45 protein-coding genes are annotated in these 51,705 nt (G+C 50.5%); 22 read left to right on the top strand and 23 right to left on the bottom strand.

The genetic code is table 11. The annotated features are described in order from the left end of the window. Nucleotides 1-859: 859 nt before the first annotated feature. The 4 genes from VLX68_10495 to VLX68_10480 all read left to right on the top strand — a co-directional run bounded on the left by VLX68_10495 (nt 860) and on the right by VLX68_10480 (nt 5,101). Complete coding sequence (locus VLX68_10495) at nt 860-2,950, top strand: elongation factor G (GenBank protein HUI92665.1); 2,091 nt, start codon at nt 860-862, stop codon at nt 2,948-2,950. A 99-nt stretch (nt 2,951-3,049) separates the two neighbouring features. After that, nucleotides 3,050-4,090 carry an S-methyl-5-thioribose-1-phosphate isomerase gene (gene mtnA, locus VLX68_10490; protein ID HUI92664.1) on the top strand — a complete coding sequence of 347 codons (1,041 nt, stop codon included), beginning with the start codon at nt 3,050-3,052 and terminating at the stop codon, nt 4,088-4,090. A 3-nt stretch (nt 4,091-4,093) separates the two neighbouring features. After that, nucleotides 4,094-4,306, top strand: coding sequence for a cold shock domain-containing protein (locus VLX68_10485; GenBank protein ID HUI92663.1), 213 nt, complete (start codon nt 4,094-4,096; stop codon nt 4,304-4,306). Between the two features lie 90 nt (nt 4,307-4,396). Next, nucleotides 4,397-5,101 carry a hypothetical protein gene (locus VLX68_10480; protein HUI92662.1) on the top strand — a complete coding sequence of 235 codons (705 nt, stop codon included), beginning with the start codon at nt 4,397-4,399 and terminating at the stop codon, nt 5,099-5,101. A 110-nt stretch (nt 5,102-5,211) separates the two neighbouring features. Here the strand turns inward: VLX68_10480 and VLX68_10475 are convergent, their stop codons facing one another. The 7 genes from VLX68_10475 to rpsT form a co-directional block, all read right to left on the bottom strand. Continuing rightward, nucleotides 5,212-6,072, bottom strand: coding sequence for a polysaccharide deacetylase family protein (locus VLX68_10475; protein ID HUI92661.1), 861 nt, complete (start codon nt 6,070-6,072; stop codon nt 5,212-5,214). 64 nt (nt 6,073-6,136) lie between these two features. Beyond that, nucleotides 6,137-7,012 carry a roadblock/LC7 domain-containing protein gene (locus VLX68_10470; GenBank protein ID HUI92660.1) on the bottom strand — a complete coding sequence of 292 codons (876 nt, stop codon included), beginning with the start codon at nt 7,010-7,012 and terminating at the stop codon, nt 6,137-6,139. After that, nucleotides 7,009-8,397: an ADP-ribosylation factor-like protein gene (locus VLX68_10465; protein ID HUI92659.1), complete on the bottom strand. Its 1,389-nt coding sequence runs from the start codon at nt 8,395-8,397 to the stop codon at nt 7,009-7,011. Before VLX68_10465 ends, VLX68_10470 begins: the two co-directional genes overlap by 4 nt. Before the next feature lie 160 nt (nt 8,398-8,557). After that, nucleotides 8,558-9,628, bottom strand: coding sequence for a DUF4388 domain-containing protein (locus tag VLX68_10460; GenBank protein ID HUI92658.1), 1,071 nt, complete (start codon nt 9,626-9,628; stop codon nt 8,558-8,560). A 1-nt stretch (nt 9,629) separates the two neighbouring features. Then, on the bottom strand, nt 9,630-11,618 hold the full coding sequence (locus VLX68_10455) for a hypothetical protein (GenBank protein ID HUI92657.1): 1,989 nt from the start codon (nt 11,616-11,618) through the stop codon (nt 9,630-9,632). A 331-nt stretch (nt 11,619-11,949) separates the two neighbouring features. Next, nucleotides 11,950-13,191 carry a diaminopimelate decarboxylase gene (gene lysA, locus VLX68_10450; protein ID HUI92656.1) on the bottom strand — a complete coding sequence of 414 codons (1,242 nt, stop codon included), beginning with the start codon at nt 13,189-13,191 and terminating at the stop codon, nt 11,950-11,952. Nucleotides 13,192-13,244: 53 nt separating this feature from the next. Then, nucleotides 13,245-13,502, bottom strand: coding sequence for a 30S ribosomal protein S20 (rpsT, locus tag VLX68_10445; GenBank protein HUI92655.1), 258 nt, complete (start codon nt 13,500-13,502; stop codon nt 13,245-13,247). Nucleotides 13,503-13,871: 369 nt separating this feature from the next. Here rpsT and VLX68_10440 point away from each other — a divergent pair, with 369 nt between their 5' ends. The 8 genes from VLX68_10440 to VLX68_10405 all read left to right on the top strand — a co-directional run bounded on the left by VLX68_10440 (nt 13,872) and on the right by VLX68_10405 (nt 23,099). Further along, nucleotides 13,872-14,849, top strand: coding sequence for a hypothetical protein (locus tag VLX68_10440; GenBank protein ID HUI92654.1), 978 nt, complete (start codon nt 13,872-13,874; stop codon nt 14,847-14,849). Nucleotides 14,850-14,894: 45 nt separating this feature from the next. Next, nucleotides 14,895-15,857 carry a UbiA family prenyltransferase gene (locus VLX68_10435; GenBank protein ID HUI92653.1) on the top strand — a complete coding sequence of 321 codons (963 nt, stop codon included), beginning with the start codon at nt 14,895-14,897 and terminating at the stop codon, nt 15,855-15,857. Nucleotides 15,858-15,951: 94 nt separating this feature from the next. Then, on the top strand, nt 15,952-16,872 hold the full coding sequence (locus VLX68_10430; GenBank protein HUI92652.1) for a hypothetical protein: 921 nt from the start codon (nt 15,952-15,954) through the stop codon (nt 16,870-16,872). Between the two features lie 14 nt (nt 16,873-16,886). After that, complete coding sequence (locus VLX68_10425) at nt 16,887-17,099, top strand: 4Fe-4S binding protein (GenBank protein HUI92651.1); 213 nt, start codon at nt 16,887-16,889, stop codon at nt 17,097-17,099. Beyond that, nucleotides 17,096-18,256 (top strand): NAD(P)/FAD-dependent oxidoreductase, encoded by a 1,161-nt coding sequence (locus VLX68_10420; protein ID HUI92650.1) that lies wholly within the window; start codon nt 17,096-17,098, stop codon nt 18,254-18,256. The genes VLX68_10425 and VLX68_10420 overlap by 4 nt, the downstream gene beginning before the upstream one ends. A 173-nt stretch (nt 18,257-18,429) precedes the next feature. After that, complete coding sequence (locus tag VLX68_10415; protein HUI92649.1) at nt 18,430-20,517, top strand: transketolase; 2,088 nt, start codon at nt 18,430-18,432, stop codon at nt 20,515-20,517. A gap of 33 nt (nt 20,518-20,550) precedes the next feature. Continuing rightward, a complete protein-coding gene (locus tag VLX68_10410; protein ID HUI92648.1) occupies nt 20,551-21,078 on the top strand; it encodes a metallophosphoesterase family protein in 528 nt (175 codons plus the stop codon). Nucleotides 21,079-21,107: 29 nt separating this feature from the next. After that, entirely contained in the window at nt 21,108-23,099 is a 1,992-nt protein-coding gene (locus VLX68_10405; GenBank protein HUI92647.1) for a cation:proton antiporter, read from the top strand. Nucleotides 23,100-23,125: 26 nt separating this feature from the next. Here VLX68_10405 and lepB read toward each other — a convergent pair whose 3' ends face one another. From lepB to VLX68_10385, 4 genes are all read right to left on the bottom strand, one after another. Further along, on the bottom strand, nt 23,126-23,689 hold the full coding sequence (lepB, locus tag VLX68_10400) for a signal peptidase I (GenBank protein ID HUI92646.1): 564 nt from the start codon (nt 23,687-23,689) through the stop codon (nt 23,126-23,128). Then, entirely contained in the window at nt 23,689-24,627 is a 939-nt protein-coding gene (locus tag VLX68_10395; GenBank protein HUI92645.1) for a tRNA-dihydrouridine synthase family protein, read from the bottom strand. The genes lepB and VLX68_10395 overlap by 1 nt, the downstream gene beginning before the upstream one ends. Nucleotides 24,628-24,631: 4 nt before the next feature. After that, nucleotides 24,632-25,150, bottom strand: coding sequence for a hypothetical protein (locus tag VLX68_10390; GenBank protein ID HUI92644.1), 519 nt, complete (start codon nt 25,148-25,150; stop codon nt 24,632-24,634). A gap of 97 nt (nt 25,151-25,247) precedes the next feature. Further along, nucleotides 25,248-26,858 (bottom strand): CehA/McbA family metallohydrolase, encoded by a 1,611-nt coding sequence (locus VLX68_10385; protein HUI92643.1) that lies wholly within the window; start codon nt 26,856-26,858, stop codon nt 25,248-25,250. Between the two features lie 74 nt (nt 26,859-26,932). On the opposite strand from VLX68_10385, the gene queA reads away from it, so the two are divergent. From queA to VLX68_10365, 4 genes are all read left to right on the top strand, one after another. Then, on the top strand, nt 26,933-27,973 hold the full coding sequence (gene queA, locus VLX68_10380; GenBank protein HUI92642.1) for a tRNA preQ1(34) S-adenosylmethionine ribosyltransferase-isomerase QueA: 1,041 nt from the start codon (nt 26,933-26,935) through the stop codon (nt 27,971-27,973). A 220-nt stretch (nt 27,974-28,193) separates the two neighbouring features. Continuing rightward, the gene (locus VLX68_10375) at nt 28,194-29,096 is read left to right on the top strand and encodes a hypothetical protein (GenBank protein HUI92641.1); all 903 of its coding nucleotides are present in this window, start codon (nt 28,194-28,196) and stop codon (nt 29,094-29,096) included. Nucleotides 29,097-29,184: 88 nt separating this feature from the next. Then, entirely contained in the window at nt 29,185-30,240 is a 1,056-nt protein-coding gene (locus VLX68_10370) for a serine hydrolase domain-containing protein (protein ID HUI92640.1), read from the top strand. 25 nt (nt 30,241-30,265) lie between these two features. Continuing rightward, nucleotides 30,266-31,651, top strand: a complete 1,386-nt coding sequence (locus tag VLX68_10365) for a nucleotide sugar dehydrogenase (GenBank protein ID HUI92639.1) — start codon at nt 30,266-30,268, stop codon at nt 31,649-31,651. An 83-nt stretch (nt 31,652-31,734) separates the two neighbouring features. Here the strand turns inward: VLX68_10365 and VLX68_10360 are convergent, their stop codons facing one another. Beyond that, nucleotides 31,735-33,135: a TrpB-like pyridoxal phosphate-dependent enzyme gene (locus VLX68_10360; GenBank protein HUI92638.1), complete on the bottom strand. Its 1,401-nt coding sequence runs from the start codon at nt 33,133-33,135 to the stop codon at nt 31,735-31,737. A 1,252-nt stretch (nt 33,136-34,387) separates the two neighbouring features. Here VLX68_10360 and VLX68_10355 point away from each other — a divergent pair. Next, on the top strand, nt 34,388-35,638 hold the full coding sequence (locus tag VLX68_10355) for a hypothetical protein (protein ID HUI92637.1): 1,251 nt from the start codon (nt 34,388-34,390) through the stop codon (nt 35,636-35,638). Between the two features lie 7 nt (nt 35,639-35,645). Here the strand turns inward: VLX68_10355 and VLX68_10350 are convergent, their stop codons facing one another. Then, complete coding sequence (locus VLX68_10350) at nt 35,646-37,367, bottom strand: hypothetical protein (GenBank protein ID HUI92636.1); 1,722 nt, start codon at nt 37,365-37,367, stop codon at nt 35,646-35,648. A gap of 137 nt (nt 37,368-37,504) precedes the next feature. On the opposite strand from VLX68_10350, the gene VLX68_10345 reads away from it, so the two are divergent. Genes VLX68_10345 through VLX68_10330 form a run of 4 tightly spaced genes read left to right on the top strand, consistent with a single transcriptional unit; the run spans nt 37,505 to nt 42,167 of the window. Next, nucleotides 37,505-38,644 (top strand): 4-phosphoerythronate dehydrogenase, encoded by a 1,140-nt coding sequence (locus tag VLX68_10345; GenBank protein HUI92635.1) that lies wholly within the window; start codon nt 37,505-37,507, stop codon nt 38,642-38,644. Further along, nucleotides 38,619-40,121 carry a decarboxylating NADP(+)-dependent phosphogluconate dehydrogenase gene (gene gnd / locus VLX68_10340; protein ID HUI92634.1) on the top strand — a complete coding sequence of 501 codons (1,503 nt, stop codon included), beginning with the start codon at nt 38,619-38,621 and terminating at the stop codon, nt 40,119-40,121. Before VLX68_10345 ends, gnd begins: the two co-directional genes overlap by 26 nt. A gap of 58 nt (nt 40,122-40,179) precedes the next feature. Then, nucleotides 40,180-40,470, top strand: coding sequence for a phasin family protein (locus tag VLX68_10335; GenBank protein HUI92633.1), 291 nt, complete (start codon nt 40,180-40,182; stop codon nt 40,468-40,470). 17 nt (nt 40,471-40,487) lie between these two features. After that, complete coding sequence (locus VLX68_10330; GenBank protein ID HUI92632.1) at nt 40,488-42,167, top strand: AarF/UbiB family protein; 1,680 nt, start codon at nt 40,488-40,490, stop codon at nt 42,165-42,167. 237 nt (nt 42,168-42,404) lie between these two features. Here the strand turns inward: VLX68_10330 and rsmI are convergent, their stop codons facing one another. From rsmI to rpmE, 9 genes are all read right to left on the bottom strand, one after another. Further along, the gene (gene rsmI / locus VLX68_10325; protein ID HUI92631.1) at nt 42,405-43,118 is read right to left on the bottom strand and encodes a 16S rRNA (cytidine(1402)-2'-O)-methyltransferase; all 714 of its coding nucleotides are present in this window, start codon (nt 43,116-43,118) and stop codon (nt 42,405-42,407) included. Nucleotides 43,119-43,181: 63 nt separating this feature from the next. Next, complete coding sequence (ruvX, locus tag VLX68_10320) at nt 43,182-43,592, bottom strand: Holliday junction resolvase RuvX (protein HUI92630.1); 411 nt, start codon at nt 43,590-43,592, stop codon at nt 43,182-43,184. Continuing rightward, nucleotides 43,573-45,306, bottom strand: coding sequence for a DUF4388 domain-containing protein (locus VLX68_10315; protein ID HUI92629.1), 1,734 nt, complete (start codon nt 45,304-45,306; stop codon nt 43,573-43,575). Before VLX68_10315 ends, ruvX begins: the two co-directional genes overlap by 20 nt. A 61-nt stretch (nt 45,307-45,367) precedes the next feature. Continuing rightward, nucleotides 45,368-45,742, bottom strand: a complete 375-nt coding sequence (locus VLX68_10310) for an SH3 domain-containing protein (protein ID HUI92628.1) — start codon at nt 45,740-45,742, stop codon at nt 45,368-45,370. Then, nucleotides 45,739-46,797: a tetraacyldisaccharide 4'-kinase gene (gene lpxK / locus VLX68_10305; protein ID HUI92627.1), complete on the bottom strand. Its 1,059-nt coding sequence runs from the start codon at nt 46,795-46,797 to the stop codon at nt 45,739-45,741. Before lpxK ends, VLX68_10310 begins: the two co-directional genes overlap by 4 nt. A gap of 138 nt (nt 46,798-46,935) precedes the next feature. Further along, nucleotides 46,936-47,799, bottom strand: a complete 864-nt coding sequence (prmC, locus tag VLX68_10300; protein HUI92626.1) for a peptide chain release factor N(5)-glutamine methyltransferase — start codon at nt 47,797-47,799, stop codon at nt 46,936-46,938. Continuing rightward, nucleotides 47,799-48,884 (bottom strand): peptide chain release factor 1, encoded by a 1,086-nt coding sequence (gene prfA, locus VLX68_10295; protein HUI92625.1) that lies wholly within the window; start codon nt 48,882-48,884, stop codon nt 47,799-47,801. The genes prmC and prfA overlap by 1 nt, the downstream gene beginning before the upstream one ends. Continuing rightward, complete coding sequence (locus VLX68_10290) at nt 48,881-49,840, bottom strand: DUF1385 domain-containing protein (GenBank protein ID HUI92624.1); 960 nt, start codon at nt 49,838-49,840, stop codon at nt 48,881-48,883. The genes prfA and VLX68_10290 overlap by 4 nt, the downstream gene beginning before the upstream one ends. 115 nt (nt 49,841-49,955) lie before the next feature. Continuing rightward, on the bottom strand, nt 49,956-50,168 hold the full coding sequence (rpmE, locus tag VLX68_10285) for a 50S ribosomal protein L31 (GenBank protein HUI92623.1): 213 nt from the start codon (nt 50,166-50,168) through the stop codon (nt 49,956-49,958). Between the two features lie 207 nt (nt 50,169-50,375). On the opposite strand from rpmE, the gene VLX68_10280 reads away from it, so the two are divergent. Beyond that, nucleotides 50,376-51,026 carry a hypothetical protein gene (locus VLX68_10280; protein ID HUI92622.1) on the top strand — a complete coding sequence of 217 codons (651 nt, stop codon included), beginning with the start codon at nt 50,376-50,378 and terminating at the stop codon, nt 51,024-51,026. 184 nt (nt 51,027-51,210) lie between these two features. Here the strand turns inward: VLX68_10280 and VLX68_10275 are convergent. Beyond that, a partial coding sequence (locus tag VLX68_10275; protein ID HUI92621.1) for a cob(I)yrinic acid a,c-diamide adenosyltransferase occupies nt 51,211-51,705 on the bottom strand: 495 nt, incomplete at its 5' end.

Below are 51,705 nucleotides of genomic sequence, written 5' to 3'. Positions count from 1 at the left end.
CCATACAGAACTGAATCCATTTTCTCTCAAAGATGCAATAGAACGAAAACTCAAAGCCATTTTCAAACAAGTCTTGGTTACCTCATTTGTGAGACGACGACTTTGAGCCTTCGGTTACCTTTTTAAATGAGCCGATACGTGTGTAATTCGTATCTTGTTCAAAGTAGGCGAATTAAGCCAGGGGAATATTTTCATGGACTCCATTTTTAAAATTATCAAGAATTCAAGTATTAATCAAATTAAATGATTAGAAAATTGATTTGTCAATCATAATATGTAAGTCAATTCATTGATAATTAATAAATAACGGTTATAGCTTAATCTATAAGATTAAGCATTAATGACACAGGCTGGATTTGGTCATAATTCACTTGTGAAGGCAGCTGTGCCCCGAACTCACGGCATATTCTGAGTCTATTCGAAATGTGAAACTGGTGTTGGGGGGATATGATTCGTGTAAGCACCTGTCCTTTTCCCGAAGCGATTTTATCCTCCGACACGATGTAAAAACAATCGCAAAAAAAGTTTTCGTGATCTAACTTGCATTGGGTTAAAAGATGTTTTGAGGCAAATTTTCTGATAGAAGTTTTTTTTCGGTCCTAAGGAACATCGTTTTAAAAATCTTCTTCGGATAAATATATGGAATGGATTTTTACAAACGGCGCGGCCGGTGTCTGCAACGGTTCAGCGGAACACCACCTTTGCATTTTTCCTAATATGCCCGCATTTCTGTTGCCTCAAATTAAAGAACTCTTTTATATTTAACAGACTTGTCTTCAATCCATCCTGGAAACAGATCAGTTTCTTTTTGTTCCCAGACAATGGTTTCAACCAATTGGAATTTTCTTTCGGAGGATGCATGAAGAAGTATGAAGCAAATGCTATCAGGAACGTATGCTTGCTTTCCCACGGCGGCGTGGGAAAGACATCGCTGCTCGAGGCTGCCTGCTACACGTCAAAGGGAACCAGCAAGCTCAATAAAGTCGCCAACGGTACCAGCATTTTCGATACACGGGCCGACGAAAAAGACCGTAAAATGACCATCAGCATGAAACTCGGGTTCTGCGAATGGAACAACGCCAAGATAAATTTCCTCGATACGCCGGGCTTTCTCGACCTCCAGGGCGATGCGAAAGCCGCCCTCAGGGTGGTTGAATCCGCAGTGATGCTCGTGAGCGCGCTTGACGGCGTGCAGGTGGGAACCGAGCTCATGTCCCGCTTCGTTGAAGAGGCCAAAATGCCGAAATTATTTTTTGTCAACGGTATGGACAAGGACAACGTCGATTTCGAGAAAACGCTCGCAAACCTCAAGGAGACCTACGGCACCGCCGTGGCGCCGCTCGCCATTCCCATGGGAAGCGGCGCGTCGTTCAAGGGCGTTGTAGACCTTGTCAATAAAGAAGCGTTCGAATATTCACGTGAAGGCAGCGGCGTAGGTAAAAAAATCGATATTCCGAAGGAATTGGCGGATGAAGTGGACACCCTCCGCTCCGCGCTCATGGAGTCGGTTGCGGAGACCGACGAGACGCTCATGAACAAGTATTTCGAAAAAGGCGAGCTCTCGCTCGATGAACTCAAGCAGGGACTCGCAAAGGGATTTCTGGAAGGTGCGGTGTTCCCGGTACTCAGCGGCAGCGCGACGCTCAACATGGGCACCGACGTGCTTCTCACCATGATTGTAAACCTCTGTCCGTCGCCGCTTTCCCGCAAGGAAGTCGAGGTGGTGGCCGGCCAGGAAAAAAAGACGATCCAGGTTTCCGAACCCCAGCCGATGTCCGCGTTTGTATTCAAGACGATTTCCGAGGAACACATCGGCGATTTCAACTGCATACGCGTTTTCAGCGGAAAGCTCACCTCGGGAAAAGACGTTCAGAACCTCACCCGCAGCTCTTCGGAGCGCATGAGCAACATATACTTCCTGCGCGGGCACGAACGTGTTGACACACCGGAAATAGGGTTCGGCGATATCGGGGCGCTCCTTAAAATGAAAGATACGCACACAAACGACACGCTCGCCGACAAGGGCGTCGGTTACGTGTTCCCTTCCATCAAATTTTCAGAACCGCTCGTCAACGTCGCCATATCCTCGAAGAACAAAGGTGACGAAGACAAGATCGGCCTTGGATTCGCGAAGCTGCGAGAAGAAGACCCCACGTTCATTTATAAATACCATGCCGATATCCGGCAGTCCGTGCTTTCCGCCATGGGCGACATTCATATCGACATCATCCTCGGCGCCCTTAAGAACAGGTACAAGGTCGAGGTCGAGAAAAAACAGCCGAAAATATCATACCGCGAAACCATAACGAAAACCGTTAAGTATGTCGAATACACCCACAAGAAACAGTCGGGCGGCGCGGGCCAGTATGCCAAGGTCGCCATCGATCTCGAACCGCTGCCGCGCGGTTCCGGATATGAATTCGTTGACAAAATCGTTGGCGGGGTGATCGATCAGTCATTCAGGCCGAGCGTTGACAAAGGCGTACACGCCAAACTAGAGGAGGGGATCCTTGCCGGATACCCGATCGTTGACGCGCGCGTATATCTCGTCGACGGCAAGACGCATCCGGTCGACTCCAAGGACATCGCTTTCCAGATCGCGGGCCGTGAGGTTTTCAAGCTGGCATTCGAACAGGCGGGCCCGATACTCTTGGAACCCATCGCGGACATGCGGATAACCGTGCCCGACGACTACACCGGTGACGTCATGGGAGACCTTTCTTCGCGCCGCGGCAAGATAGGCGGCATGGAACCTGAGGGAAAATTCCAGACCATCGTGGCAAAGGTGCCTGAGGCTGAAGTGCAGAATTATTCGCAGGCGCTCCGGGCGCTTTCACAGGGACGCGGGTATTTTTCAAAATCGTTTTCTCACTACGAACCCGTGCCTACCGAAGTGGCGCGAAAGATCATCGAAGCTTCGAAACAGACGGTGCAGGAAGTCAAGGAATAACGTTTTTGAAAATGTAAATAAAGGATATCCGTTGGGGGCGATTTCTGATCGCCCCCTGTGATTTTAACGTAAAGGGCCGTTTCCGGCGGGCTGGATCTCATGGCACGTTTAAAGACAATAGAATGGATTGACAATTGCGCACGCATCGTTGACCAGACCGCGCTGCCTTCAACCCTGATCTATAAAGATATAAAGACCATTGAGGAAATGTATGACGCAGTTAAAACCCTCCGCGTGAGGGGCGCGCCGGCTATCGGCGTAGCTGCCGCATTCGGTTTGTACCTTGGAATCCGGGGAATTCCGGACAGCACCTCAGAAAAAGAATTTACCGCTGAATTGAAAAAAAAGGCGGACTATCTGGTTTCGTCGCGTCCGACAGCGGTCAATCTGGCGTGGGCGATCAAACGGATGGTTGAGACCGCCCGATCTTCCGGATTGTCAATTTCCTCCAGGAAAAAAGCGCTTCTGGACGAAGCTCTCAAAATCCTTGAAGAAGACCGGCAGATGTGCCTCGCGATCGGCAAGAACGGGTACGATCTGATCAAGACATGCAAAGCCGTTCTTACCCATTGCAATGCCGGAGGTCTTGCGACCGCCGAATACGGCACCGCCCTCGCGCCCGTGTATGTGGCGCAGGAAAAGGGCAGACTTATCCACGTTTATGCTGACGAGACGCGACCGCTTCTGCAGGGATCGCGCATCACCGCGTTCGAACTCATGGCAGCCGACATTCCCGTCACCGTCATCTGCGATGACATGGCCGCGACGGTCATGGCGCGCGGACTGGTCGAAGCAGTACTCGTCGGTGCCGACCGGATCGCGGCAAATGGCGACACGGCAAATAAAATTGGTACTTACGGCGTCGCGCTGCTTGCCAAAGCGCACCATATTCCATTTTACGTCGCTGCGCCTTCGTCAACGTTCGACCTTTCGCTTGCCGACGGCAATGCCATTCCCATTGAAGAACGTCCGGCCCAGGAAATAATCAGCGGGTTCGGCAAGGAAACCGCGCCACGCAACGCCATGGTCTTTAATCCCGCCTTTGATGTTACCCCAAACAAGCTCATCACCGCGATCGTATCCGACAAGGGTGTTATGAAGCCCCCGTTTCAAAAAAATATAAAAAAAGTCTTGGCTTGATACATGCAAAATGGTATTGTCAAATGGTACAACGAGGGCCAGGGACGGGGAATAATCGTCTCCGTTGATAATCGAAAGGAGATACCGGTGACCCATTCCGGAATCGCGGGAGACGGGTTCAAGGTGCTGTTTGAGGGTCAGCGGGTAACCTTTGACATCATGGAAACCTCCCGCGGAACAACTGCCGTGAATGTGGAAATGTGCGGGGAGGAATAAAAGCATATCGGTTCAATGATTCGCGCGATGCTGATGAGTGTCGTTTTGTAAAAAAGCGGGTGCACCATTAACACGAATATTTCAGCTTCGTTGTTGGTACTTTGCGGCATTCTGTGCGCGACCGGCCAGACCCAGAAAAGTCCCGGCGATCCGCGGGAAAACGCCGTTCCCATCGTTTACTGCTTCCACAATAAAAACATCGACGTCACGGTTCTCGCCACCATCGGGTCAGCGCACGCGCGCAACCCGCGTTTCGGCTGGATCCACCTCGACTCGATACTTCATAAAAGCACGCCCGACCTTCTCCTGGTCCAGATACGGCCCGAACATTTCGACAAACAGGAATTCTTCGACGGTTCGCCGGAGATGGCCTACCTCGCGCATGCCGCGCAGAAGATGAAGATCGAATGCCGCGGGATCGACTGGTGGCGCGACGTGCAGCTTGCGAAATGGGACCTTGTGGGACCGGGAGAGCGCATGCAACATATCTACCCGAATATTAGGGCCGCACTTGCTTCCGGACATGCGCAGATGGTCATGATCGCCATCGACATGTCTCTCGTTGACTCGTTACGCAACAGACTCGTTGCCGATAGCCTCAAGGAATGGGACTGCCCGCAGGCACAGTTCAACGTATCGAAGTATCCCGACCTGCCAACGGAAACAATAGACTTTTTCAAGGACGGGGAGGTTTACCTGGCGTCGCAGCCCTCCGCGGGCGCCGACATGGTGCAGCAAAGGCTGAAGGAAATGCATGAGATTGTGAAGGGAAAGGGGTATGTGTTTAAGCGATAGCAGGATCAGTTTTTTATTCAGGATCAAAGGATTCCAAAATAGTTAATGGTTTGACAAATAGATGTTTCTGGAAAGGCTGTATATCATCGATATCGGTTTGTCAACTTTCATTACCGCAACAACCCATATCCCTTCCTGAATTTCCACATCGGCGTCCCCTTTGCGAAATGCGGCATCACGATTCCTTGCGCCACGGCATTTGAAACTGCAGGCTGGTCGATCGCCCGGTCCCAGACATCCTGCACCGAGTCAAAGGAGTAGATTCCCCACAGGGGAAACATGCCTTTTCCCCTTTTTGCGCTGCCGGCGTACGACGTCGCAGCGGTATAACCGGCTTCGAGCGCCTTGTTCCAGACGCGCCGGTTCCACTGTCCAAAAGGGAATGAAAGGCTGGTGACCGGCCTGCCTGTTATGTCTTCAAGGATTTTCTTGGATTGCGACAGTTCCGCGGATAGATCCGCGTCGCTGAGCAGGGTGAGGTTGGGGTGGGTCATGGTATGGCTGCCGATTTCATGTCCCAGCGATAAAATTTCTTTTACTTGTTCTTTTGTCAAATGAATCTGCGGGGGCAGCGTGTCCCACGTTGATGGCTTGCCGAGAAAACCTGCGACGGGAAAAACCGTCGCCTTCCAATTACGATTTTGCAATTGAGGGAGGGCAAAACGGTAAAAACTTTCAAAGCCGTCATCAAAGCACATGACAGCGGCCTTGGGGCGGTCAGGATCGGGACGCCGCAGCGCTTCGCCCAGCGTGACAAGGATAAAACCATTTCCGGCGAGCCTGTCGAGCAGAGCGGTAAATTTTTTTGGGGAATAGTAGGAGCAATGCGGTGCGCTTTTTTCGGAAATTGCATGCAGCAGAAGCCCGACAGGCATCGTTCTTTTTTTCTTTGCTCCGAAAAACACAAGGGCAAGGATCCCGGCGAGCAGGGGAGCAAGAAGAACAAGTAAAATAATGGTTGCGGCAGTCATACGGATTCAGGAGAAAAAAACGCTCGATACGGATAAAGAGATGGAAGGAAAAATCTTGCCGATTTCACTTGGAACGGTTGAAGAAACGGGAAAAAAGGCCTTTTTCATTTTTATGTTTCTGGAAGGCCGCGCCTTCCTTCGCCTTGTTTTTAAGGTAATTCATGGAGGTGAAATAGAGATATTCGGTGTTGCTGGGCGGAGGAATTTTCTTCATGGCCGCATTTCGTGAAAGACCGTTACCCTGATCCTGGCCGACAAGCACCTCTTCGGCGGCTTTTTCTGCAGGAATTCCTGCGGGCGCCTGCTCGGGAACTGCCGCGTATTGGATATGTTTGGTCTCGGGCGGCGGCGGAACGATGCGCCTGCTGTCATGCAGGCGGGGTTTCACCGGTTCGGGAGCAGGTGGATCCGCAACCGGGACGGCGGTCACGGCAGGGCCAGCAGGCTGCTGCTGATCGAAAAAGGAATCGAACCCCTGCTCCACATCGTCCTGGGAAAGAGATGGCATTGCAACGGGCCCTTGAAACAGGTTTTCCATGTTGCGGTTGATGGCCGCGAGCGCCTGTTGCAGCATGCCGGTGTGCCGTTCGATGCAGGCCGAAACCGCGGCGAGCGGTGTTGAACGGTCGAACACGGTAGCGATGATCGTATTGTCGTCGACCGTTGAAATGAGCAGGCTCTTTGACTTCCCGGTGTGGGTCATGGTGCCGAACTCGCGTTCGCCAATAAGCCCCGCGATCGCCTGCGTGGATGAAAAACTGCCCACGATAAGCGCCGCGAGCGCGGACATATCGAACATAGCGAGGGTTCCCTGGTTTGCGAGAAGGCGGGTATCCTTGTTGATCAGGAGCGCCGAAAGTAGCTTTGTCTCGCTTACAAGAGACTGCAGAATGGTGTTGAGCCGGTCGATGTCTTCCTTGTAAAGAATTACATCGCTCATTCGGGTTTTTCTTTATTGAAAAATTTCGAAAGGAACGTGTTCTGCGGTTTTGTTTTAGGGTTCACCGGTCGCTTGATTTTCTTCCGCTGACGGTCGGCGGGGTTGACAGACGTGAAATACATCGGCTGGTCTTCCTCCGACACCGCCTGTTCCTCGGGAACGTCCGCCTGCTGCTGTGGAGGATATTGCATTTCTTCGGTGGCCGGAGCGGCATAAACGTCGTAGCTTCCCTGCTGCGGCGCGGGAAACGCGCCCTGCTGCGGCTGTTGGGCCTGTTGGGGAGCCTGCGGACTTTGCAGCGAACGGAGGCGCCGCTGCTTTTCCTCGATTTCCCTCTGGTATTTCTCAATTTCGAGGTCGAGTTCTGTTTTGTCAACAGCCGGCGGCGATTGCTGTTGCACCGCCTTAGCGGGCGGCGGTTCAAACGACGGCGCTGCCGGTTGCCCCATGGGTTCAAGGTTGATGGCGCCGTAATCGGAATAATCGTTGCGGAACTGTTCATCCTGCACTGGCTGAGGACGAGGCTGCGGTGGGGGAGCGGCCGGCGCACGGACCGGTGGCTGCTGAAACCGTGGCGCCTGTTGCGGCGGTGCCGGGAAAGCATTCTCGGCATATTGCGGCTGCTGCCGCTGCGGCGGTGGAGGCGGAGCAGCAACCGGTCTCGCCTGCTGGGGCTGCGGCCGCTGCGGCGGAGGCGCGTAAAAGGGATCGGCTGCGGCGGGCCTTGGCGTCGATGCCGCCGCCTGCTGCTGCATGGGCCTGGGTGCGGCTTCCTGCGGTTGACCGAATGAAGGTCTCGAATATTTTTTGTTGAGATTGTCAATGACTATCTTGCCGATAATTTTAAGCGACTCAAAGACGCCTTTTCCCTGATTGGCAATCGCTTCGTTCCACGGATAACCGAATTTATTGATTGATTTGTCAAGTGCCGCAACAGGCATGGCGTTCGGCAGGTCCCTTTTGTTGTATTGAACAACTATCGGAATGCTTCCCTGTTTGATCCCATATTCCGCCAGGTTGTCGTGGAGGTTCTGGAAACTCTCAAGATTTTCCTGCATTTTATCTTGAGCGCTGTCAACGACAAATACAACACCGTCCACGCCGCGGAGAACAAGTTTGCGGGTTGCGTTGTAATACACCTGGCCGGGAACGGTGTAGAGCTGGAATTTTGTCGAAAAACCTTTGATTTTTCCCAAATCGAGCGGGAGAAAATCGAAGAACAGCGTTCTATCGGTCTCGGTGGCAAGTGAAACCATATCACTTCGATAATCAATGGGGATCTTTCTATGGATAACCTGCAGGTTGGTGGTTTTGCCGCTCAAGCCAGGTCCGTAAAAGACGATCTTGACGCTGATTTCCCTTATCGCATAATTAATTGACGCCATTTAAGGTTCCCTTTGTTAGGACAATAAACCACAGCAAAGCCCCCGTGGCAATCTTGACAAGAGCCGCGGTAGGCAACGAAGCCATAAGTATTAATAAAATATAGTTCTGTATGAAAGAATATGCAAGCAAAGTTCGGGAAAGCTCCCAGAATAAATGAGGCTATTTATTAGGAGTACTCGGAAGGCGGGCCGTTTTGTGCGAATACAGGTCCCGTTCGGTGATCAAGCCTTCTGAAACAAGTGTTTTTATCTTAGGAGGCGGTGATCCTTGCAACGTATGATATTGAAGAGCGGCGATCCGGATTTTTTGTGACGCTTGCGACGCCGGCAAATCCGCCATCGCCTGTTGGCGCTCTGCAACGGCTTTGCGGAGCAATACTGCATTTTCGATGTATGAAAAGGCGAAAATGGCGAGCAGCCATCCGAGAATTGCTATCAGCGAAACTGTCGCCGCGGCAAATTCGGCCGCCGGCTTTCGAACCGGTTCCAATCCGGGCGCCTTTGCATGAGCCCGTTTTACCGCAAGCGGGGCAATGGACGAGTTTTGCCACAATCCGAACAGGGTTTCATACACGCGGTAGGGAAGGAAGATGGACTTTTCACAAATCAATGAAACCTTCGCGGTGCCATTGACAAACGAAAGAATATATGCCGAGGGATCGGCAAGAGGCGCCAGTGCTGCCGAAGGGGCAACTTTCTGCGCGGGAGTGAAAACCGTGTCCGGCTTGATATGCTGCCGTATCCGCTTCCACTCGTCGGTCCGCCGCATTGCTTCCATGGTGATGGCATCCACAGGAAAAGTGACGCCGGCGACAATGTATTCATGGATGCTTTCGAGGGTGTCGAACCGGTAATTGCCGTCTTCCCAGAGAAAAAGACTGCATGCCAAGTCTTCTATGCCCATTTGCGCAAAGGCCACGAGTTCCTCCTGCGTCATATATTTCCTGTTGATGAGCTCCTGCGAAAAAAGCCGCATTTCGCCCTGGCACACGGTCAATAATTCATTGACTTCATCATCGGAGTACCGTTTGACGGCTTTGAGATACCTTGACAGAAGTGTTTGCAGGTTTTGATCACTGTTGCCGGCCGCGACCACGGCGCCCTGCGAAAAGATGACAAACGCCTCCCGGCCTTCATGCGAAAGAATGAGTTGACCGGTTTTTGCGTCGCGCGAAATCAATTGAAAGATTTCCGCAAGTTCGAATTCGCGGAGGCTGCCCCTGAGTGCCATGTCATTCACCCCGTTTTGTTAGTTCTCTAAATCCCTTCACAAGGCCCTGGCCAAAGAAGAATATGTTGTAAACAGCAAGAACCAGATATGCCTGCGCTATAAGTCCTTGTACGGTCCATGTAGGAAAATTGAACGTTGCGCGGAACAGGGCAATATACGTCGCATAGATGATGGAGGTGGTTGCGACAAGCGACAGCGACTGATAGAGGGGTGCACCGCGGTAGACTAGGCCAGAACCGGGAAAAAACATGTTGAGAAAAATCGCCGTAAAAGTTCGAAAACGCACCGTTCGGGACTGGATTTTGGACATGATGCGCTGCCTGATTTGTTCGTTGCGGATCTGCTGGGTCGCGTTGAAACAGGTCTTGCATATGACACCGCGTTTGCATTTCCGGCAGACAATGGACTGGCAGAGTTTGCAGGCGGTCACTTTTTTCACCACCGCTTTCGACCACACCAGGGAATCCATCATTAGGAGAATGGCCAGCAGCCCGAGTGACAGAAGACCGTAGAGCGGAAGGGAAAAGCCGAAAAACATGCCACCGAAACGTTGGCTGGCGGTGTTCCACGTCCCGCAATATTCGGGAAAAATGTTGCTCCAGAAGTACATCGGGGAAAAATCCGGTGCCATAAGCTGCCGCAGAGGAGGCCAATCCTTTGAAAAACATTCATCGTTTTTCTTGATGAACGCGTTGACATAGCCCGGATTGAGTTTCGTTGCCTGGGTGATATATTCCATGCCTTTTGCGGTTTCCATGGTGTTGAAATAATATTGCCCCAGGTTGAAAAATGCGGGCTCATATGACGGATAAAGCGAGATGCATTCCTGGTAGGCGCCGCGTGCTCCGGCGAGGTCGCCGCCGTAAAACAGGGTATTCCCGGTTGCCACCAGCACCGCGGGATTGTTGCGAAACAGCCGTTGCGCGATCTGAAGATGGGGAGCCGCTGCGGACGGGTCGCCTTTTTTTAGGGAATAAAGCGCCGATGCAGTATGAATAAGATAGTCAGCGTTGTTGCTGATTGTTCGCGCGCGAATGCATGAGTCAAGTTGGTGATAATATCCTTCGTCAAGGGCTTTCTTGTACAACATCACCGATCCGCCGGGAGAAAGCACCTGATCGAACATGTCTCCCAATTTAACGCTGAGGGGAAACAGAAGAAAAAGCACGAGCGCAATCATCGCGAGGGGCTTATCCTTGCTATCACAAAAACGCCAAATGATGAAAAAGAAACACCAAATAAAGGCAAGCTGGCCTAAAAAAGCGATTGAAGCGAAAACAAGAAGAGCCAGGAATAATTTCGCCTTGGGCGCAAAAACATCGGGAAGGCGTTCTGAAGGAAGATGGAGCGCCCAGGAAAAATATTTCGGGCCCAGGCCGAGCAGAATGCCCGCCATGGCAATGAAAAGAAAGGTAAAGAACCATGCGCAGATGTTTTTGACGAGCCCGAGCTGGATTTTCCAGGATGACGAGATATCGTCGACGATGTCCTGAAGCCGGGGCAATACCTTTGTCAAGGAAAGGACGCCGGCAGATTGGACGGCCTGAAGGTGGATCAGGATGTCGTCCTTGTCGAACCAGGAAGCCCATGAATTGTACAATTCCCCGGTTTCACCCAGACCCTTGCCGGACATTTTTACGGCTTTGTAAAGTAACTGCTGGGTAATGACGGGTGCGGCCTGTGCGCCGCTGGCAAGAAAGATCTGTTCCAATTTTTTAATGCATTTTTCCTGCCAATCCCGGAGGCCGCACCTTTCAAACTCCACGGAAAGGACCCACATACGGCCCGGGTATTTTTCGGCGGAGGCAATGGCCTTGGTGAAATACGAGACGGCGTCCGCATCATCGTGCACGTCTCCTGAGTTTGACAAACCCTTGAGAAAGTAAGGCCACGGTGTTGTGGTGTCAGGCGAAAGTGGCACCGCAGGACTATGGTAGCCCGGCTCCATTTTGGAAAACTCGGTGGACCGTATGCCTGCCTGCAGATACATGATATCTCGCGACTCCAGCGCAAGGGCTATCTCCGATTCCCAGAAAATGGGCTGAGCAGCCGAACCAAGCGCCAAAGAACATATAAATCCCAGCACCATAACGGGCATAGTGTGTGCTAAGTGGGAATCTCTATTGTTGCGACTTATGTTCATATGGCGATTGGATTCCGCGGGCTGATAGATACGAACTATAATAATAATTAATATAAATTCTACATACGTGGTATTAAAAAAAGCAATTCTATTTATCGGGAAAACAAATTATTAAGGTCCTACGCCTTAAATAGCCAAACCCTGAGTAAAAAGTGGAGGAGTTGCAAAGAGAAAGGGATTATTCCTCAAGACTAACCAGGTCCTGATAGGTTTCACGCCTTCGAATGACGGAATAGTGGGAACCGTCAACAAGGATCTCGCAGGGCCGAGGCCGCGAATTGTAGTTGGACGCCATGGAAAAAGAATAGGCTCCGGCGCTGCGTATCGCGATGAGAGAACCCTTTTCCAGCTTGTCAATAGTACGGGCTTTTGCAAAAAAATCAGACGATTCGCACACCGGGCCGACGATGTCGGCAACCGATTGCGGGGCGTCTTTATACTGCACCACCGGGACGATGGCATGGTAGGCGTCATAGAACGGCGGCCGGATAAGGTCGTTCATCCCGGCATCGCATATGTAAAACAATTTGCTGCGCGCCTGCTTTACGTAGATGACGGTGGCCATGAGAACGCCGGAATTTCCCACGATAAAACGGCCGGGCTCGACGATGAAATTGCAGGCGAGTTTTGCTGCATACGGCGCAAGGAGGCCGGCGAACTGGATGGGGGTAAACGGCGTTTCACGGTTGTAAACGATGCCGAACCCGCCGCCGATGTCAATGGTATGGAGATTGATTCCGAGGCCGTGCAATTGCGTGAAAATGTCGCCGAGCACGTCGAGCGCCTGCCGGTAGGGTTCGAGGGAAAGAATGGGCGAACCGAGGTGCACGTCAATGCCCACGGGGTTGAGGTGCGGCAATGAGTTCATTCTTTTATAGAGGTCAACAGCCTGCTGGGCAGGGATGCCGAATTTGTTTTCCTTTTTTGCCGTTGTGGTATGATGGTGCGTGTTTGCGTCAATGTCCGGATTGATGCGGAGCGAAACGGGAGCAATGACATCAAGCGAATGAGCGATGTCCGAAAGAGAATACAGTTCTTCCTCAGACTCCACGTTGAATATGGCAATGCCGCTTTTTAAGGCATACCTTATTTCCTCAGCGGTTTTTCCAACGCCAGAGTAAACGATTTTTTCCGGAGGAATCCCGGCCTTAAGGGCGCGGAAGAGTTCGCCGCCCGAAACGATGTCGGCGCCGAGGCCTTTTTGCGCCATGAGGCGGAGAATGGAGAGGTTTGAATTTGATTTGACGGAAAAACATATTTGGACATCAAGCGATTCAAAAGCGCCCAATAAAAGCTCGATAGAATTAATGATGCTTGCCTTGCTGTACACATACGCAGGAGTGCCGAATTCGCGGGCAAGCGCGGACAGCGGCACACTCTCGCAGTATAATTCTTCGCCCACGAGGTGAAAATTAACCATTGTACTTCCTCAGCAAAACCACATAAGGCGGGAAAAACGCCACTAACCGGTTTTTAACCCTTAAGCTTGTTCACATGGATATAAAGCCTGGATTTTTTGTTTGCGGCGTTGTTTTTGTGGATCAATCCGCTGCCGGCGCATTTGTCGATGAACGACACCGCGAGCCTGAGCTTTTCCTGGGCGGCCTTCTTGTCCTTTGACTCGAGGACATGACGTATGACCGTGCGGAGCGTAGACCAGTCGCTGCGGTTTTTAAGATTGGCTTTTTTGCTTTTGCGGACATGTTTTTCGCACGCTTTGTGTTGAGGCATTGATACTCCTTACGACCGAAAACCGGTGAAAAAGAAATGAAGATTAACTATTGGAAATTTCTCAAAATATATTCATCCATTAACCATTGTCAAATACTGCAATGGGCTCTTTTTGCCGGCGCAGCAGGATATCAAATAAATTATGGGTACCCACTTCTACAGTATTAAAGGTATTTTAAAAACCAAATGCAATAATACCGAGTGTCCTGGTTCAACGGTAGTCACGGAAAACACCTATCAATTTCTCCTTGTAAACGAACTATGGCGGCAGAAAGAACAAGTAACGGAAAAGAATTCACATTCCTGGAGTTATGCGGCGCAATCCATCTGCATACAAAATTCTCGGACGGTGGCGTGGATTTTCCCGTCATGATAGAAACCGCCAAGGCGGTCGGCCTCAATTACATCGTCGTAACAGACCATGTTTCGCTCAAGGGAAGGGATGCCGGGTTTGAAGGCTTTTCAGATGATCTGTTCGTCTGCGTGGGGTATGAACACAACGATGCCGCGAACATCAACCATTATCTGGCTCTTGGCAGCAATTCAGTGGTCACTTACACGAATGATGCGCAGGGATACATCAACAAAATCAAAGAAACGGGAGGAATAGGGTTCATTGCCCATCCAATCGAGAAGCGCCACTATTTTAAAAAATATCCTCCTTATCCCTGGATTGAATGGAACGCAACCGGTTTTGACGGCATCGAGCTGTGGAACCAGATGTCGGATTGGCTCGAAAACCTGAGGAGCTGGCTTCATTTCTTCCGTTTGTTCTATCCGCGCCGTTTTCTCCTTGAGGCGCCTCGGGAACTTCTCGGACGCTGGGACGCCTTGAACCGCAACCGGTTCGTGAGCGGCATCGGCGGCGTGGATGCCCATTCCATGAAAGTTCGGCTCGGCATTTTCCTTTTTACCATTTTTCCGATTAAAGTGGAGCTGAAAGGAATACGGACGCATCTGTATTTCAGCCGTCCTTTACCGAAAGGCGATGCTGCAGCTGCAAAGGCGATGCTCCTTGACGCTCTAAAAAACGGGAGAGGTTTTATCAGCAATTACAGAAGGGGAGATGCCAGAGGCGCCGAAATCTATCTCGTGGATAAAAACGGACATGCCGTGATGCCTGGCAGTCCCACCGCCGATATTTGCCTGCCGGCAATGCTCAAGGTAAATCTGCCGGAACCCGCGCTGGTGAAACTGGTCGCCAACGGCGAGTATATTGACAAAAGAAAAGGATGGCAGGTTGAATTTCCAATTTCTTCGCGTAGAGTTTTCAGGATAGAAGTTTATAAAGGAAAACATGCCTGGATCTATTCGAACCCTTTTCCCGTCGGACCGTATCCACTCTAAAACCGCTGTCGCGGTACGTCAAGGTGCGATGATAGAAAGACTCGGATGAAGCCATCCTTTTTATGCCGGGTTGCCGACGCCGTATTTCTTGCCCGGCCGCTTTTGTTGATTCCAGTCTGGGGATACTGCGCCTTCGGATATGTTGCGGGCCTCTCCGACGTGCACGGCTTCCATCTTTCAGCCGCCTGGAAAACACCATTTTCCACCGCCGCCTGGATGCTGGTCTTCTCTTGCTCGGTGGGCGCGGTGTATGCGGTGAACCAAATCGCCGACCGGCACGTCGATGCCGTGAATGCCGGTTTTCCAATGTTGGCAAAAGGGAATATTCCGTTGCCGCTCGCGGGGGTAACGGCGTTCCTCCTCGCCGCCGCGGCGGTGCTGATTCCCCTTGCCGCATACCCCGCAGTATCTCTCTTTTCGGCAGCGGCGCTTGCGGTAGGTTTTCTCTACTGTGTCAAACCGTTCTATTTCTCCGGACGTGCCGGTCTGGATTTTATTACCAACGCCGCAGGCTATGGCTTCATCGCGTTCGGTGTCGGCTGGCTTTTGTCCGGGGCCGCACCGGGCCCGGCTTTTTTCATCTCATCATCACCGTATTTTCTCCTGATGTGCGCCGGTTCCATCAGCTCGACGCTCCCGGACATCGACGGAGACCGAGCGTACGGGAAAAATACCACCGCCGTGACCATCGGGCTCCGCAAAGCACATGTTCTTGCCTCGATGTTTATCGCCGCGGGACTCACGGTCTCGCTTCTGCTTAATGATTGGGTGGCGCTCACGTGCTCACTGTGCGCCGTTCCGCTCTATGGAGCCTATCTTGTCCGTAAAACCGCGGGCCTGATGGAAGCAACGTACAAAATCGGCGGATTGATTATGATGCTCATTGCCGCCGTGGTTTTTCCCTATCTGGTTGCCGGAGCCCTTTTGTCGCTTGTCGCCACCATAGCATATTTCAGATTGAGGTTTCATGTCTGGTATCCTTCACTTGTCCCCGCGGCTCATAAATAAAAAGCACGCAGGGCTGATTTTGCTTTTCTTTGGCTGGGGCTGCGTCCCCTGTGCCGGTCTTTCACTTCCCCCTGCGGTCAGGCAGGCGGCTTCCTTGGCAATAGAGAAAATGATCGCCAGTGATTACAACGGCGCGATCCTGTTTTGCGATTCAGTGACCAAAACCGATCCGGAAAATCCGCTGTGGCCGATGCTGCGCCTTTCAGCGGTCGGCCTGCACGACCTGGACCTAGACAGCGCCACGGATTCGTTGAATTTTTCTGAGGGATACAAAAAGACGGAAGCTTCGATATTTAATTTTGAGAAAAAATTCGGCGTTTCTTCGTTCAGCTATACCATCAACGGCTTTTCAAAAGCCATCGCCGCGGCATACTTTTTATGGAGAAAAAAATATTTCACCGGACTCGATGTGGGGTTCTCGGCCCTGTCGGCATTGAAGGAAGCCAAACGGCTCGACCATACAAATACAGACGTGGATTTTATCCTCGGATTTTATACCTATGCGCGGGCCGACCTCAAGAAGAATTTCTGGTGGGCATTTTTCTGGTATTCGGGTGAAAAAATGGACGGCATTAAAAGCATTAAAACGTGCAGCAGAAACGCGCAGTTTGTCGGTTTGGCGGCAACGCTGCTTCTCGCGGAATTGTATTACCGTGAGAACTATATTTTCGAATCCGATGCAATCACCAAGGGCCTTTTGGCGGAACATCCGGAAAGCCGGCTCACCTGGTGGACGTGCGCGAAACGCGGTGAGGCCACCCGGTCATTCGCCGAGGCGGCTGGCTATTATACGAAACTCGCCGATGCGTATGATGGAATACACTGCGCCAGGAGGAACGCGTTGGCGACGCGCGTCAGCGCGGCGCTCATGTATTTTACCGCGGGCGACACGGTGCAGGCAAGAAACGCCTGCGAGAAAATCCTTTCCCGGAAAATGGAACAATGCGATGGCCTTTGTAAAAAGGCCCGCAGTGATGCGGAAAAACTGCTGGCACAAATGCGCAGCCCCCGTTAATGTTTGGCACCGTCATGATTGAAGTGAATCTGGAAAAATGTGATGAATGCGCCACCTGCATCGGCGTGTGTCCGGTTGACGCCATCATGCTTGACAAAAGCATTGCCGTTGACCGAGCGAGGTGCGTTGCGTGCGGCAACTGTGTTGCGGTCTGCCCGGTGGGAGCGTTGTCCCTTCAAATTGCTTCCGACAAGACCACTTCCGATGCGCAAAGGAAGCACCGATGAGCATTCCGCGCAAATTCGAGATCGCGGTCATCGGCGGGGGGCCGGCCGGGATCGTCGCCGCCCTGCATGCCGCGCAGGGCGGAAGAAAAGTGTGCCTTATTGACAGAAAGAAAATCCCCGGGTATCCCGTGCGCTGCGGCGAGGCCATAGGCCTCAAAGGATTCACGCAGAGCGTCAGCCTCAAACCGGGATGGATAAAAAGCGCAATCAAATACATGAAACTCGTTTCGCCCTGCGGTATAAGCGTGACGGTCCCCAACAGCTACGAGGGGTATGTTGTTGACAGGGAGAAAATGGAAACGGACATGACGGCCGATGCCGTGGCGGCGGGCGCGGAATTCTTTCCCGGCACGTCCATTCTGTCAATCGCGCAGATTAATGGCGGATATGAATGCAAGGGCAGCGCCGGTTCGTTTTCCGCGCAATGCGTGATTCTCGCAGAGGGAATTGAATCCCGGCTCGGCCGTTCCCTCGGATGGTCAACCAATCTTTCGCTCGGCGACGTTCATTCATGCGCCTTTGCAAGGGTTGCCCATAACGACATTGAACCCGAAGCCTGCGTTTTCTATCTGGGAAGTTCGCACGCGCCGGGCGGGTATGTGTGGGTGTTCCACCGGGGCGGGAACACGGCGAATGTGGGCCTGGGCGTTTTGGGGTCAAGGTGTAAAGGCGGAATGCCGCGTGAATTGCTTTTAAAATTCATCAATGAAAGATTTCCGGGCGCCGCCGTCTCCGACCTGCACTGCGCCGGCGTTCCCATGGGAAAATGGAAGAAACCTCTGGTAAGAAACGGCGTCATGCTTGTCGGCGACGCAGCGCGCATGATGAATTGCGTGAGCGGCGCCGGCATCGGCTACGCCCTTTTTTCTGGCAAGGCGGCGGGAACCGTTGCCGCGCAGTCTTTTATCGGCGGCGCCTGCAAATACGAACGCCTCAAAACCTATCAAAAGCAATGGGCCTCTTTTTACGGCAAGCAGCAGTTGCGCTCGTTTTCGCTTAAGGAGGTCATGGTGACCTTCAAAGATGATTTTCTTGATGATGTCGCCCGGTCGATCACAAAAGATCCGGACGGGAAAATGGACATCCTTTCCATTTTCATAAAAGCCTTTTCAAAACGCCCCTTGTTGCTGCTTAAGGTGATCAGGCTTCTGCGTTAACCGTCATGTGCCTTTGGCTGCGCCCTGCATTTATAATTCCGACCATCAACCGGAGCGCATTGAAAAAATTCGTCTTCCCTTTTTTTTCTTAAAGTACCATCAAAGACAATAAACTATTTTTCACAGATTGTTTTTCAAGTTGCCGCCGCCGATTTTTGAACGCAAGGGGAGCGATGATGTCGCAGGACATGCTGAAACGGACGGCCGATACTATTCGTATACTGTCGGCCGCCATGGTGGAAAAAGCCGCTTCGGGCCATCCGGGCGGCGCAATGGGTGGCGCCGATTTCATCGCCGTCCTTTTTTCCGAATTCCTGTGTTTCGATCCCGACGACATGACCTGGCCCAACAGGGACAGGTTTTTCCTCGATCCCGGACACATGTCTCCCATGCTGTATTCAACGCTCATGCTCTTGGGAAAATACACCGTTGATGATATTAAAAATTTCCGCCAGTGGGGGAGCGTGACGCCGGGGCATCCCGAACGCGATGTGATGCGCGGGGTTGAAAACACTTCAGGTCCGCTCGGCGAAGGCCATTCCATGGCGCTCGGCGCTGCAATCGCTGAACGTTTTTTTGCCGCGCGCTTCGGCGAGTGGCTTTCCCATAAAACCTACGCCTACCTTTCCGACGGCGGAATCCAGGAAGACATTGCGTCCGGCGTGGGGCGGCTTGCGGGCCACCTCGGCTTGTCCAACCTCATCATGTTCTACGACTCAAACTCGGTGCAGCTTTCCACGCCCACTTCCCAGGTGACAAGCGAAGATACGGCGAAAAAGTATGAATCCTGGGGCTGGCATGTCGATACCATCAACGGCAACAGCATCGCCGAGATCCTCCGGGCGCTCGCGCGCGCAAACGCAGAAACCGAAAAACCCACGCTTATCATCGGCAAAACCACCATGGGCCTGGGCGCGCTTAATGACAAAGGAGAATGTTTTGAAGGCAAGGTGGAGATGCACGGCATGCCGCTTTCCAAGGCCGGCGCCTCGGTCGAAAAAACGATACGCAACCTCGGCGGAAATCCGCAGGACCCGTTCGCGGTGTTTCCGGCGGTAAAGGACTTTTTTGAAAAGGTTCTCGCGCAGAAGCGGAAAGCGGCAAAAGAAAAAAAAGCCATCCAGGCGAAATGGGAAAAAGAAAATCCGGCGTTGGCGGAAAAATTCAAGAATTTTATTTCAGGAAAAGTCCCCGCCATTGACTACGGCGCCATCGAACAGAAGAGCGGAGCGCCGACGCGGGTCGCATCGGGAAAGATCCTTTCTGTATTTGCGCAGAAGGTGGAAAACATGATCGTCTCCTCGGCCGACCTGTGCAACAGCGACAATACCGAGGGGTTTCTCAAGGGCGGTTCGAGGGTTTTTACAAAAGGCGATTTCGGCGGCGGCTTTTTGCAAATAGGCGTGGCCGAACATGCCATGGCGGGCATCATGAACGGCATCGCGCTGCACGGCGGCATCGTTCCGGTGTGCGGCACCTTTTTCGTTTTCTCTGATTTCATGAAGCCCTCGATACGTCTTGCGGCGCTCATGAAACTGCCGGTAAAATATGTCTGGTCGCACGATTCATTCCGCGTGGGCGAAGACGGGCCCACGCACCAGCCCGTTGAACATGAGATGCAGATCCGGCTCCTGGAGAGAATGGCAACATCCGACGGAAAGAGGAGCATGCTCGTGCTGCGGCCGGCGGACAGCGCCGAAACAACCGTGGCGTGGAAACTCGCCATGGAAAACACGCAGTCACCCACCGCGCTGCTGCTGTCGCGGCAGGTGATGCCGGAACTGCCTGTTTTCAAAGGACCGTCGCGCTATCACGATGCCTGCAATGCGGCGCGGGGAGCTTATATCGTGTTCGAAACAGGTTCCAAGCCAAACCTTATTTGCATCGCGAATGGCTCTGAAGTTTCAACGCTTATCAATGCCGCACAAAAATTATCGGCATCCCGCGGCATCGGCCTGCGCGTGGTGTCGGTAATCTCGGACGGTTTGTTCCGCGAACAGCCCGAATCGTACCGCCGCCAACTGATCCCGCTGGGCCTTCCGGTGTTCGGAATCACCGCAGGTCTTTCGTGCTCGTTCATGGAAATCGCCGGCGTTTTCGGAAAAGTGCACGGGCTCGACCGGTTCGGCGCATCGGCGCCGTTTGGCGTTCTTGAAGAAAAATTCGGCTTCACCGCCGACAGCGTTGTGAAAAAAATGGAACTTTTTCTCGACGAACATAAAAAAAACGTTGCAGCGCTTTCCGGGGTGATATCCGCGTGATTGCGGAGACGACGAGGCAGGGGAGGCATTCCCATGAAAATCGGAGTGGTAAGTGACACGCACCGCAACGTGGAGTATTTGAACAACGTTGTTGACTGGCTTTTGGCTCGGCACAAGATCGCCATGCTCTATCACCTCGGCGACGATTACGACGACGTGAAAAGCCTCGAGGACAGATACCTTGACATCGTGCAAGTGCCCGGCATTTACGATGACCGCTACACCAACGGTTCCCTCCCAAAAAAGCTCATGGAAAACGTTCTCGGACTCCGCATCCTCCTAGTCCATTCCATGGAAAAAGACGTGACGCCCGACGATAAGATGATGTGCGACATCATCCTTCACGGCCACACGCATCATCAGGGCATAACCCTCGAGGACGGGCTTCTGTGCCTCAACCCGGGGCACCTCAAGGGCCCCAAGGACAAAAACCTGCCGCCGACCTTCGGGCTTCTTGACATCCAGGACAAAACCCTTCACGCAAGAATATTCGGGCTCGATTTCAAGCCCGTGACGACCATGGACCTTTTCAGGTCGGAAAACAGGTTGTTTAAGGGTTGACGATATCATTTTTTGATGTCCCGGACTTTATGCAAACTTCATTTCTCAGCACAACCGTAATCGTATTCGGGCTCTCCATCCTCGTCCTTTTGGTCTGTTACCGGCTTCGTATTCCGACTATCGTTGGATTTCTTCTCACCGGCATGCTTGCCGGTCCCGTTGTCGGGAACCGCAGCGAGGTCGAGACCCTTGCGCAAATCGGAATCGTGCTGCTGTTGTTCAGCATCGGCATAGAATTCTCGCTTAAAAATCTTGTTCAGATCAAAAATATCGTTCTTATCGGCGGCCCCTTGCAGGTGCTGACCACCATTGTCGCGGTTTATGCTGCGTCGCTGTGGCTCCACCTTTCCCCGGCGCAGGCTCTGTTTATGGGATTTCTGCTTTCCCTGAGCAGCACCGCCATTGTCCTTAAGAGATTTCAAGAAAAGGGGGAAGTGGAAAGCCCGCACGGCAAAACCAGCCTCGGCATCCTTATTTTCCAGGACCTCATTGTTGTTCCCATGATGCTGCTCGTTCCCATTTTGTCGGGAAAGTCCGGTGCCTTAGGCCCCTCGCTGCTGCTGCTGCTGGTGAAAATCATCGGTATTGTCGCCTTCATGTATGCCTGCATCAAATGGATCGTGCCCAAGGTGCTTTTCTGGATCGCCAAGACCAGGAGCAGCGAACTGTTTCTTCTCAGCGTCATCGTGATATGTTTTTCCATTGCCTGGCTCACGTCAAGCGCGGGCCTGTCCATCGCTTTAGGCGCTTTTCTCGCCGGACTGATTTTATCTGAATCCGAATACAGCTACCAGGCGCTCGGTTCGATCCTACCGTTCCGCGACGTGTTCACCAGCGTATTTTTCATTTCCATCGGCATGCTGTTCGATATTGCCTTTTTCATCCACCATCCGGTGCCTATTATCCTTCTCGCCGCGGGCGTTCTTCTCCTTAAGGTGGTGATTGCTTCCCTCATTCCCGCCTTGCTCGGGTTTCCCCTGCGGACCATGGTGCTTGCCGGGCTTTCGCTGGGGCAGGTAGGGGAGTTTTCCTTCATTCTAGCGGTGTCGGGCATGGAATCCGGCCTTCTCGACGGCAATACCTACCAGGTATTTCTCGGTGTTTCCATTTTGACAATGGCGGCTACACCGTTTGTGATGGGACTCGGCGATTGGATTTCCGACCTACTTCACAAAATGCCATTTCCCCGGCGCATCCTTTCGGGCCTCGATGCCGCCGATGCAATACAGAGCCAGGCGTTTACCGACAAACTCAACGACCATCTCATCATCATCGGGTTCGGCGTCAACGGCCGCAACGTCGCTCGGGCAGCAAAAGCCGCGGGCATTCCCTATGTGATCACCGAAATGAACCCCGAGACCGTGCGCAAGGAGAAAGCGGCGGGCGAGCCTATTTTTTACGGCGACTGCACGCAGGAGGCGGTGCTCGCGCATGTCAAGGTGCGCCGGGCGCGGGTCGTGGCGATCGGCATCCCCGACCCTGTGGCGACGCGGCGCGTGGTGGAAAACGCACGCAAGTTGAATCCCTCGGTACACATCATTGCGCGTACGCGATTTTTCCAGGAAACCAAACCGCTCTACGACCTGGGCGCCAGCGAGGTGATTCCTGAAGAATTCGAGACCTCGGTGGAAATCTTCACCCGCGTGCTCATGAAGTACCTTGTTCCGCGCTACGAAATAGAGCAGTTCATAGCCGAAGTACGCTCCGACGGCTATCAGATGTTCAGGAGCATTTCAAAACAAAAGACCTCGTTTCCCGACCTCAAGTTCGCGCTTCCGGACGTCGAGATGAACATGGTCTGGGTGGGGGAAGGCTCTTTTCCGGCGGGAAAAACAATCGCGCAACTCAACCTGCGCCAGCGTTTCGGCGTCACGCTCCTCGCGGTGCGCAGGGAAACGGAGATTTTCTCCAATCCGGAAAGTTCGCTTGAGATCTGTGCGGGTGATATTTTGGTTTTTCTGGGAAAGCCGGCGGATAACGTGAGGTTTGCGGATGAAGTGCGGGCGGGGAAAAAATTATGATTTCATCTGATTATGATTCCATCGACCTAATGTAATAGAATGATTCTCCCCATAATCTTGCTCACCGGAATAAAATAAATATGAGCCCCATTGCCGTCCTTCCAGTCCCGTGAATCCTCCGACTCGTCCCGGTTGTCTCCCATAACAAACACCATGTCTTTTGGAATCTCCAGCGGCCCTAGATTGTCCCCGACCAGAATTACCGTGTCCCGCGAATGGTATGCAAATGGCTCTTTTGTTTTTACATCGTTGATGAAGACTTCTTTTTTTTTGATCTCAATCGTGTCGCCCTCAATTGCAATGACCCGTTTTACGAGACTATGCCCCTTTAATACCGGGGAGGGAAATGCGATGATGTCATTTCTTCTAGGCTTGCCGAACCAATAGGCGGTTTTATTCAACAGATATCTGACGCCTAAGTTCACGGTCGGCTGCATCGAACCGGAGGTCACCTGTATAATGTCAACGATAAAGGCGCGTAAAACCAGCGCCACAGCAACACCAAACAGCACCACGGACAGGAAACGTTTCCCCGAAAGGGCGTCATTTTTTTTAAAGCGCCGGGGGAAATAGGCCTTTTTCTTTTGCATTATTCCCGTATCCCGTTTACAAATGATTCTTTGACCGTTTCCCAGTATTTTTCCATTGATTTTGCCCTTTGCACTTTTTTCAGCATTTCTTCGTTTTTAATGAACGAAAATGAAAGGTAACACCATAGCTGCTTGAGCCTGCCGAGAAGGGAAATTTCATCGCACCCGCTTTGCTGGTATCCGCGAACAAGGTCTTCGTGAAAACGGTAGAGGCGTTCCTTGAAATGTGTTGAAGGAATTCCTTTTATCGCCTCTTGCAATCCAGGGTCCATTAATATTCCTCTTCCTATCATAAAGCTGCTTACAGACGCGAAACGCGTTGAAATCATTTTAAACGAATTCACGTCAACAATATCTCCATTGTAAATCACCGGATGTTTTGAAGGAGCGAGGCATTCTTCGAACGCATCGAGATCGACGCTTCCGCCGTACATCTGTTTTGCCGTGCGCGGATGGATGATGATTTCCTCAAGAGGATATTTGTTTAATATCGGTATGACGTCGAAAATCTCATCGGGACGTTCTTTTCCAAGCCTGGTTTTCACCGAAATCCGGCATTTGACATTTGGTATTACCTTATCAAGGAAGGACTCAATCATTTCGGGATACGGCAGAAGCCCCGCCCCGCGTTTTTTGTTCACCACCATGGGATAGGGGCAGCCGAGGTTCCAGCCGACAACCGGGTATTTCATGGCAAACAGCTGGTTTGCCAGAACAATGAATTCCTCCGCGTCTTTTCCGATGAGCTGCGGAACGGTGTTTTTAAGCTTGTTGTACTTGGGAAGCACATCGCGCAGATGTGAATCGCGAACGGATCTTCCCTTGACAGTCGTGATGAACGGGCAATACCATCCGTCAATGCCCTGAAAATTGCGGGCCAGCGTGTTCCGGAAAACGAAGTCCGTATGGCCGAGGATGGGAGCCAGCAAAATTTTCATGGGATCACTGCGGCGGGGCGACCTTTTTGAACCCGAAAAAATAGGCGATATAAGTTGCAGCCAACAGCAGAAGCCAGTCTACCGGGCCGATAACGGCCTGGAGGAACGCGCCAAACATTGGGAAATCCATGCGCGACATTATGGTGAGAAAGCTGATGCTTTTGACCCGGGAAAAAATAAGGGCCGCGGTGATAAAATTACCGGCAAGCCACGTAAAAAAAACAATGCCGCCGCCGATGATCCCGAAAACCGGCGAAACGCCTTTTCCGAAATACTGGATCGCAAACCCGATCCCGAAGGACGAGGCCATGGCAATCCAGCCGAGTTTGTATCCGGTGAATTTTACCGCAAATCCCCAAATGACGAGCGCAACGATTGCCGCTCCAATACCTGCGGCGGTTCCTAAAAGGATGTTCTCTCTTTTTTTCAAATACTGCCAGTGTTTTGAGAAGTCGCGCGGATCGACTTCAAAGCTCTGCTCTGAATCGCTGTTAATCAACTCGTCTTTTTCTTCTTCGGGCACGGTCTGGTGTCTCCTGATGATAACCAATCATGCGTGCAATCAAAATAGATGCTTGGAAATTACAAGTCAATCCAATATACTCACCAAATATCCTTGATTATTTTACCGAAACATAGCACGGACTTGTGGCGGCAAAGGTGCTTGCTCCATCTTCTTTCAAACAGGATATTTCCGCCCGTAAATAGCCCCTCTTTGTAACGGAAGCAAGAGGAAATTGATCTATAATTTTATAATTATCCTTGTATCTTTTTGAGAAAATAATACGTTCCGAACGCGCTCCGACTTCTCCATAGTAAACAAACAGATTGTCTGGCTTTCCAAATTCATAACTACTTAGTATTACGACGGTTGCGCCGTCTGCTGAAACTATTTTCTCGGCATTACTGATTAAACCGCGATCCGTGGATTCAGAAGAAGAAATACCAATGAACGGTCCGCTCGTTACAAATGTTTCGCCCGCTTTTATTGCCGATAAAACATCTGATTGCGAAGATACCTTTCGGTATAGGCCGGTCCTCGCAAAAGCCAGATGCCGGAAAAAATTCTCGGAAATTGCCACAAACGGCGTGCCGATGCATCGATACCTGTTGAAATCGCCATGCGAATCATTACCGGCGACAATCGGCAACTTTCTCCCCTTAAGTAATTCATTTGTCCATAATTTTTTTGATTCAAGCCATGAATGATTGAAACCGTTGTTCACGGCCTGCACCGCATCCAATTCGAGTGCCATATCGCTTTGGAGCCACATGCCACGGTTTAGAAGAAGCCGTTGGAAAAAACCGAATTTTGACCCCGGATGCGCCGCGATTGCAAGGCCGGCCTGAGAATGGACCGATTGTATTGCTTTTTCCAATTTCAAAGTGTCCGGCGCATTCCTTCGAGCGCCGTCGGCGGAACCCGGAATAATTTTATTTAACCCAAGCCCGCAAAGGTGCACCGCCCTGTTCCTGGAATTATAACTGGAGATTTCTTCCCCGAGGATCGAGATCGTCTTATGAGGTTTTGACATTACTGAAAGAAGCGCCCGCCAACGGGAATAGGATTTGTCAAGTTCCAGATAATTTTCCAAGGAACAGGCAAGATCGTAGGAATGGTCGGTTATGGCGATAAAATCAAGGCCGCAAGCGTCCGCGGCCAGATCGATCACGCTTACCGGCGGCCCGAATTCAACGTGGCTCTGGGAGAACTGTGAATGAATATGAAGGTCGCCATAGGAACAAGAGCCGTGGGCGGGAAAATCCTCATCCGCGATAAAACAGGTAAAAGGCAGTTGAGAGGACGAGAAAAAATTATCATTAAGGACTTCAATAGTCCTGCCGCGGCACGCAAGCGTTGCCTTGCAGTTTATGAAAATCCTTCCTTGAGGAAGCCGCCCGCGGGCTATCGTAAAAATAAATATGGTCGCCTGGCTTTCAAGTTCGTGTTTGACAATACAGAATCTGGGCGAAGGAAAGTTGAACAATACTGGCGGTTTTTCCCTTTGTGAAACAGTCACCTTTACGTCTTTGACTTCCGCCGGGAACAGATGGACGTCGTTGACCATAAGCATGATGGGGAGGTCTTTTTGCAGAGCACAGCGGCAAGGCACGTCAAATACTACCTCGGGTTGTCTTTTAAAAAGCAGGCTTGGGAAAAACGGAAAGAAACGGAAATGCGTTTCGGCGTAGAGAAACAACGGGGGAATCGTCACGGGAACGGGAAGCATCCTGTATTTTAATATAGTATGCTCCGGGGTTCGTCAGGACTCAAAAAGACCATGGCGCGCAAGAAAAAACATCCATGAAAACAACGGATTTTGATTATTCATTGCCTTCAGGCCTGATTGCCCAATATCCCTGCGTAAAACGCGACGGATGCCGATTGCTCTGTCTTGATGGCAAAAGCGGGGCAATCTCACACCGGACTTTTAAGGAATTGCCCGGACTGCTTTCACCGGCAGACCGTCTTGTTTTCAACGATACCAAAGTCATGCATGCGCGCCTTTTCTGTAAAAAAGCATCAGGCGGAAGAGTTGAATTACTGTTGACTGGTCCGTCCGTAGGTGATCACTGGAATGCGCTGGTTAGGCCCGGCAGGGGATGCAAGGCGGGTGTAAAATTATATCTGGAAAAAAACTCTTCTGTAGGCATTGAAATAACGGTGGTAAATCCGGACGGGACAAGAGGGGTGACTTTTGTTTCTGGCAGTTCCGTGAAGTCCTGGCCCGCAGTGATTAAAAAATACGGCGTCATGGCGCTTCCGCATTATATCCGCAGACCCGCGGACGCGAAAGACGATGAAACCTATCAAACCATATACGCAAAACATGAGGGTGCCATTGCTTCGCCCACCGCAGGGCTTCATTTTACCCCCGGAATTATGGGAGCTCTTGAAGAACGAGGCATCGGCATATCATACTTGACGCTCCATGTTGGAATAGGAACCTTTAAGCCGGTGACCGTTGTAGATCCAAAAGACCATGTCATGCATGAAGAGTCGTATGAATTGACAGATGAGACTGCGGCCCAAATAATGCAAACACGTTCAAAAGGCGGACGGATAATTGCGGTGGGCACGACCTCGGTGCGCGTTCTCGAGCATTGCGCAGGGGAAGGCGGCTGCATAAAACCTTCTGCGGGAAAAACATCCCTTATGATACTGCCGGGATACAAGTTCCGGGCAATCGACGGCATTGTCACCAATTTCCATGTGCCAAAATCAACCCTGCTTATGCTGGTAAGCGCGTTTGCCGGTCGCGAGGTCGTGCTAGAGGCCTACCGCCAGGCAGTTGCCGAACGGTACCGTTTTTTCAGTTATGGCGACGCCATGCTCATCCTGTAACGAGTCTTACAAGAAATAATTTACTGAGCGAAAATTCATGTATTGACAAATACTCTGCCGCCAGTTATCTTTATACCAGAAGAGACATGGAAGCCCGTATGATTTTATGCATGCGGGCTTCATTTTTTAATCTGCAATAGGCCCTGACTGCTCGTAATTGGGCAATCTTTCTCATCGTATCTTTTTCACACAGCATCATTGATTTGAAAGGAAAAAGGCCATGAGCCACGGTATAATTTCCAAAACGCCAGACAGTATTCAATGGCAGGATTACCGGGCCGCGAACACCGGCATGGTTGTTTTTTACTCCTCGGACCCGGTTTCTGAAATCCCGATACGGGAAATCCCCGATGATATAGATTCACCCGAACTGCCCGATCCGAACTACGAGACCGGAACCTATGGTTATTACGGATGCATGCGCACAAAAATCCGCGGCGCATTTGCCAAAAGCAAACTCAGGTACCTTTTTTTCCTCACCAAGTACGCCGGTGCAAAGGAAGGATTCAAGGACAAGATGCTCGTCACCGGATATTTCCGCATCGCTAAGACCGCCGACGTGCAGAAGCTGCACCGCCGGTATCTCGACGAGTATTCCTGCTTGGATTCCGATACCTGCATTGCGCTCCGCGCCGACGAGGTTCATTTTGTTTCAATCGGTGACGCGTTTGAGGTTTCACCCGACCAACTGAAGGCGTGGGGATTTAACGCAAAGGTTTCAAAGCAACTCAGGATCATCTTGAGCGCCGAGAACACGGCAAGCCTTCTTGATCTGCTGAAATCAAAACCCGACCAGCGCGCCGCGTACGTTGCAGAAACCAAGCGCCTGTCACCCCATGATGAAGAGGAAGTTTTGGAAGATGACGAGGCGGAACTGGCAGGGGGCGAAACTGTTTTAGAAAAAGCTTCCACCGTTGAGATCGAAATGCCGCAGGCTTCTCAAACACAAGACACGACTGCTGATGAAACCGTTATCGTGGTGCAAGAAGGCGCACAACCCGCAGAACAGCCCCGGCAGGAAGCCGTGACCGAGGCATCGCCCGTGGAAGAAAACCCAATGGAGAAGACTGCGCCTCCGCCGCAACAGGAAGCCGCTCCGGGGCAGGAACCGGCTCCTCAATAAATATTTTACTGACGGATAAAGCGGTAAACGCCGGAAAATGTATTCTCCGGCGTTATTGTTTTTAAATCGCTGTTCCATACTGATTATCATGATTGAGAAAATACGCGACCGGATCAATAAGGCAATCCTGGAAAAAGTTTTTCCGGGCTGCGTCATAGGCTACACATCACCTTATTCGGAGCAAATCGTTGCGTCGTTTGGCAGGCACACCTATGCCCCCTCATCGCCTGCAATGGAAAGGGATTCAATTTTCGATGTCGCCTCAGTCACCAAGGCGATACCCACCGCATGCCTGGCCATCCAACTCGTTGACAAGGGAAAGCTTCACCTTGATGACAAACTGGTCGATTATATTCCCGAATTCAACAATTCGAGCAGGGAGAAAGTGAAAATACGCCATCTGCTCACGCAAACGCTCAACTATAATTTCCGGCTTTCGGCTCTCAAAGACAAAGGCCCGGACGGAATTTTAAATGCCATATTCAACACGGAGTTTCCAACCGAACCGGGTTCCACTTTTTTTTATACAAACGCCACGAGCATCCTGCTGGGGATGGTTGTTGAAAAAGTCACCAAGGAATGTCTCGCCGTCACCGCGCAAAAGGAATTTTTCGGACCGCTCGGAATGTCGAGCACGTCGTTTTTTCCAGAGCAGTTTTCACGGCAAACCATCGTACCGACGGAAATCGACACTTGGCGCGGCAGGTTGATCCACGGCGAAATCCACGATGAAAGCGCGTTCGTATTGCGGCAGAAAATGGTCGCCGGCTCCGCAGGCCTGTTTTCCACCGCGTCGGACCTTATGCGGTTTTTAAACATGCTTTTAAACGATGGGGTGTGGCAGGGCAGAAGATATTTTTCAGGACGCAGTATTTTGCAGATGCAGAGCAACCAGATACAAGAACTCGGCCTGTGCGCCGGACTCGGATGGGAACTGAACCAGAAACGCTACATGGGGAATTTTTGTTCAAGCAGGACCATTGGAAAAACGGGATTTACCGGCTGCGTATGCATGTGCGATATACCGAAACAAACGGCAATGGTATTTTTATCCAATTACGTATTTCCTGCAAGAAAGCCCGACATGCAGGCGATAGACAACGTGCGAAGAAGTATAGCGGATATCATTTTTGCTACGGAATAACCCAAAGTCACTAGGAGAAATTCGGATGCCAACAAAAGCTTTCAAGAGCAATATCACCTGCATCGGCGCCGGTTACGTGGGCGGCCCCACCATGGCGGTCATCGCGGCAAAATGCCCTGACATCAAGGTCACCGTCGTTGACGTCAATGCCGAGCGCATTGCTGCTTGGGAAAGCAACAACCTGCCCATTTACGAGCCCGGTCTGATCGATGTGGTGAAAAAGGCCAGGGGAAAAAACCTTTTTTTTTCCACCGACATCGACGAGGCCATCAAATCCGCTGAAATAATCTTTGTTTCCGTGAACACGCCGACCAAAACGTTCGGCGACGGAGCCGGCAAAGCGGCTGATCTCCAGTATTGGGAAAAAACCGCGCGCAACATCGTGAAAGCATCACAGTCGGATAAAATCATCGTGGAGAAAAGCACGCTTCCGGTGCGCACCGCGCATGCGATGGAACGCATTCTTAACGCCAACGACAAGAGCATCCATTTTGAAGTCGCGTCGAACCCGGAGTTTCTTGCAGAAGGAAGCGCCGTGGACGACCTTCTTTCACCCGACCGCGTGCTCATCGGAACTCACGAGACGAAAACCGGTCTCGCGGCTCGAAAGGAGCTTGTGGACATTTACGCGCATTGGGTGGACAGGAAAAACATCATTACGAGCAATGTGTGGAGCGCCGAGCTTTCCAAACTCGTCGCAAACGCGTTTCTGGCGCAGCGCATTTCCTCGATCAACAGCATTTCCGCGCTGTGCGAAAAAACCGAGGCCGATGTTTCGGAGGTCGCGTTTGCCATCGGAAAAGACAGCCGCATCGGCGACAAATTTCTCAAGGCAAGCGTCGGGTTCGGTGGATCGTGCTTTAAAAAGGATATTCTCAACCTGGTGTATCTGTGCGAGCATTACGGTCTTTCCGACGTGGCGCATTACTGGGAGAATGTCATCAAGATCAACGATTACCAGATGACCCGTTTCGTGAGAACCATGATCCATGCCATGTTCAACACCATTGCCAAAAAGCGCATCGTGATTCTCGGGTTCGCCTTCAAGGCCGATACAGGAGACACCCGCGAATCGCCCGCGATCTATGTAGCCAAGAAAGTGCTGGCGGAGCAGGCGCATGTGATCATCAGCGACCCCAAGGCGATTGGAAACGCGAAAATTGACCTTGCGGAATACAAGGATAAGATCGAATACGAAAAAAATCCTTATAAGGCGGCCAGAGGCGCGCACGCCATCGCGGTATGCACCGAATGGCAGGAATACCGCTTACTCGACTATAAAAAAATATTCTCGCTCATGGAAAAGCCGGCCTTTATTTTTGACGGTCGGAACATCCTGGATCACCAGAAGCTGTTTGATATCGGGTTCAATGTATTTCCGATAGGAAAGCGGCCGCTCTCTCACTATTAAAAACCACCGTCCTTAAAAATCACAAAGAAAAAGCAGCCGGAGATTAGCCCGGCTGCCTTTCAGATTTCACTCAAGATAAAAAATCACCACTTGCCTGTCTTGACCGCCTTTGCTTTAGGCAGGTTTTTAAGGTCGGCCTCTGCGGCTTCGATGTTCTTTTGGGGAAGTTCAAAGTCGGTGAGTTTCCCCTCCATGAACTTAGAGTAGCCCGCGAGGTCCATGTGGCCGTGACCGCTCAGGTTGAAGAGGATGACCTTTTCCTTTCCTTCCTCCTTGGCCTTGAGCGCTTCCTGGATGACCGCGGCGACGGCATGGCTTGTTTCCGGTGCGATAATCATGCCCTCGGTGCCTGCCCACTTCAGCGCGGCCTTGAAACATTCGGTCTGGTGGATCGCCCGTGGCTTCACAAGCCCTTCGACGATCGCCTGGGATACGAGCGGCGCCATGCCGTGGTAGCGGAGCCCGCCGGCATGAATGGGTTCCGGGATGAAGTTATGCCCCAGGGTATGCATGGGAAGAAGCGGCGTCATCCCCGCGGAATCCCCGAAATCGTAGGTGAAAATGCCGCGTGTCATGGACGGACACGAGGCTGGTTCCACTGGAACGATGTCAATGTTGGCGCCTGCGATCTTGTCCGCGACAAAAGGGAATGCGATACCGCCGAAGTTGCTCCCGCCGCCGGCGCATGCAATGACAATGTCGGGTTTCTTTACGCCGATCTTGGCAAGCTGCTTCTTGGCCTCGAGACCGATGATGGTCTGGTGCAGCAGCACATGGTTAAGCACGCTTCCCAGCGAATATTTTGTGGTTCCCGATTTGTCGGTGACCGCCGCCTCCACGGCTTCGCTGATAGCAATGCCGAGGCTCCCCGGAGTATTAGGGTCCTTTTTAAGGAAGTTTCTTCCCGCCTCGGTTTCGGTGCTAGGACTGGCGACGCATTTTCCGCCCCATGTTTCCATCATGATCTTTCTGAAAGGTTTCTGTTCAAAGCTGATACGCACCATGAAAACCTTACATTTGAGCCCCAGTAGCGCGCATGAAAACGCAAGAGCGCTGCCCCACTGTCCCGCACCGGTTTCCGTCGTGATGGTTTTTGTTCCGAATTGTTTATTATACCACACCTGCGGAATGGCTGTATTGGGTTTGTGGCTGCCGGCTGGAGAAACGCTTTCGTCCTTGTAATAGATTTTTGCGGGCGTTCCCAGGGCTTTTTCGAGGTACACCGCGCGCCTGAGCGGGGAGGGGCGCCAACGGTAGAGGATTTCAATGATTTCTTCCGGAATATTGATCCAGCGCTCCTGGCTCACCTCCTGCTCAATCAGGTTCATGGGAAACACGGCTCCGAGCGCTTCGGGGCTGAGCGGTTTGCCGTCCGGTCCGAGCGGCGGTTGCAGGGGAGTAGGAAGGTCCGCTGCCAGGTTGTACCACTGGCGCGGTATTTCGTCTTCGCTTAAAAAAACTTTGACCGGTGTTTTTAAAGGCATAAAGTCTCCTTTTAAATTTAATTGGGTATCCATAGGGAAGAACAAAGTAATAAAATACTAAAATGGAGCATAATGTCAACAAAATCAGTTCAGCATTAAAATTTCAGCGCTTTGCTATGATGGTATAAGGCGCATTGATAGTTCGGTGGGATTATAGTTATTTTGTTGTAGTAAAATTATGAACATCGCATTTAAACAGGGATTTTTAAGCAATCGGGGAATGAGGTCGTGCGTTCTCTGCCTGCTCATGCTTGCATTTTATTCATTTGCCGCTCCCGAAAAAAAAATCCTACTGGTTGCAAGCGGTGAAACGCATGCTATGCTTGAAGCCTGCAACTGCCCCGACGATCCGGGCGGCGGTTTTGCCAAACGCGCGTCACTTGTTACCATGCTGCGCGACTCAAACGATGTGATACTTGTTGATGCTGGCGGTTTTGGGGGCGGTGGTTTATACGATTCTTATACCAAGGGAAGGCAAGGCGATTCTCTCCGGACTTTGGCGGCAATACGGGCCATGGGATATATCAAATATGACGCCGTTTGCATCGGCGACGACGACCTGCAATACGGAGGACAATGGCTAGCAAAACAGGCGGCTTATTCCGGGGTGCCGCTCGTTTCTGCAAATTGCTACATGCAAAACGGCCGCTTGCTTGCTGCGTCGTATATCATTGTCAAAAAAGGAAAATATTCAATAGGAGTCACTGCAGTGACAACGCCGGAAAAGCTCCTAGCAATCGATGATTCCATAATTGTCAAACCTCCCATTCCTGCGATACGGGCCATTTGGAAAGAACTCAAGGGAAAATCAGATATCCAGATCATCCTTGCTCATCTTGGTGAAACGGAAAGCCGCATGTTGCTCGATACATTTCCTGACTGCGACCTTGTCGTAAACGGTCACCGGAAAAGCTCAACGGAGGAATTCATCACGGCGCAGGGTCAGGTGATGCTGCAGTTCGGGTTTCAGGGCAAGGCGCTTTCGTATGCGGAAATCGTGGAGGACAATAAAGGGGCGGGGGTCGGCAGGACCGGCTGGTTCGATGTCGGCCCCAATATTCCTGATGATCCGGTTGTTTCAAAGCTTGTCGCGCTTCCCGGGGAAAATAAATCTTTGCAGACAAAGACCGTTTTGGATTTGTATATCATGTCACAATGTCAATTCGGGTGCGCGGCGCTCAAAGAATTTTCCGACTTCCTTCCTCTGTTCCCTGCGGTAGAATGGCATTTGTGGTTCATTGGGACTGCGCACATGGACAGCACCCTGACCTCTTTGCATGGACAAGCGGAAATCGATGATGAACTGCTTTGGCTGTCGGTACAGGCTTTGTACCCTGAAAAATGGCAGGAATTTCTCAAACGACGTGCATCAATACCGCAGGATCAGACCGAGTCGGTGATCCGCGGCATGGGACTTAACCTTTCCAAGCTGAAAGGTTGGATAGCCAAAAAGGGCCATGCTGAACTCGCCATGCATTATACCCGTTCGATGCGCATGGGCATCAACGCCTCGCCGACCCTGCTTGTCAACAACATGCCATTTTCACAGGAAATAACCAAAAACCGGATTGCAAAACTTGTATGCGGAACAGCCGGGACGAAAACCGCGTATTGCGATTCGCTTCCCGAATGTTTCAGCGATGCGGACTGCCGGAAAATCGGCAAGGTGGGGAAATGCGTTGAGAAAAAAGGAAACAAGGCCGTTTGCGAATTCCATGATGCCCTTCGTTTCACACTAACCGTCGTCGTGTCGGATTCTTCGTTGTTTCATCCAGAAAACGGCGTGATGGCCGGAATTATGAATGATTTTCCCGGCGTCATTATTGACACTGTCCGGGCTTCATCCGAAAAGGGAAAAAAGATTCTTTCTGAATATTCACCGGCATTTTTGCCTCTTTTTATCTTTGACAAGGATATAACGAATGCGCCGAATTATCCTTCTATTGAATCAGGGCTGACTATTGTGAAAGACAAGCTTTTATTTAAGCCAGGAATGGTAAAACCGTCATATTTTTACAAAAGAAAATTAATGCCGAAATCCTTCGTGCTTTATGTTGATCCTGTTTTCCCAGGCGCAAAAGATGCGATAAAGGCGCTGCTGCACGAATCGCGGGCCGGTCAAAACATGCGAATTATGCCTCTTGTCTATCCAGCGTCCGATACCGTCGGATCGCCTGCCGAACAGGCGCTGCGGCAGGAAGAGGCGCTCCGGTGGCTTGTCATTATGGAAAAATACCCGGATAAATATAATGGGTATTTAGATTTTTTTGCTGACCGAAAAAGCCTCTCGTACTGGTTCACCGATTGCGGCAAACTTAAAATCTCCGTGGATGAACTGGTTAAGCAGGTTGAGGCAAACACTTCTAGATTGTCAGTTGATCAAAAGGAAATCGAAGGATTCGGCATGAGGGAAGCGGTCGAAGCCCTTGTTAACAACAGGGAAGTGGTAGCGGTAAAGAACCAAAAGGAACTGGCGGATATTATTAATAAAGTGGCGAGGTGATTCTTCCCTAAAATACGAAATCACTTTCGCGTGGCAGGGACAGGTCTTTCTTACTTTCAAATTCATATTCGCGGTTTCCGCCGAACACGATGACTTTTTTTCCGTCCCCTTTTAATCCCGCCTTTTCTTCCGGAAGCCTGTCGCGGAGAACGTTGAACAGGCATAGTGCCTTCTCAAGCCCGTCTCCTTGTCCGTAATTCCACACTTCGTCGGGCTGGGCCAATCGTGAGGCGTCGTAAATGGATTCGTTCGGGAGTTCCGAGAGTTTGCGGGCCGCATCCGGTATGTCAAGCTTCGCGCAGCCTGCAATGGAAACGGGGTTTCTTTCAAGCGCGGCCTTCAGGAACGGCTTCCAGGGGCTGCGCCTCAGATCCCGGAACGCGGTAAAGGCAAGGTCGGCCACAGGGTTTTCTCCGCGAATGGATTCGAGATAGTCCACGATCTGCTCGCGCGGCATTGAATTGCTGATGGCAATAGGCTGCGGCGGCATCCATTTTTTCTCGGTTGAAGGCAGCAGCGGCGTGATGCGGCAGAACTTGACAAGGTCCTTCATGACTTCTTCGGAATTGAAGCAGGAATGGCGTAGTTGTTTTTTCAAATCATCGATCGATGCGACATGGTCGAGCGAAATCCGGTTCGATTTAAAAAATTCCTCCACCTCGCGCAGCATGAGACGGTTGGGGAGCGGCTCGGGATAGAATTCGTCTTCGTCAATTTCGTGAAGGAGGTGGTCGCGCGTGTCGTCGCTCACCTTGAATTTGCTGTTGTGCTCGTATGAATAGACCTTTTCCGCCTCGATGTACCGGGGTTTGCCGCCGCAGTCATGCATGATCTGGAAGCATTTCTGCAATTTGCTGTTTTGCCTGAGAAAATTGGCCAGGATTTCGAAGCTGATGTCCGTGGAGAGGTACTCGGAAAGATGCCGGGAGAACCGTTCGTAATCCGTCCTTGAGATCGTCGCGGCATCATAGAACGTATGAATGTATCCCGTATGGTGCGCCACAACCGTGATACGCTCGTGCGTAAGCGCACGCCGCGCCTTTTCGCTCAGTTCAGAGCCGTTGAACCACATGTTTTTGGTCACGATGCGCCTGTTGTTGGTGATGACGCCGCCGTTGATGTCCACGAAATTCTGCGAATGAAGCGGCGTTGCCATGAGAAAAATGTTTTCGAGCGGAAGGCGGGCCACCACGAACATCGCAGCCGCATAGAGGGTCGAAAGCGACACGCACTCGCCTGCGCCGGTATTGTATCCGGGTTTATGGCGGAATGCCTCCATGGCCTCAAGGGTTTCGGTTTTCCAATACGGGATCACGTTGGTGGAATATTTGTCGAGCCCGAAATGCCGCCGAATGTCGATGTCGAAATAATATTTGTCGCCTTCGTAGCCGAACAGCGCATTGCTTTGTGCGAGCGCCTCCTTGCTGATGAACGAGGAAAACCGCGCGAGCTCTTTTTCCTTGGTGGTCAATCCCCAGGTGTCGAGGTCGAGGTTGAAGATGAAATTGTCAATGATGTACTGTTTTGTGCGTAGAAGCCTGCGGTAAGGGGTCAGCGTATCCATGCCTGAAAACCAAGGGGCATTGCGCCATTTCCACAACGCAGGCGACATGGCATTCGCAAGAACAAGCGAAAAAAGCAGCTCGGGGAAGATAAACACTTCCATGTCGGACAGCGTTATTGCCGATGAATATTTTTCAAGGGAAGCGGGGTCGTTTTGATTATACATTGGAAGACGGTCGTTCTGAAGAGAGTGACCTGGCGATAGTGATTCTGGTTCGTTTCAAAATTAATTTGCGCAATCTGAGGGGCATGGATTTTATTTTGGGCTGTTGAAGTCGGAATGTTATTTTTCCTATCACAACCATGAAAATTCTGGCTGATTCAAATATTCCCTTTGCCGCAGAGGCATTTGCGCAGTTTGGCGATGTGGTGACCATTGAGGGACGCAGCATAACCAGGGAGAAACTCCGCAATATCGACGTTCTGCTCGCGCGTTCGGTCATTCTCATAAACCGGGAGCTTCTTGAGGATACTGCGGTGAAATACGTGGCAACCGCAACCTCCGGTATCGATCATATTGATGTTTCGTATTTGCGCGGCCGAAACATAGGCTTTTCGCACGCGCCCGGTTCAAACGCCGAATCAGTTGCGGAATACGTCGTGTCCGCCCTTGTGCATTGCGCGCATGAAATGAACATAAAGCTGAACGGGATGACGCTCGGCGTCATTGGCGTGGGGAAAGTGGGACGACGCGTAATTCACCTTTGCCAGGCACTTGGAATTCGCTGTCTCCTCAACGATCCGCCGATACAAAGGCGTACCGGCGGTAAAGATTATCTGCCCCTGTCAAAACTACTCGATGAATCCGATATAATCTCCCTTCATGTCCCCTTGTCGTTTGAAGGCCGCGATGCCACATTTCGCATGGTGAACGAGGAATTTATTTCATCAATGAAAAAAGGTGCCCTGTTTATAAACACGAGCCGGGGGGACGTGGTTGATGAGTCAGCGCTAAAAAAAAGGAGGGAAAGACTCGGTTGCGTTGTCCTCGACGTCTGGAGCAATGAGCCGGAGCCCAGCGCCGCCACCATTGCCATATGCGACATCGCAACGCCGCATATCGCAGGCCATTCCTTCGACGGAAAATTGCTGGGAACAAAAATGATCTATGAAGCCGCGTGCGATTATTTTAAACAGGAAGTAAAATGGCACGGCCATGACATGCGTGACAACGAAAAACCAGTTCCCATACTTGTTTCAAAAAGCGACAATGTGATTCGCGAAGTTATCAACCGCGCATATCCGATTATGGAAGATGACCGTAATTTCAGAAAAATCATTCGGTTGGATATCCCCAAACGAGCGGATTTTTTCAGCGGGCTGAGGAATAATTATTACAAACGGCTTGAATTTTGCAACCATACTTTTGTGGTACGTGATGACAATGCTGAAAACGATGCGTCGGTGTTGAAAAAGCTTGGATTCAAAATGGAAATTAAATAATCTCATCAATGAGGCTTTTGTGACAAATGCTAAAGGTGACATTGCAGTTGTCGGGTTGGCGGTGATGGGTCAGAATTTGATTCTTAATTTGGCGGAGCGGGGTTTTACCGTTGTCGCATTCAACAGGACCGCCTCAAAGCTGAACAAATTCTTTGATGGACCGGCAAGAGGAAGAAACATCGTTGCCGCGCATGACCTCCGGGAAATGGCCGAACTTCTCGCAAAGCCGCGAAAAGTAATGCTTATGATCAAAGCAGGCAGGGCAGTAGATGAATTCATTGAGCTTTTGCTTCCATGCCTTGATACCGGCGACTGTATCGTTGACGGAGGCAACTCGCATTTCAGCGATTCCATGCGTCGCGCCAAGTACCTTGAAAGCAAAGGCCTTTTATACATCGGGTGCGGTGTTTCAGGAGGCGAACAAGGTGCGCGAAATGGGCCTTCTTTAATGCCCGGCGGAAGCAAAGCCGCGTGGCCGCTTGTCAAAGGTATATTTACCGCCATTTGCGCAAAAGCAGCCGATGGCATGCCGTGTTGCGAATGGATGGGGGAAAACGGCGCAGGTCATTTTGTAAAAATGGCGCACAATGGTATTGAATACGGCGATCTACAGTGCATCGCGGAAGCGTATCAAATCATGCGGGATGGCCTCGGCATGAAAGTGCCAGAAATAGCATCTGCATTTACGGAATGGAACAACGGCGAACTGAACAGTTATCTTATCCAAATTACGGGGAAATTACTCACTATCAAAGATGCGGACGGTAAATTTCTCATCGACAAAATCCTTGATGTAACCGGCCAGAAGGGGACAGGAAAATGGGTATCGGCAAGCGCACTTGACCTTGGCGTTCCGCTCGCCCTTATCACCGAGGCGGTTTTAAGCAGGGATCTTTCTGCCCTTAAGGATGATCGCTCGGTAGGATCCAAATTGCTGAAGGGACCAAAACTGAAAAATTTATCCGATACAAAAAATTGGCTTAACAATCTTCAACAGGCCCTTTTCGCATCCAAAATGGTGTCTTATTGCCAAGGATTCATGCTTCTTGACAAAGCTTCAAAAGAATACCGGTGGAACCTTGATCCGGGAACAATAGCCTCGGTATGGCGCGGGGGGTGCATCATCAGAAGCGTATTTCTGGACAGGATCAAAGCGGCCTTTGAGAAGAACCCAAGCCTGCCATCACTTTTTCTCGATGATTATTTCAATACATCGCTGGAAAAATGTCAGGGTGGCTGGAGAGAAACCGTTGCCGCCGCCGTCGAAGCAGGCATCCCGGTGCCGGCAATGTCCAGCGCCTTGTCGTTTTATGACGGATACCGATGCAATAACCTGCCGGCGAATTTGATCCAGGCTCAGCGTGATTATTTTGGAGCACATGCTTATGAACGGAACGACCGGCCCCGTGGCGTGTTTTTCCATTTCGATTGGACCGGCAATGGGGGAGAAACAACCGCGGGAAGGTATAACGCGTAATTTTTCAGCGCAACGAACGAAATAAAAATAGGAAACACACCTTAACAGGAGGACTTGTATGGTTGAACTCATCAAAAAGACGGTTCTTGCAGGCGTCGGGCTCGCGTTCATGACAAAGGAGAAGGCCGAGGAGGCGGCGAAGAAAATCGTTGAGGAGGCCAAGATCAAGGAGGGCGAAGGAAAGAAATTCGTCGAGGAGCTTCTCAAGAAGTCGGAAGAGGCCAGAAAAAGCGTCGAGAAGCTGGTTGACAACGCCGTGCATACGGCGGTGACAAAACTCGACATTCCTACTCGTGCGGAGATGAAGAAGCTTGAGGACAGGATCAGGGAGCTTGAGGGGAAGAAGTAAATCATAAATAGATTTTCATGGTCCGCAGAATTCCCACCATTGGACGCACCTATCGGCATATCGCAAGGTATGGCGAAATTATAGGGATATTGGTGAAATACGGATTCGACGATCTGCTTGCAACATTCCAGCTCGACCGGCGATTGAATTTACGGGGACAAAAAGGAACCGATCCTGGCGTGAGGCAGTTGTCACGCGGTAACCGTCTCCGCATGGCATTTTCAGAGTTGGGCCCTACGTTCATCAAGCTTGGTCAGTTCATGAGCAGCCGTCCCGACGTACTGCCACCGGAGATCATTGTTGCGCTCCGCGATCTGCAAGACTCAGTCACGCCGTTTGACCCGCAAGAAGCGGTGCATGTCCTCGAGCGAGAGCTGCAAAAACCGGTCGTTGAACTTTTTGCGGAATTTTCGGAGGTTCCTGTCGCCGCAGCCTCGATGGCACAGGTGCATCGTGCTAAACTCGGTGACGGAACCCCGGTCGCCGTCAAGATTCAGCGGCCAATGTTGGAACAGATGATAGAGACCGACATCGATATCTTATGTGCTATGGCCTCGACGATCGAAAGGCATGTTGGGGAGGCGCGATATTTCGATCCTGTGAGCATTTGTGGCGAATTCGCCCACAGCATCCGCAAAGAGTTGGATTTCAGAAACGAGGCCTTGCACATGGAAAGGTTCGCCGAAAATTTCAAAAGTGACAGTACGATTCGCGTTCCAAGAGTCTTCCGCCCCATGACAACCCGGCGGGTAATTACCACTGAGTTCATTGACGGCATCAAGGCGACAGACGTAAGCAAGATTCGCGAGGCTGGCCTCGATCCGCACCTGATAGCGGAACGGGGAACTAACCTTGTCCTTAGGCAAATTTTCGAGCACGGTTTCTTTCATGCCGACCCTCATCCGGGAAATCTGCTGATTCTGCCCGGCAATGTGGTATGTTTTCTCGATTTCGGCATCATGGGACTGTTGTCCCCGACGCTTAAGGAATATATTGTATCAATACTTCTTGGCGTGGTGAATAACGACCCCCGCAGGATCGTTCGCATCATCGCGGAGGAGAGTCATCATTCCATTATTGATCCTCAGGGGCTGGAATACGAGGTCACCGAGTTACTTGAGGACTACGGACTTGTGTCACTCCGCAATATAAACTTGGGCGAGTTGCTGTCCCGGCTTATGAGGCTCATTGTAAACCACCACATAAAAGTACTTCCGGGTTTTTTTCTGTTGATAAAGGCCATTGTCATAATCGAAGGGGTGGGATACAGCCTTGATCCTGAGTTCACGCTGATTAGTCACATTGAGCTGTTTGCAAAAAAAATGCTGGCGCAACGCGTCAATTTCTTTTCCGGGCTTTATAAAATGTTTTCTTCCAGCTCTGAGTTAAGCCGTATTCTTGGCGGCATGCCTTATGATGTCAAGGAAATCATCAGTCTCATAAAGGCAGGAAAAATGCATGTTGAATTTGAGCATCGCGGGCTTGAACCGGTGTTGAGTACCGCTGCCGTCCTTGTCAACCGTCTTGTTTTTTCCATTGTCCTTGCGGCGCTCATCGTCGGCTCTGCCTTGGTGGTGCATTCCGGAATTCCCCCCAGGATTTTTGAAATCCCCCTTTTCGGCATTATCGGGTTTATTGCAGCCGGTATTGTCGCCTTCTGGCTTATCATTACGGCCCTATGGCGCAAAAAAATATGACGTATTCGTGATTATCTGGTAAATGATAGATGAGGCCTGGCAAAAAAAATATAGCAATAAAGCGACGACACGTGAACCGGAAACTTTCATTCTAAATTTACTGAGAGGAATTACCAACAGATGGCTTTATTACGGTGGCAGAGAACCAGGCAGGGGAGAAGCGCTGGAAATATCCATGATGATTTTAAAGATACCAGGCGTAATAAAGGATAGGATTGTTTCACATGTGCCACATGGCTAAGATGTCGAGCCGTGCGCCGTCCTGTTCGTTTCATTTGCCGGCACCCTTGTATTCACCACCACCACCATTTCCCCGCGCGGCTTGTTTTTGGAGAAATGCTCGAGCAGGGATTTCGGCGTACCGCGCAGGAACTCCTCGTGGATCTTCGTGAGTTCCCGTCCGATTGCCACCGAAACGTCGCCGAGAACTTCATTCATCTCGCCGAGCATCTTGACAATCCTGAACGGCGACTCATAAAATACGACAGTACGATGCTCGCTTTTAAGTTCTTCGAGGAATTTACGCCTTCGGCCGCTTTTTGCGGGAAGAAAATTTTCAAACACGAACCTGTCGGTCGGGAGCCCGCTGCCGACCAGCGCGGCGAGCAAAGCGCTTGCGCCCGGCACCGGAACAACGGCTATGCCGTTGCGGATCGCCTCGCGCACGAGATAGAATGCCTCGTCGGCAATGCCCGGCGTTCCCGCGTCGCAGATAATTGCCATGTCGGTGCCTTGCTTCAGCACCGCGATGATTGCCGGCGCAGCTTTTTCTTTGTTGAAATCGTGGAACGCGACCAGCTTCGGGGATGCGCCGATATGGCTCAGCAAGATTCGCGACTGGCGTGTGTCCTCGGCGAGTACCATGGACACTGTTCCCAATATTTTTTTCGCGCGAATGCTTATGTCGTCAAGATTCCCAATGGGGGTGGAGACAACATATAAAACGGCCATTGTTGCTCTTTTCCGTGATAGGTTTTTACCATGATCCGCTCCAGGCAAGACTTACCGTGGGACTTATTGGTTTTCCTTTTGATATGCCTCAAGAATCAGGCACGCCGCGATCCGGTCGGTATTCTCCTTGGCCCGTCTGATTTTCTTTTTACGATTGAGAATAATCTTATGGGCCTTTCTCGATGTCATGCTCTCATCGACAAAATGGACCGGGAGGGAGGCCGCCCGGCCGAGCTTTTCCGCAAACAAGCGGATTTCGCGTGACATGGCGGTATCGCGGTCATCGGCATCGAGGGGAAGGCCCACGATGATCCGCGAAGGGTTTTCACGTTTGATGATTTCGGCGAGCGCAGCGAGAAAAGGTTCGTTTTTTTTTCTCGCGAAGGTGGGAAGGCTTCGAATGAACTCGCCGGTTTCATCGGTTACCGCAAGGCCGATCCTTCTTTGGCCGTAGTCAACTCCGATGAGCTTCATCAACCGTTTTCGTCCATTCCATGAGGATTTCGAGGGTGGATAAATCCACGTTTTTCGTCTGCGAGGTTTTATCGAGCACAAAATGAAAATGCCCCTTTTTAAGATTGAGCACTTCAAAAACCGCGTCGCGGCCCTGCCTGGTCTGCGTTGCCGCGTAGGTGAGGCGCCCCTGCTCGAAGTAACAGAGCCCGAACGGTTTGTCGAGCACAATGTAAAGGCACCCCGTTTTCCTGCCGATTTCAATGAATTGCATCACCTCGATAAGGCTGCCATGCCCGATTTCACCCCCGAGCGCCGATGTCTCCACGCTCTTCCGAATCGCCTTGGTTTCGGATTCGGTGATGATGAGCGGAGTGACCAGCTTGAAAATTTCCCGGTCCGAAAAGACAATGCCGAGGTAATGGACATTGGGCAGTTCCTTGTTCGCCGGCACCTGATGAGAATCAGGCACGTTGTAGAATATGACAAGGATGTTGGAGGTCGAGGTACGGTCCGAAAGGAACGACTCAACTGCCGCCAGCGCGTTGGTTTTCAACTGCCAGTCAACCACGATCACGTCCGGGAGGTAGTGGGCGATCATGCCTTTTGCATGCTCGAAATCGGTTGCGTAATTAATGTGGAATCCGATTTCGGAAAAGCATTTTGACAAGGTGATCATGGAATCGGTGAGTGAGTGCTGGATCTCCTTTTCCGTTTGCGCAATGATGAGCAGGTCTTTTTTCACCGTTACCTTGCGCGCGGCCCTGCCCCTGAACGAATTGACAAGTACAATAATGAGAACGCCGATGAGCAGCAGGCCCGCCACGCCCACCGTGGTAAAAATCACGATGCGTGATATGTTCGGGGCCACCGACGGGGTGTTGACGATTTTTCCGCACCTGAGTTCGACCCATCCGGTGTCGGTACCGAAAAGTATCTTGCACCATGATGCGCCGGCGTAGATAAGGGGATAACAGTCGTTTTGGTGCGCCATGCCAAGGATTGGTGATTCAGGGCTAACGCGGGCCAATATCTTGGCAGTGCTTTCGGTGACCTCAAAATATTTCATTTCCGGAACAGCTGCGGCGGTCTCGCTAGAAGCCGATGCATTTTGCGTGGCTTCCGATTTCGGTTGCAGCTTTGCTGAAGCTTCGCTGGACTTTTCGGAGGGCTGCCGAGGATTCGCCCCAGCCTCTGCCGATTCTGGCGAATAGGTTGGAAGTTCCTTGCTTCCCGCAAGAGGGGTGACCGGTGCCGGCGGCAAGTCAACCGCCATGTTCTGCGGTTTTTTCTGTTTGTGCTGCGCCTTTTTCTGATCTGCAGCGGCTTGTTGTACGGCAGGAGCCTGGGGAGGCGGCTTTTGCGGCACGGCCAGTTGTTTTACAGAAGGCAATTGCGCCTGCGGTTGGGGCGGCGGTGTTTGCTGTTTAGGCGCTGACGGAGTCGCGGGAGGCGCTTGCGCCGGTTGAGGCTGAGACGCGGAAGGGGGAAGTGCTGCCTGTGACTGGACCGCTTCTCCAAGCTGGGTTCCTTCTACATTTGCCTGGAAAATCCAGCCGATGCTTCCCTTGAATTCTAGCTGATACCAGTCATTCTTTTTTGAAAGAACCTTGTACTTCTCGCCCTTCTTGGCAATCCCGACAAGCTTGGCGTCGCCGTAGGGAAGAAGGAGCACACGCGCAATGTCCTTGGTCACCACCACGGCGTTCTGTGCGACGGAGATGGAAACGGTCAAAACCAAAAAAACGGCGGCCGCGCGAAAGGCTGAACAGTATGTCATAGGCCATAGGCCAAACTTATACTTCAACTGCTTTTTGTTTGTAAATGTACATCGAAACGGCGACAAGCGTCCCCAGCAACAGAATCACAAACGCGAAAAACGTCCCGATGGGGAGGTATTGCGGGTTGTTGACCACCACGCCGGCCTTTTTTTCCAGCCAGCCGACCTTGTCCTTGATCTTGATCTGGTACCAGGCCTTGCCTTCGTACACAAGCTCGAAATGATCGCCTTTCTTCGCCTGGGTGATCACGTTTGATTTCGGGTCAAGAAATTCATAGACATTGACAAACGGGTTCTTGATCTCCACATACTTTGCGGCCGCTGCAAAGGTGGAAAACGAAGAGACCAGAAGAAAGAGAAAACAGAGAATGGATACGGTGAACCGCTTCATGTAGGACACCTCCTCGTTGGGATGTATTTCGAAATTGAACCGTATAAACGGTTGAAAAACTCTTCTTTGGACTGGGAGTCAAAAAAATCCAGTTCTATTTTAAGATACCAAATTTCCGGGCAATTAACAAGTTTTAAAGTGTTCAATCTTATTGCGTCTTTTTCCGTGGTAATAATACCGTCGCATGGCCTGCTGCCGATTGCTTCAACTTCATCCGCCGAAAATGCGTGATGGTCGTTGAAAAAATACTTTTTGCCGGCGCTGATGCCCATATCTTGCACAAGCTCTGCAAAACGCTCTGGCCGGGCAATGCCGCATACGAGGGCAGCCTTTTTGCATGGCGGTACCGGGGCTGATTCCCCGGTTCTCAAATTGTTCCAACCAATCGGAGACTGGTACAGGATAAAAACATCCTTGCAGCCTAATCTGGATATGACCTTTTCCCTTGTCTGGATAAGTTCGTGGACCTGCTTTTTATTGCCGATGATACAGACAATATCAGCGCGTCTGCAATTTTTCAACGGCTCGCGGAGCGTTCCGGCAGGCATCAGCCACGAGCCAAATGCGTCGGGCGGAAGGCAGACAATATCAAGGGTGCGCCTTATCCCTCTATGCTGAAAACCGTCGTCAAGAATGAACACCGAATTTTCGGGGGCAAGTCCGCAAAGTACCCTTGCCGCTGCCACACGGTTCGCGTAAACACCGAGCCATGAAACAGGAAGCTCGGAATGAAGCAGGGATGGTTCATCGCCGACTTCTTCCCATGAAGCGGAGACTCCAGGTTTACCTATTATCAATTTTTTCTTAATCCTCCGATACCCCCTGCACAAGAAAGCCGCACCGCGACCTTTTTCAACAAAATATTTTGCCGTGAGCAGCGCCATAGGGGTTTTTCCCGTGCCGCCAGCATGCACGCCGCCGACGCTTATCACCGGTCGTCCGGCTTCAGTGGAAAGCGAAGGCACATGGTCGTAAAAAAAATTCCTTACTGCTACTACAATGCCGAATGCAAACGCAAGAATGCGGGGCAGGGGAGAATTGCCAAGAGGCTGCATTGATTATAATCGATATTGAAGTTGATGAAATTGGAATTTCTATCTTGTAATATAAATAGGGCAATGCCACCAGCAGGAACTTTTTAGATTTCAAATCACATTCTTTCCTTATAGGAATTGATTAGGCTTAACGTGTAATTATTTATATAGCAGGCCATTATGGCATGCAGAAATGACGCGCTGCCGTCCTGCTAAATCAAAAATAATGTTGATATTATTCCAACATGCATTTTGGAAAATATTCCTTATTGTCTCACCTTGATCAGATCCCATTTCACAGTATAATCTGCCTCCAGACTTTAAAATGTTCTTTCCCTCTTTAGCCAAGAGCCTGTAAAAATCCATTCCATCGTTGCCGCCGTAAAGCGCCGAATGCGGTTCGAATGTCGTGACGCTGGCATCCAGGCTTTTCATTTCGTCTCCGGATATATACGGTGGGTTACTTACAATGAAATCAAAGCCATATTTCTGCTGAACAGATTGATTGATTGATGAAAAATTATCAGAGCAAAGGAACGTCACGTTGTTTGACTTGCAATTAAGACGCGCGGTTTTTATGGCGTCAAAAGATTTATCCATTCCCAATCCGTGCCACAGCGGGCGTTCCTTGCATAAAACGGCAAGAATAGCCCCGGAGCCGGTGCCAAAATCAACAAACGATTCAGCGGATTGCGGTTCTGTTTTTAAAATCGTTTCAACGAGAACTTCCGTTTCGGGACGGGGAATCAGGACATGACGATTTACCGAAATTTCCATAGAATAAAAAAACACCGACCCCAGAATGTAGGCAAGCGGTTCGCCGGAAATTCTGCGCGTGACGATCGTTCGTATCCTGCGTTCGACGGTGTCGTCGATAAGCGGAAAATTTTTAAAATATAAGTCACTGCGGGAACAGTTTAGTAAGTACTGAAGGATTTGTTCTGATTCGTAAATGGCGCATTCCTGCGCAACCGGGGCCAATGATTTCCGAAGCGTCCTGAGGACTTTTGCTTTCGTTTCCATTACGTGCCATTACCCGATGTCCCTGACTGCCGGATGCGTTCGTTGAGGTCGGCTGCGGCGAGTGCGGTTATGAGGTCACGCAGGTCGCCGTTCATCACAGCGTCCAGTTTGTAAAGCGTCAGGTTGATGCGGTGGTCCGACACCCGGTTCTGGGGAAAATTATAGGTGCGGATTTTTTCGCTCCTGTCGCCTGAGCCGACCATGCTCTTCCGGCTGGCAGATTCCTTTGCCTGTTTTTCGGACTGGCGCAGGTCATACAGACGGGACGAGAGGATTTTCATGGCCTTGGCTTTGTTTTTCAGTTGCGATTTTTCGTCCTGACACGAAACGGTAAGCCCTGTTTCCAGATGCACGATGCGCACCGCGGACTCGGTTTTGTTTACGTGCTGGCCGCCCTTGCCCCCGGCGCGGAACACATCGATGCGGATTTCCGAAGGGTCAATATTGACCTCGATGTCATCAGCTTCGGGAAACACCGCGACCGACGCGGCCGATGTATGGATACGGCCCTGCGCCTCGGTCTGCGGTACCCGCTGCACGCGGTGCACGCCCGACTCGAATTTGAGCGTGCCGTAGGCCTCATCGCCGCTTACCATGAATATGATTTCCTTTACGGCGCCAATATCACCATAGCTGGAGCTGAGCACTTCGAGGCCCCATCCTTTATTTTCGATAAAATGCGAGTACATTCTGTATAAATCGGCGGCGAAAATGCCGGCTTCTATGCCGCCGGTGCCCGCGCGGATTTCCATGATCGCGTTCTTATAGTCGTTAGGATCTTTGGGAACGAGCAGATACTTGATCGTCTGTTCGAGAGACGGCAATTCCTTTTCAATATGTTCTTTTTCCTCTTTGGCCATTTCCCTGATCCCGGGATCGCTTTCCGTCGCGAGTAATTCCTTGTTGTCGGAAAGGGTTTTGATCATGGCAAGGTATTTTTGAAATTCAGGCATGTTTTTTTTCAAGCCGTTGTATTCGCGGCCGAGTTTTTCCAAAAGCGAAGGATTGGAAATTATGGCAGGGGAGGAGAGTTCAGTCTCAAGCTCCTTCTGCCGGGCAATGAGTTCCTGGATCTTGTCAATCATAGGGAAGCCCTTAACGCGGACGCGGCTACCTGCAGCTGGCTGTCGTCAGGTTCTTTTGTGGTAATGTTCTGGAGCCATAATCCCGGAAGTATTAAAAAACGGACGAGCGGGATTTGCTGGAACCTGTCCGAAAGTCGCAGCACTTCATACGAGAGCCCCGCCACAACCGGGACAAGTGCAATATGAACAAAAAATCGCATCATTACATTGGGATACGGCGCAATTAAAACAGTCACCAGTGAATCTATGACGGAAAAAAGAAAAATGCATATCAGCGCGACAAGGAGCAGAAAACTGGTGCCGCACCGCGGATGGTGCGTGGAATAGGGACGCATGTTTTCCAATGTCAATTCCTTGCCGTCTTCAAAAGTGAAAATGGCCTTGTGCTCGGCGCCATGGTATTCAAAAACCCGTCGTATGTCCTTCCACAGGCTGATAAGGACAAGATAAAGGATGAAAAGAGTTATCCTGATCGCGCCGGCCAGGATGTTGAACTCGATTGCCGAATTTTTAAGGAAAACCTGAGAAATAAGCATGGGCAGATACATAAAAATTCCCAGCGAAACCGCAAGAGCAACCAGAAAGCTCGCCAAAAAGGCGTATTTATCCTTTGATTTCCGGCGCTTGGGAGGTTCCGGTACCGCTTCGCCCGCCGCAATTTGCGCTGAACGGGTCAAAGCATTGTATCCGACTTTAAGCGACTCGTAAAGGTTGATGCACCCGCGAATTACCGGCAGTGATAATATTTTATACCTGTTGGCAAGTGAAACGAAGGGAAAGCGCTCTACAACGGTTTCGCCATCCGGCCTGCGCACCGCCCAAGATATTTTCTGTTTGCTGCGCATCATAACGCCCTCGATAATCGCCTGGCCGCCGACTCTGGATTTTTTTTCCGAAAATCCCATAAGGATGCACTGCAAAAGAAGTGAATTGTTTTTTAACGATTTTAGATTCATAAAAACGGGTTTGCCTGGTTAAAATATTTGATTTTAAACGGAAATTATCTATATGAAATAAAAACGGGCATGAAAGAAAAAATCCTTTCCGCCCGCCAAAACAGCTTAAAATGTGCTACGATTCTTTTTTTGTGCCAGCGTAACGCTTCTGGAAACGTTCCACCCGGCCAGCGCTGTCGATGAGCTTCTGCTTGCCGGTGTAAAAAGGATGGCATTTATTGCAGATGTCTATATGGGTGCTTTTAATGGTGGATTTGGTTTCAATGACATTACCGCACGAGCAGGTAAACGTGGCTAGCTCGTATTTAGGATGAATTTTTTCTTTCACAAAGGCCTCCAAATGAAATTTTGAATCAGTAAAAATACTTGATTGAGTCCAAAGAGTCAATAAAACAAATAGACGGAAATTCATTCATAAAACATTCAAATTATGATATCATATTTATGGTTGGAAAACGGGGAAGAGAATAAAAGGTTATTTTAAAAACAGATAAACATTTGGGAACAAATATTTTTCATTTAAAAGGAGGAAAGTATGAATTCATTTATAATTATTACTGTATTTATTGGCATCATAGGCTTATTAATTTGGTGGAATGCCACCTTACGAGCCAAGAGAGTCACCGACCTAAAAGAGTTTGCAGTCAGAAATGATTTCATTTGGTCTGATAGGAACAAATCATTGATAGAACAATATATCCATCGTTTTCATTTTTTTAGGAATGGAACAGATCAGCGATTTATAGATTTTCTACAAAAACAATTGGAAGATAGCAATACTTATATTTTTCAATTTACCTATGTTACTGGCTCAGGAAAAAGCAGAACAACACATAGTCAAACAATCTGTTTGATGACTTCGAAGAAAATAAACTTACCTTACTTTTACCTGGAACCTGAAAACATTCTATATAAAATTGGTGAGTTTTTTGGTAAAAAAGACATTAACTTCCCTGACAGTCATATATTTTCGTCAAAATATTTTCTTAAAGGTGACGATATAGAACGCATAACAAGCCGGTTTAACCAAGAAACACGATCTTTTTTTGAACAAAACTTAGGCTGGTCAGTTGAAGGTAATAAAGATGCCTTTATTGTTTTTCGGCATGGGAAGGTATTTTCTGTGGTAGAATTAAAAAATCTTTTGTCATTTGGTGAGAAAATTAAGGACTTGTTCAAGGAATAATTTTTTAAATAGATAGTTGAAATTTGAAAAGATGGGGGAGATTATTAGATTTAAAAAGAATAAAATTGAACAAAAATAAATGTTTACATAATATATATTATGCGACGCAGCCAATCTTTCTTTCATAGACAAATTACTACCTTCAAATGACCAATGCCGTTCCATTCATCCTCATCAATATGTTTTAAAACTCAATTCCTATCCTGGCTTTGACTTTGGAATCATAATAATGTTTTATGTCCTTCATTTCCGTAACCAGATCGGCAATCTCAATTATTTGTCTTGGCGCATTTCTGCCCGTCAGTAATAATTCAAGATCATTAGGTTTTGCTTTTAACAGTTTGATGATTCTTTGTAACTTAATTAATTTTAAGTCAATTGCAAGTAAAACCTCATCCAATATGATAAGGTCGTATTTATGGCCAGATATGGCCCTTTGGGCTTCCAGCAATCCTTTATTGGCAATTTGGATGTCCCGGATGGAAGGCTTCCCTTCAATAAAAGACTTTTTTCCGTATTGTCGTACAACGATTTTATTTTTAAACTTCTTTAATGCTTTATGTTCGGAAGCGATCCTGCCTTTTAAAAACTGGACAAACAATACTTTCAGCCCCGCGCCGGCCGCCCTTATGGCTAATCCAATGGCTGCAGTCGTCTTGCCTTTTCCGTTTCCCGTATA

Source organism: Chitinivibrionales bacterium (assembly GCA_035516255.1).
GTDB lineage: Bacteria > Fibrobacterota > Chitinivibrionia > Chitinivibrionales > FEN-1185 > FEN-1185.
This window is presented reverse-complemented; position numbering and strand designations above follow the sequence as displayed.

Excerpts from the sequence above, each read along its gene's own strand:
- VLX68_10460 (HUI92658.1), bottom strand. The coding sequence starts at position 9,628 with ATGGCACTCAGGGGCAGCCTCCGCGAATTCGAACTTGCGGAAATCTTT.
- VLX68_10485 (HUI92663.1), top strand. The coding sequence starts at position 4,094 with ATGCAAAATGGTATTGTCAAATGGTACAACGAGGGCCAGGGACGGGGA.
- VLX68_10335 (HUI92633.1), top strand. The coding sequence starts at position 40,180 with ATGGTTGAACTCATCAAAAAGACGGTTCTTGCAGGCGTCGGGCTCGCG.
- VLX68_10310 (HUI92628.1), bottom strand. The coding sequence starts at position 45,742 with ATGAAGCGGTTCACCGTATCCATTCTCTGTTTTCTCTTTCTTCTGGTC.
- ruvX (HUI92630.1), bottom strand. The coding sequence starts at position 43,592 with ATGAAGCTCATCGGAGTTGACTACGGCCAAAGAAGGATCGGCCTTGCG.
- VLX68_10345 (HUI92635.1), top strand. The coding sequence starts at position 37,505 with ATGAAAATTCTGGCTGATTCAAATATTCCCTTTGCCGCAGAGGCATTT.
- VLX68_10465 (HUI92659.1), bottom strand. The coding sequence starts at position 8,397 with ATGGCGTCAATTAATTATGCGATAAGGGAAATCAGCGTCAAGATCGTC.
- VLX68_10385 (HUI92643.1), bottom strand. The coding sequence starts at position 26,858 with ATGCTTCCCGTTCCCGTGACGATTCCCCCGTTGTTTCTCTACGCCGAA.
- VLX68_10355 (HUI92637.1), top strand. The coding sequence starts at position 34,388 with ATGGACAGCACCCTGACCTCTTTGCATGGACAAGCGGAAATCGATGAT.
- lysA (HUI92656.1), bottom strand. The coding sequence starts at position 13,191 with ATGGTTAATTTTCACCTCGTGGGCGAAGAATTATACTGCGAGAGTGTG.
- VLX68_10455 (HUI92657.1), bottom strand. The coding sequence starts at position 11,618 with ATGTATCTGCAGGCAGGCATACGGTCCACCGAGTTTTCCAAAATGGAG.
- VLX68_10360 (HUI92638.1), bottom strand. The coding sequence starts at position 33,135 with ATGCCTTTAAAAACACCGGTCAAAGTTTTTTTAAGCGAAGACGAAATA.
- VLX68_10405 (HUI92647.1), top strand. The coding sequence starts at position 21,108 with ATGCAAACTTCATTTCTCAGCACAACCGTAATCGTATTCGGGCTCTCC.
- rsmI (HUI92631.1), bottom strand. The coding sequence starts at position 43,118 with ATGGCCGTTTTATATGTTGTCTCCACCCCCATTGGGAATCTTGACGAC.
- VLX68_10470 (HUI92660.1), bottom strand. The coding sequence starts at position 7,012 with ATGAGCGATGTAATTCTTTACAAGGAAGACATCGACCGGCTCAACACC.
- VLX68_10370 (HUI92640.1), top strand. The coding sequence starts at position 29,185 with ATGATTGAGAAAATACGCGACCGGATCAATAAGGCAATCCTGGAAAAA.
- rpsT (HUI92655.1), bottom strand. The coding sequence starts at position 13,502 with ATGCCTCAACACAAAGCGTGCGAAAAACATGTCCGCAAAAGCAAAAAA.
- VLX68_10425 (HUI92651.1), top strand. The coding sequence starts at position 16,887 with ATGATTGAAGTGAATCTGGAAAAATGTGATGAATGCGCCACCTGCATC.
- VLX68_10475 (HUI92661.1), bottom strand. The coding sequence starts at position 6,072 with ATGACTGCCGCAACCATTATTTTACTTGTTCTTCTTGCTCCCCTGCTC.
- VLX68_10420 (HUI92650.1), top strand. The coding sequence starts at position 17,096 with ATGAGCATTCCGCGCAAATTCGAGATCGCGGTCATCGGCGGGGGGCCG.
- lepB (HUI92646.1), bottom strand. The coding sequence starts at position 23,689 with ATGCAAAAGAAAAAGGCCTATTTCCCCCGGCGCTTTAAAAAAAATGAC.
- VLX68_10415 (HUI92649.1), top strand. The coding sequence starts at position 18,430 with ATGATGTCGCAGGACATGCTGAAACGGACGGCCGATACTATTCGTATA.
- lpxK (HUI92627.1), bottom strand. The coding sequence starts at position 46,797 with ATGCAGCCTCTTGGCAATTCTCCCCTGCCCCGCATTCTTGCGTTTGCA.
- prfA (HUI92625.1), bottom strand. The coding sequence starts at position 48,884 with ATGATTGACAAGATCCAGGAACTCATTGCCCGGCAGAAGGAGCTTGAG.
- VLX68_10280 (HUI92622.1), top strand. The coding sequence starts at position 50,376 with ATGAATTCATTTATAATTATTACTGTATTTATTGGCATCATAGGCTTA.
- VLX68_10365 (HUI92639.1), top strand. The coding sequence starts at position 30,266 with ATGCCAACAAAAGCTTTCAAGAGCAATATCACCTGCATCGGCGCCGGT.
- VLX68_10375 (HUI92641.1), top strand. The coding sequence starts at position 28,194 with ATGAGCCACGGTATAATTTCCAAAACGCCAGACAGTATTCAATGGCAG.
- VLX68_10350 (HUI92636.1), bottom strand. The coding sequence starts at position 37,367 with ATGTATAATCAAAACGACCCCGCTTCCCTTGAAAAATATTCATCGGCA.
- VLX68_10330 (HUI92632.1), top strand. The coding sequence starts at position 40,488 with ATGGTCCGCAGAATTCCCACCATTGGACGCACCTATCGGCATATCGCA.
- VLX68_10410 (HUI92648.1), top strand. The coding sequence starts at position 20,551 with ATGAAAATCGGAGTGGTAAGTGACACGCACCGCAACGTGGAGTATTTG.
- VLX68_10440 (HUI92654.1), top strand. The coding sequence starts at position 13,872 with ATGATAGAAACCGCCAAGGCGGTCGGCCTCAATTACATCGTCGTAACA.
- prmC (HUI92626.1), bottom strand. The coding sequence starts at position 47,799 with ATGGAAACGAAAGCAAAAGTCCTCAGGACGCTTCGGAAATCATTGGCC.
- VLX68_10290 (HUI92624.1), bottom strand. The coding sequence starts at position 49,840 with ATGAATCTAAAATCGTTAAAAAACAATTCACTTCTTTTGCAGTGCATC.
- VLX68_10495 (HUI92665.1), top strand. The coding sequence starts at position 860 with ATGAAGAAGTATGAAGCAAATGCTATCAGGAACGTATGCTTGCTTTCC.
- VLX68_10395 (HUI92645.1), bottom strand. The coding sequence starts at position 24,627 with ATGAAAATTTTGCTGGCTCCCATCCTCGGCCATACGGACTTCGTTTTC.
- mtnA (HUI92664.1), top strand. The coding sequence starts at position 3,050 with ATGGCACGTTTAAAGACAATAGAATGGATTGACAATTGCGCACGCATC.
- VLX68_10435 (HUI92653.1), top strand. The coding sequence starts at position 14,895 with ATGAAGCCATCCTTTTTATGCCGGGTTGCCGACGCCGTATTTCTTGCC.
- queA (HUI92642.1), top strand. The coding sequence starts at position 26,933 with ATGAAAACAACGGATTTTGATTATTCATTGCCTTCAGGCCTGATTGCC.